At 50.5% G+C, this 57,671-nt stretch carries 53 protein-coding genes and 1 tRNA gene (2 of these 54 only partly in view); 20 read left to right on the top strand and 34 right to left on the bottom strand.

Annotated elements, in window-relative coordinates:
* Nucleotides 1-736 carry the 5' portion of a GH1 family beta-glucosidase gene (locus DEV76_RS13325; RefSeq protein ID WP_109698405.1) on the bottom strand. The gene continues 629 nt to the left of window position 1, outside the view, so only the first 736 of its 1,365 coding nucleotides appear in the window; its start codon is at nucleotides 734-736; the stop codon falls past the left edge of the window.
* A 91-nt stretch (nucleotides 737-827) separates the two neighbouring features.
* Here DEV76_RS13325 and DEV76_RS13320 point away from each other — a divergent pair, with 91 nt between their 5' ends.
* The gene (locus tag DEV76_RS13320) at nucleotides 828-1,877 is read left to right on the top strand and encodes a formylglycine-generating enzyme family protein (protein WP_109698404.1); all 1,050 of its coding nucleotides are present in this window, start codon (nucleotides 828-830) and stop codon (nucleotides 1,875-1,877) included.
* A gap of 75 nt (nucleotides 1,878-1,952) precedes the next feature.
* On the opposite strand, the gene DEV76_RS13315 is transcribed toward DEV76_RS13320, so the two are convergent.
* From DEV76_RS13315 to DEV76_RS13215, 21 genes are all read right to left on the bottom strand, one after another.
* Nucleotides 1,953-3,860, bottom strand: a complete 1,908-nt coding sequence (locus DEV76_RS13315) for a T9SS type A sorting domain-containing protein (RefSeq protein ID WP_109698403.1) — start codon at nucleotides 3,858-3,860, stop codon at nucleotides 1,953-1,955.
* A 24-nt stretch (nucleotides 3,861-3,884) separates the two neighbouring features.
* Nucleotides 3,885-4,241: a BlaI/MecI/CopY family transcriptional regulator gene (locus tag DEV76_RS13310; protein WP_109698402.1), complete on the bottom strand. Its 357-nt coding sequence runs from the start codon at nucleotides 4,239-4,241 to the stop codon at nucleotides 3,885-3,887.
* Nucleotides 4,242-4,261: 20 nt separating this feature from the next.
* Nucleotides 4,262-5,404 (bottom strand): carboxypeptidase-like regulatory domain-containing protein, encoded by a 1,143-nt coding sequence (locus DEV76_RS13305; RefSeq protein WP_109698401.1) that lies wholly within the window; start codon nucleotides 5,402-5,404, stop codon nucleotides 4,262-4,264.
* A gap of 403 nt (nucleotides 5,405-5,807) precedes the next feature.
* On the bottom strand, nucleotides 5,808-6,956 hold the full coding sequence (locus DEV76_RS13300) for a TlpA disulfide reductase family protein (protein ID WP_109698400.1): 1,149 nt from the start codon (nucleotides 6,954-6,956) through the stop codon (nucleotides 5,808-5,810).
* Nucleotides 6,957-7,030: 74 nt separating this feature from the next.
* Nucleotides 7,031-8,116 (bottom strand): TlpA disulfide reductase family protein, encoded by a 1,086-nt coding sequence (locus DEV76_RS13295; RefSeq protein WP_109698399.1) that lies wholly within the window; start codon nucleotides 8,114-8,116, stop codon nucleotides 7,031-7,033.
* Nucleotides 8,113-8,712 carry a bifunctional phosphoribosyl-AMP cyclohydrolase/phosphoribosyl-ATP diphosphatase HisIE gene (gene hisIE / locus DEV76_RS13290; RefSeq protein WP_109698398.1) on the bottom strand — a complete coding sequence of 200 codons (600 nt, stop codon included), beginning with the start codon at nucleotides 8,710-8,712 and terminating at the stop codon, nucleotides 8,113-8,115. The genes DEV76_RS13295 and hisIE overlap by 4 nt, the downstream gene beginning before the upstream one ends.
* Nucleotides 8,713-8,751: 39 nt before the next feature.
* Nucleotides 8,752-9,507, bottom strand: a complete 756-nt coding sequence (gene hisF / locus DEV76_RS13285; RefSeq protein ID WP_109698397.1) for an imidazole glycerol phosphate synthase subunit HisF — start codon at nucleotides 9,505-9,507, stop codon at nucleotides 8,752-8,754.
* Between the two features lie 2 nt (nucleotides 9,508-9,509).
* A complete protein-coding gene (gene hisA / locus DEV76_RS13280) occupies nucleotides 9,510-10,652 on the bottom strand; it encodes a 1-(5-phosphoribosyl)-5-[(5-phosphoribosylamino)methylideneamino]imidazole-4-carboxamide isomerase (RefSeq protein ID WP_232826941.1) in 1,143 nt (380 codons plus the stop codon).
* On the bottom strand, nucleotides 10,649-11,242 hold the full coding sequence (hisH, locus tag DEV76_RS13275; protein ID WP_109698396.1) for an imidazole glycerol phosphate synthase subunit HisH: 594 nt from the start codon (nucleotides 11,240-11,242) through the stop codon (nucleotides 10,649-10,651). The genes hisA and hisH overlap by 4 nt, the downstream gene beginning before the upstream one ends.
* A gap of 2 nt (nucleotides 11,243-11,244) precedes the next feature.
* Nucleotides 11,245-12,015 (bottom strand): tryptophan synthase subunit alpha, encoded by a 771-nt coding sequence (gene trpA / locus DEV76_RS13270; RefSeq protein ID WP_109698395.1) that lies wholly within the window; start codon nucleotides 12,013-12,015, stop codon nucleotides 11,245-11,247.
* 6 nt (nucleotides 12,016-12,021) lie between these two features.
* Nucleotides 12,022-13,227 (bottom strand): tryptophan synthase subunit beta, encoded by a 1,206-nt coding sequence (gene trpB, locus DEV76_RS13265; RefSeq protein WP_109698394.1) that lies wholly within the window; start codon nucleotides 13,225-13,227, stop codon nucleotides 12,022-12,024.
* 6 nt (nucleotides 13,228-13,233) lie between these two features.
* Complete coding sequence (locus DEV76_RS13260) at nucleotides 13,234-13,854, bottom strand: phosphoribosylanthranilate isomerase (protein ID WP_109698393.1); 621 nt, start codon at nucleotides 13,852-13,854, stop codon at nucleotides 13,234-13,236.
* A complete protein-coding gene (gene trpC / locus DEV76_RS13255) occupies nucleotides 13,851-14,642 on the bottom strand; it encodes an indole-3-glycerol phosphate synthase TrpC (protein WP_109698392.1) in 792 nt (263 codons plus the stop codon). Before trpC ends, DEV76_RS13260 begins: the two co-directional genes overlap by 4 nt.
* Nucleotides 14,639-15,628, bottom strand: coding sequence for an anthranilate phosphoribosyltransferase (gene trpD, locus DEV76_RS13250; protein ID WP_109698391.1), 990 nt, complete (start codon nucleotides 15,626-15,628; stop codon nucleotides 14,639-14,641). The genes trpC and trpD overlap by 4 nt, the downstream gene beginning before the upstream one ends.
* Nucleotides 15,629-15,665: 37 nt before the next feature.
* A complete protein-coding gene (locus DEV76_RS13245) occupies nucleotides 15,666-16,235 on the bottom strand; it encodes an anthranilate synthase component II (RefSeq protein ID WP_109698390.1) in 570 nt (189 codons plus the stop codon).
* 2 nt (nucleotides 16,236-16,237) lie between these two features.
* Nucleotides 16,238-17,650, bottom strand: a complete 1,413-nt coding sequence (locus DEV76_RS13240; protein WP_109698389.1) for an anthranilate synthase component I family protein — start codon at nucleotides 17,648-17,650, stop codon at nucleotides 16,238-16,240.
* A gap of 212 nt (nucleotides 17,651-17,862) precedes the next feature.
* The gene (gene hisB, locus DEV76_RS13235) at nucleotides 17,863-18,996 is read right to left on the bottom strand and encodes a bifunctional histidinol-phosphatase/imidazoleglycerol-phosphate dehydratase HisB (RefSeq protein WP_109698388.1); all 1,134 of its coding nucleotides are present in this window, start codon (nucleotides 18,994-18,996) and stop codon (nucleotides 17,863-17,865) included.
* On the bottom strand, nucleotides 18,997-20,046 hold the full coding sequence (hisC, locus tag DEV76_RS13230; RefSeq protein WP_109698387.1) for a histidinol-phosphate transaminase: 1,050 nt from the start codon (nucleotides 20,044-20,046) through the stop codon (nucleotides 18,997-18,999). It abuts the gene before it with no gap.
* A gap of 6 nt (nucleotides 20,047-20,052) precedes the next feature.
* Complete coding sequence (hisD, locus tag DEV76_RS13225) at nucleotides 20,053-21,354, bottom strand: histidinol dehydrogenase (RefSeq protein WP_109698386.1); 1,302 nt, start codon at nucleotides 21,352-21,354, stop codon at nucleotides 20,053-20,055.
* A 10-nt stretch (nucleotides 21,355-21,364) separates the two neighbouring features.
* Entirely contained in the window at nucleotides 21,365-22,219 is an 855-nt protein-coding gene (hisG, locus tag DEV76_RS13220; protein ID WP_198652056.1) for an ATP phosphoribosyltransferase, read from the bottom strand.
* Between the two features lie 262 nt (nucleotides 22,220-22,481).
* Nucleotides 22,482-23,627 (bottom strand): FAD-dependent monooxygenase, encoded by a 1,146-nt coding sequence (locus tag DEV76_RS13215; protein WP_109698384.1) that lies wholly within the window; start codon nucleotides 23,625-23,627, stop codon nucleotides 22,482-22,484.
* Nucleotides 23,628-24,288: 661 nt separating this feature from the next.
* Here DEV76_RS13215 and DEV76_RS13210 point away from each other — a divergent pair.
* Nucleotides 24,289-25,323 (top strand): sensor histidine kinase, encoded by a 1,035-nt coding sequence (locus DEV76_RS13210; protein ID WP_109698383.1) that lies wholly within the window; start codon nucleotides 24,289-24,291, stop codon nucleotides 25,321-25,323.
* Nucleotides 25,292-25,981 carry a LytR/AlgR family response regulator transcription factor gene (locus DEV76_RS13205; protein WP_109698382.1) on the top strand — a complete coding sequence of 230 codons (690 nt, stop codon included), beginning with the start codon at nucleotides 25,292-25,294 and terminating at the stop codon, nucleotides 25,979-25,981. Before DEV76_RS13210 ends, DEV76_RS13205 begins: the two co-directional genes overlap by 32 nt.
* Here the strand turns inward: DEV76_RS13205 and DEV76_RS13200 are convergent, their stop codons facing one another.
* Nucleotides 25,982-26,449, bottom strand: a complete 468-nt coding sequence (locus DEV76_RS13200; protein ID WP_109698381.1) for a lipocalin-like domain-containing protein — start codon at nucleotides 26,447-26,449, stop codon at nucleotides 25,982-25,984.
* Nucleotides 26,450-26,581: 132 nt separating this feature from the next.
* On the opposite strand from DEV76_RS13200, the gene DEV76_RS13195 reads away from it, so the two are divergent.
* A complete protein-coding gene (locus DEV76_RS13195; protein WP_109698380.1) occupies nucleotides 26,582-28,492 on the top strand; it encodes a tetratricopeptide repeat-containing sensor histidine kinase in 1,911 nt (636 codons plus the stop codon).
* A gap of 73 nt (nucleotides 28,493-28,565) precedes the next feature.
* Here DEV76_RS13195 and DEV76_RS13190 read toward each other — a convergent pair whose 3' ends face one another.
* Genes DEV76_RS13190 through DEV76_RS13180 form a run of 3 tightly spaced genes read right to left on the bottom strand, consistent with a single transcriptional unit; the run spans nucleotide 28,566 to nucleotide 32,011 of the window.
* The gene (locus DEV76_RS13190) at nucleotides 28,566-29,429 is read right to left on the bottom strand and encodes an alpha/beta hydrolase (protein WP_109698379.1); all 864 of its coding nucleotides are present in this window, start codon (nucleotides 29,427-29,429) and stop codon (nucleotides 28,566-28,568) included.
* A gap of 38 nt (nucleotides 29,430-29,467) precedes the next feature.
* The gene (locus tag DEV76_RS13185) at nucleotides 29,468-30,136 is read right to left on the bottom strand and encodes a GDSL-type esterase/lipase family protein (protein ID WP_109698639.1); all 669 of its coding nucleotides are present in this window, start codon (nucleotides 30,134-30,136) and stop codon (nucleotides 29,468-29,470) included.
* Nucleotides 30,137-30,151: 15 nt separating this feature from the next.
* Nucleotides 30,152-32,011, bottom strand: coding sequence for an FAD-dependent oxidoreductase (locus tag DEV76_RS13180; RefSeq protein ID WP_109698378.1), 1,860 nt, complete (start codon nucleotides 32,009-32,011; stop codon nucleotides 30,152-30,154).
* Nucleotides 32,012-32,186: 175 nt separating this feature from the next.
* Between DEV76_RS13180 and DEV76_RS13175 the strand changes: the two genes are divergently transcribed.
* From DEV76_RS13175 to DEV76_RS13150, 6 genes are all read left to right on the top strand, one after another.
* Nucleotides 32,187-33,416, top strand: coding sequence for an ROK family transcriptional regulator (locus DEV76_RS13175; protein ID WP_109698638.1), 1,230 nt, complete (start codon nucleotides 32,187-32,189; stop codon nucleotides 33,414-33,416).
* 80 nt (nucleotides 33,417-33,496) lie between these two features.
* Complete coding sequence (locus tag DEV76_RS13170) at nucleotides 33,497-34,390, top strand: PhzF family phenazine biosynthesis protein (protein WP_109698377.1); 894 nt, start codon at nucleotides 33,497-33,499, stop codon at nucleotides 34,388-34,390.
* A gap of 23 nt (nucleotides 34,391-34,413) precedes the next feature.
* Complete coding sequence (locus DEV76_RS13165; RefSeq protein ID WP_109698376.1) at nucleotides 34,414-35,085, top strand: response regulator transcription factor; 672 nt, start codon at nucleotides 34,414-34,416, stop codon at nucleotides 35,083-35,085.
* Between the two features lie 38 nt (nucleotides 35,086-35,123).
* Nucleotides 35,124-36,437: a GntP family permease gene (locus tag DEV76_RS13160; protein ID WP_109698375.1), complete on the top strand. Its 1,314-nt coding sequence runs from the start codon at nucleotides 35,124-35,126 to the stop codon at nucleotides 36,435-36,437.
* 27 nt (nucleotides 36,438-36,464) lie between these two features.
* Complete coding sequence (locus DEV76_RS13155) at nucleotides 36,465-37,157, top strand: HAD family hydrolase (RefSeq protein WP_109698374.1); 693 nt, start codon at nucleotides 36,465-36,467, stop codon at nucleotides 37,155-37,157.
* Nucleotides 37,154-37,777: a chloramphenicol acetyltransferase gene (locus tag DEV76_RS13150; RefSeq protein ID WP_109698373.1), complete on the top strand. Its 624-nt coding sequence runs from the start codon at nucleotides 37,154-37,156 to the stop codon at nucleotides 37,775-37,777. The genes DEV76_RS13155 and DEV76_RS13150 overlap by 4 nt, the downstream gene beginning before the upstream one ends.
* Nucleotides 37,778-37,837: 60 nt before the next feature.
* Here the strand turns inward: DEV76_RS13150 and DEV76_RS13145 are convergent, their stop codons facing one another.
* The 3 genes from DEV76_RS13145 to DEV76_RS13135 all read right to left on the bottom strand — a co-directional run bounded on the left by DEV76_RS13145 (nucleotide 37,838) and on the right by DEV76_RS13135 (nucleotide 41,957).
* Nucleotides 37,838-38,461, bottom strand: a complete 624-nt coding sequence (locus tag DEV76_RS13145; protein ID WP_109698372.1) for an alpha/beta hydrolase — start codon at nucleotides 38,459-38,461, stop codon at nucleotides 37,838-37,840.
* Between the two features lie 17 nt (nucleotides 38,462-38,478).
* Nucleotides 38,479-39,432, bottom strand: coding sequence for a ring-cleaving dioxygenase (locus DEV76_RS13140; RefSeq protein ID WP_109698371.1), 954 nt, complete (start codon nucleotides 39,430-39,432; stop codon nucleotides 38,479-38,481).
* Nucleotides 39,433-40,766: 1,334 nt separating this feature from the next.
* Nucleotides 40,767-41,957: a serine hydrolase domain-containing protein gene (locus DEV76_RS13135; RefSeq protein WP_157962877.1), complete on the bottom strand. Its 1,191-nt coding sequence runs from the start codon at nucleotides 41,955-41,957 to the stop codon at nucleotides 40,767-40,769.
* Nucleotides 41,958-42,120: 163 nt separating this feature from the next.
* On the opposite strand from DEV76_RS13135, the gene DEV76_RS13130 reads away from it, so the two are divergent.
* The 3 genes from DEV76_RS13130 (at nucleotide 42,121) to DEV76_RS13120 (ending at nucleotide 44,557) form a co-directional block, all read left to right on the top strand.
* On the top strand, nucleotides 42,121-42,978 hold the full coding sequence (locus DEV76_RS13130; RefSeq protein ID WP_157962876.1) for a helix-turn-helix domain-containing protein: 858 nt from the start codon (nucleotides 42,121-42,123) through the stop codon (nucleotides 42,976-42,978).
* A 64-nt stretch (nucleotides 42,979-43,042) separates the two neighbouring features.
* Nucleotides 43,043-43,621 carry a DUF417 family protein gene (locus DEV76_RS13125; RefSeq protein ID WP_109698368.1) on the top strand — a complete coding sequence of 193 codons (579 nt, stop codon included), beginning with the start codon at nucleotides 43,043-43,045 and terminating at the stop codon, nucleotides 43,619-43,621.
* A 132-nt stretch (nucleotides 43,622-43,753) separates the two neighbouring features.
* Nucleotides 43,754-44,557: an endonuclease/exonuclease/phosphatase family protein gene (locus DEV76_RS13120; RefSeq protein WP_109698367.1), complete on the top strand. Its 804-nt coding sequence runs from the start codon at nucleotides 43,754-43,756 to the stop codon at nucleotides 44,555-44,557.
* Nucleotides 44,558-44,684: 127 nt separating this feature from the next.
* Here the strand turns inward: DEV76_RS13120 and DEV76_RS13115 are convergent.
* A tRNA-Gln gene (locus tag DEV76_RS13115) sits at nucleotides 44,685-44,755 on the bottom strand.
* A 123-nt stretch (nucleotides 44,756-44,878) separates the two neighbouring features.
* Here DEV76_RS13115 and DEV76_RS13110 point away from each other — a divergent pair.
* The 3 genes from DEV76_RS13110 (at nucleotide 44,879) to DEV76_RS13100 (ending at nucleotide 48,743) form a co-directional block, all read left to right on the top strand.
* On the top strand, nucleotides 44,879-45,982 hold the full coding sequence (locus tag DEV76_RS13110; protein WP_157962875.1) for an AI-2E family transporter: 1,104 nt from the start codon (nucleotides 44,879-44,881) through the stop codon (nucleotides 45,980-45,982).
* A 55-nt stretch (nucleotides 45,983-46,037) separates the two neighbouring features.
* Nucleotides 46,038-47,423, top strand: a complete 1,386-nt coding sequence (locus tag DEV76_RS13105) for a phosphatase PAP2 family protein (RefSeq protein ID WP_109698365.1) — start codon at nucleotides 46,038-46,040, stop codon at nucleotides 47,421-47,423.
* Between the two features lie 321 nt (nucleotides 47,424-47,744).
* Nucleotides 47,745-48,743, top strand: a complete 999-nt coding sequence (locus DEV76_RS13100) for a carboxypeptidase-like regulatory domain-containing protein (RefSeq protein ID WP_157962874.1) — start codon at nucleotides 47,745-47,747, stop codon at nucleotides 48,741-48,743.
* Between the two features lie 75 nt (nucleotides 48,744-48,818).
* Here DEV76_RS13100 and DEV76_RS13095 read toward each other — a convergent pair whose 3' ends face one another.
* The gene (locus DEV76_RS13095) at nucleotides 48,819-50,087 is read right to left on the bottom strand and encodes a DEAD/DEAH box helicase (protein WP_109698363.1); all 1,269 of its coding nucleotides are present in this window, start codon (nucleotides 50,085-50,087) and stop codon (nucleotides 48,819-48,821) included.
* Nucleotides 50,088-50,333: 246 nt separating this feature from the next.
* Here DEV76_RS13095 and DEV76_RS13090 point away from each other — a divergent pair, with 246 nt between their 5' ends.
* From DEV76_RS13090 to DEV76_RS13075, 4 genes are all read left to right on the top strand, one after another.
* Entirely contained in the window at nucleotides 50,334-51,185 is an 852-nt protein-coding gene (locus DEV76_RS13090) for a hypothetical protein (protein ID WP_109698362.1), read from the top strand.
* A gap of 188 nt (nucleotides 51,186-51,373) precedes the next feature.
* Nucleotides 51,374-52,237, top strand: a complete 864-nt coding sequence (locus DEV76_RS13085) for an AraC family transcriptional regulator (RefSeq protein ID WP_109698361.1) — start codon at nucleotides 51,374-51,376, stop codon at nucleotides 52,235-52,237.
* 97 nt (nucleotides 52,238-52,334) lie between these two features.
* Nucleotides 52,335-52,775: a hypothetical protein gene (locus tag DEV76_RS13080; protein WP_109698360.1), complete on the top strand. Its 441-nt coding sequence runs from the start codon at nucleotides 52,335-52,337 to the stop codon at nucleotides 52,773-52,775.
* 78 nt (nucleotides 52,776-52,853) lie between these two features.
* On the top strand, nucleotides 52,854-53,183 hold the full coding sequence (locus DEV76_RS13075) for a hypothetical protein (protein WP_109698359.1): 330 nt from the start codon (nucleotides 52,854-52,856) through the stop codon (nucleotides 53,181-53,183).
* Nucleotides 53,184-53,239: 56 nt separating this feature from the next.
* Here DEV76_RS13075 and DEV76_RS13070 read toward each other — a convergent pair whose 3' ends face one another.
* The 3 genes in view from DEV76_RS13070 to DEV76_RS13060 are tightly spaced (at most 21 nt apart) and all read right to left on the bottom strand, a layout consistent with a single transcriptional unit that may run on beyond the window.
* Nucleotides 53,240-53,698: a hypothetical protein gene (locus DEV76_RS13070; protein WP_109698358.1), complete on the bottom strand. Its 459-nt coding sequence runs from the start codon at nucleotides 53,696-53,698 to the stop codon at nucleotides 53,240-53,242.
* 21 nt (nucleotides 53,699-53,719) lie between these two features.
* Nucleotides 53,720-55,063: a RagB/SusD family nutrient uptake outer membrane protein gene (locus tag DEV76_RS13065; protein ID WP_109698357.1), complete on the bottom strand. Its 1,344-nt coding sequence runs from the start codon at nucleotides 55,061-55,063 to the stop codon at nucleotides 53,720-53,722.
* 11 nt (nucleotides 55,064-55,074) lie between these two features.
* On the bottom strand, nucleotides 55,075-57,671 hold the 3' portion of the coding sequence (locus tag DEV76_RS13060) for a SusC/RagA family TonB-linked outer membrane protein (RefSeq protein ID WP_109698356.1). Its footprint extends 898 nt past the window's final position; the window shows 2,597 of its 3,495 coding nt (coding positions 899-3,495); the start codon falls outside the window, past its right edge — the gene reads right to left on this strand; the stop codon is at nucleotides 55,075-55,077.

Raw genomic sequence — 57,671 nt, 5'->3', positions numbered from 1 at the left:
CATCTATCCTTTGCGCGGCGGCACGGTCGTTATCATTATCCGCATAAGGAATGATCTGCGAACAGGAATAAGCGGTACCTATGCGTGCCTGGGGTGCCTCTGCACGGATGGCCCTCCCTCCTGCGGCCTGCGCCAGCGCCACATGATGCACGGCAGGCAGGAAATACGACAGTCCGAATTTACCCGGCGCATGCACACCCAGCATGTAACCCAGCGAAGTAAAGCCGAAAGGCTCATTGAGCACGATCCAGTTACGCACCTTTTTCCCATACTCTTTTGCGCAGATGGCGGCATAGGCTTCGAAGGCATGTACCGTACCCCGGTGGCACCATCCCCCTTTCTTCTCCAATGTCAGCGGCAGATCCCAATGGTAAAGCGTAACGTATGGCTCCATACCGGCTTCGATGACAGCATCTATTACCCGGTGGTAAAAAGCGATGCCTGCGGCATTAACGGCTCCGGTACCTTCCGGGAGGATGCGGGGCCAGGAGAGTGAGAAGCGGAATACATCAAAGCCCAGGCTTCTGGCCAGCAGTATATCGTCGAGGTAGCGGGTATAAAAATCCGTGGCGGTACGGGCATGACTGCGGTCTTTGATCTTTCCACGGCGGCCGGTGAATGCATCCCAGATGCTTGGACCTTTACCGTCGGCATCGTGGGCACCCTCGTTCTGGAAAGCCGAAATAACGATGCCCCACCGGAAGTTTGTCCCGAAATCTGCGCGCGTAATAGACATAATGATTCAATTTACGGATTATGCCTCAGCGGCAGGGCGCTAAAAGGAATTTAACAATTTAACAATGCAGTTGCCTAATTTTGCATCTATTATGTACCGGAATCCGTTACCAGCCATTACTGCCATCTGCGCACTGCTGGGCTCCTGCCAGGCACCCGCGGCCAAACAGGCGCAACAGCCGCCCGTTCAGCCTGTCATCGAAAAGCTCAACCCCATGATCCTCATCCCCGGCGGGTCGTTTAAAATGGGGGCCGACGATGATACCGGCATGCCCGACGAGTACCCGCAACACACCATTCAACTGGACTCCTTCTACCTCGATGCCCATGAGGTTACCAACGACGAGTTTGCCGCTTTTGTAGCCGCTACCGGATACATCACTACGGCAGAGCGCCCCATCTCCAAAGAAGAGCTGATGGCCTCCCTGCCCCCCGGTGCGGAAGAGCCGGACAGCTCTATGCTCATCCCCGGATCGCTGGTGTTCGTACCCACCGAAGGCCCCGTAGATCTCCGCGATGTGCGCCAATGGTGGAGCTTTGAACTGTATGCAGACTGGAAGCATCCCAAGGGACCGGAAAGCGATATCAAAGGGTTGGGCAATCACCCCGTTGTACATGTTTCCTGGGAAGATGCGCAGGCTTATGCTAAATGGGCCGGTAAGCGCCTCCCAACTGAAGCAGAATGGGAATACGCTGCACGCGGAGGCCGGAAAGCGGAGCTTTATCCCTGGGGGATGGAACACCCGCAAACAGGTAAGGCAAAAGCCAATATCTGGAACGGGCACTTCCCTTACGAGAATACTGAAACCGATGGCTTTTACGGTACCTCACCTGTTAAATCCTTCCCGGCAAACGGATATCAGCTGTATGATATGTCCGGCAACGTATGGGAATGGACGGCAGACTGGTACGATGCACAGAGCTACGCTGCCATGCCAGCTGAATCTCATAACCCTACCGGCCCCAACACTCCCAATGACCCGGACGATCCTTCCAATCCAAAGCGCGTGATCCGTGGAGGTTCTTTTATGTGCAGCGATGAATACTGCCGTGGCTACCGTGTTACCGCACGTATGAAAACCACCCCTTCATCGGGCCTTTCCAACCTCGGTTTCCGTTGCGCCAAAAGTATCCGTAAATAGAAAAAGACAGCCCGCAGGCTGCCTTTTGTCCGATATTCAAAAGCGGGCTTCCGTTTCCCGGAGGCCTGCTTTTTTTTATTGTTTCACGATACGGGATGTCATGGTAGAGCCATCATGTACCAGGGTAAGGATGTAGGTACCTGCAGGCTGATTTGACAGGTTGATCTGTTCCTTCTGGCTACCGCTTAATCCGTTTATGGATTTACGGTATACTTCCCGGCCTTTCATATCAGTTACCCTAATACTTCCATTTCCCGGTTTACTCAGGCTGTAAGCGAAAGTTACATTACCGTCGGTTGGATTTGGATAATGCTCAGTTTGCACAGTAGACTTTTTCACCGGCGTCTTATACCCTGTCACCATCACAGTACGCACAGTATCAGTAGCTGCACCCTTTACTGCATTGTAGTGCTCGTTGCTACTTTTGGCTTTATTATCAGGTTTGAGCGTAACGGAGTAGTAAGTTTCATATAATCGTTTAGCAGGATCTTTGGGCTGCTCCCTTACAACACTATATACAAGGTTCTTATACAAACCGGTATAATCAGTGTCAGTTTTACGAATTTCTTTAACACCGGCATAGCTCAAAGGTTTACCATCCGCACTTACTGCATTCACCCTGTGTACCATCACAGTATCTGTAACATATGTAGCATATCCCGTCATGGTTTTCACTTCTTTTATACGTTCTGCACGGCCATTCTTAGTGGTTACTAGTATCACCCCGTTCTGCCCTCCTTTACCATATAAAGCAGTGGCTGAACTACCTTTCAACACTGTGATAGATTCAATATCGTTGGGGTCCATATCAGTAAGGGGATTATCAGAACTGATGTCCGTTTTCGGTTTCCCGTCGATAACGATCAGCGGCTTCTGGTCTGCGTCACCTACAACGGTAATCAGATTGGAATTTCTCACCCTCACACCGCTCACGGCACCTTTAACCGGTGCCTTGTCGGCTCTGAGTTCTATAATGGATCCATTTGCAGGTTTCTTCTGTTCCACAACCGGCTTCTCCACCATCTTTTTCACTGGTGTGGTATCGGCAACAGTTAACGTAATTTCCTTTTTGGCTTCAGGGATAAGGGCCACTTTCACTTCATTCAGCGCATTATTCACAACTGCACCGGCTTTGGTGTAGTTCAGGGTCAGGAGCAGGGCGCATACGATACTGCCAAGCACACCGTAACGGTATAAATGGACACCGGAAGTCCGGGATTTGTTCATCATAAAAATGCGGTTTTTAATGTGGGATAAATTGAAGCTGTTGGTGATACCGGCCGCATGCTGCGCCGTATTCACCTGAATGAGACTGTATTGATAAGCCTTCCGGTTGATGCCGCTCCTGAGAATAGCCCTGTCTGCCAGGAACTCCAGGTTCTCACGGATCGCACCTTTCATGAGCCAGGCGCCGGGGTTGAACCAGTAAAAAACATTATTGACCTCCCCCATCATGATATCAGCCGTATGCCATTCTTTCACATGCACCTGTTCGTGCTTCACGATGGAATATAGTTCGGATTCCGAATGAAGATCGGGGTTGATATAAATTTTCCGGAAGAAGGAAAACGGCGTGAGGGGGCCTTTCATCTTCCGCACCTCGGTATCAAACATACGTACCGGCTCTGTCCTGAAATGCAGTACCGCCAGTGATACCAGCTGCGTCAGCAGGCGTATCGTCATTACGGCTACCCCGGCCCAGAAGGTCCATTCCAACAGCGTCCATACTGTAAAAGCTTCCACCTGCTGCAGGGAGGTCCAATCCGGGACATAGTTGGTTACCTGCAGGGCAAGCGTCTCGTTCCGGGAGAAAAAATCATTTACATCCACCAGCGGGAATAGCGATGAGAATGCAATACCGCCCAGCAGGAAAAAGCGGTTCAGCGTATAGAACGTCATCCGGCGCAGGCCCAGCCGGTAGGCCAGGTAAAACAGGCAAAGTGCGATATTAGCCTTGAGCAGATAAATAAAAAGTACTGACATGCTTGCGGGTTATAGGTGCTGCAATTATTTTCCTTCGATCATACGGATGATTTCCTTCAGGTCATCCGGACTAATCTTTTTATCCTTCGCGAAAAACGTTACAAGGTCTTTGTAAGAATTCTCGAAGTAATCTTTCACGAAGCTGTTCATGAATTTCTCCGTGTATTCTTCCTCCCCGATGGAAGGCACGTATTCAAACACGTTGCCAATCTTCTTCGATTCCACGAATCCCTTCTTTTCTAGGTTCTTGATGGTAGAGGCGAGTGTGGTGTAAGGAGGCACCGGGTCGGCATGCGATTCCAGGAAATCCTTCACGAATCCCTTCCCGGCTTTCCAGATAGCCTGCATGGCGGCTTCTTCCTGTTTGGTAAGTTTTTCCATTGGTAGTGAATTTGCGTTTTTTATAGCCTGTAGTCGAGCGGCAGCATTTCTGCCAGCTTTTCCCAGGCCCAGTATTGTTCAAAAATGACGTTCATAGGGGCTTCCAGGTTACCATTCCGGTCCAGCCGCACTTCAGGCTCCAGCAATTTCATCAGGGATACCTGTACCCCCGGCTTATCGTTCCCGCGCTGCTGTTTTTCCAGGTACAGCCTTTCCTCTTTTTCCTTTCCATACACCACGTAGAGGTGTTCGCTGAAATGGAGGACGAAATCTGTACTATCCTTCCTGAAAACACTGTCTGCCGGCAACTCCTGCCGCGACAGGTAACTCACTGAATTTGAGAACAGCCGCTTATTCGGAATAATGCCCATCGCTGAATCTGCCGGTGCGTTAATGACACTGTTCCGCTCTCTTTCCCTGCGCATCAGCTTCCGGATGGTGAAGCCTTCGTTCTTCAGGTTACCGGCTACCAAACTTCGGTAAAAATGAACCGTAGAGCCATGGTAAGCCTTTTCCCGGTTCTTTTCCCAACGCTTCTGCTGCGATCTGTTACGCGGCTTCATGGGTTCAAACAGGGGGTTGCCGTAGTACATTGAATATCCCGTACGCGGACTATATTGAAAATGGATGAGCAAAAACCGGATGTTATACCCCAGCGATGCATTGGCGATTTCCAGGAAATCATCTGCTTTCGCTTTCAGTTCACCGGATTGCGGGTTGAATTCAAAATCCACAATATCCGGGTTCAGCAGCTTACAGTTTTTCGCAAAGGCCCCCTGCCCTATGAAAATGTCTTTAAACTGCCGCAGGTAATACTCCCTGTCTTTATCGGGCCGCACCACCAGTTCTTTCAACGCCCCGGGTTTCTGTTGCAGCACAATGGCCATCGTTCTGTTTCCTTCCAGGTTCACCGGCTGCATGAGCGGCTCATAACCCAGGTACGAAGCAATCACTTCATACCTCCCCGGTGGCACATTAGGAATCACAAATGTTCCTTCCTCTGTTGTTCTCGCACCCATCGTGGTCTGGTTCAGGAACACGCTGGCGAATGGAAGCGGTTTGCCGGAAGCATCTTTCACTGTCCCCTGCAACGTCAATCCCGTTTGTGCATGAACGTAGCCGAAGAGTAGTAAAAGTATATTCAACCCGAAAATCCGCTTCATAATTACGATACTATCGTAAATCTACGAAACATTCGTAGAATAACAAATTATTTTTTTGCCCCGGTAAGGAAAGAGGCAGTCACACCTTTACAAGACCCTGATTCTAAGCAGGTACCCTTCAGTAAAAAGAGGTTTAAAACCAGAAGTAAAAGGATTATAAACTTATAAATCAGTTATAAGTGACTTACCTATATCATACCCCCTTATAGGGTATGTCAAAGGTGGCTTATAGGTGGCTCAAAGGTATCTCAAAGGTATCTCACATGACAATTAGATGACGTAATGTCACGCTTTTAGGAGGTCTTAAACCCGGGGGTGACTTACAGGTTTTGACAAGGCACAAAAAAAGAGCTCCGAAAGTATATTGATACTTCCGGAGCTCTTTCAAAAGTTATGTAAGATCCTATTGCGGGAGGAGTTCTTTCAGTTTGCGACCCAGTTCCTCAGCCCTGAGATTGCGGGCGATGATTTTGCCCTGTGGGTCGATGAGGACGTTCTGGGGGATGGCGCGGATGCCATACAGCTTACCCACTTCGTTTTTCCAGCCTTTTAGGTCGGATACGTGCGTCCAGGTAAGGTTATCCTGTCGGATGGCCTGCTTCCAGCGGTCCTGCTTCTCGTCGAACGATACACCGAGGATGGTAAAACCTTTCTCTTTATACTGCTCATACGCTTTCACCACATTAGGGTTCTCTGCCCTGCAGGGGCCGCACCAGCTGGCCCAGAAATCGACCAGTACATACTTACCCCTGAAAGATGCCAGGCTCACGGAGGCGCCCGTGGTATCGTTCTGGGTGAAGTCGATCGCGGGTTGGCCGATGGCTATTTTCTTTGCAAGATCGATGCGGTAAGAGAATTCCTTTGCGGAGGGGTAGCGGCGAACGGTTTTGGAGAGCGATTTAAAAAGAGGCTCCGCCACATCTGCATCCAGTTCATACCCGGCAACGGCGTTGAGTACGTACATGCCTATGGGGCTGGAAGGATTATCTTTCAGGTATTTATGCATAATGGCAATCCGGGAGGCATCGATTTGTTCGAGGCGTTCTTCGGCTTTGCGCACTTTTGCTTCATTTTTGGATTCACGGGCTTTACGGTATTCCTTCATGGCCGTTTCGGTGTCTTTATCCACGGCACGGAGCAGATCGTTCAGCTTATTGAAGGCATCCTGTTCAGGAGTACCATCGGCAGCGGCTTTCTGATTGGGAGCGGGTACATGAACACGGGTGGTTCCTTTACCGATGAAAAGGAGGGCTACTTCCTTCCTGCCGCCCGGAGCTTCCGGGGTAACAGGGATCACGGAAAAGAGCTGTGCCTGCTGTGGCTCAGGAATCCTGCCTTTAAAGGAGAATTTACCTTCGTTTGCCACCGCACTGTCGATAACAAACTCACCGCCAATTCGCATGCGGAGAAAAAATTTGGTAGGGGAAGCCTGCTGGCCCACGGTACCGGAAACAGTAAACGGGTAGGTTTTGATCTTTTCGTCCTGCTTATCCTGTGCAAACAACCCTGCAGCCGGGCCCAGGAGCATGGCTGCAAGTATCCAATTCTTCATGATGGTGACTGTTTAGATTCTGATGCAAAGGTCTCCAATCCGGGCCCGAAAAGCAAGCCCATTTTGATAAACGGTTACTGAAGTACCTCTGCCAGTTTCTTTTCCAGCGCGGCCCCACGGAGGTTGGCTGCAATGATATTCCCCTTAGGATCAAGGAGATAGTTTTGAGGAATTCCGCGCACATTGTACATGGCGGCGGCTGCGTTACCCCAGCCTTTGAGGTCAGACACCTGGGGCCAGGTGAGCTTATCCTGTTTGATGGCCCTCAGCCAGTCGTCTTTATCTTCATCGAGACTTACCCCGAAAATGGTAAAATTCTTATGCTTGTACTTGTTGTAGGCTGCTACCACATGCGGGTTCTCCTGCCTGCAGGGGCCACACCAGCTGGCCCAGAAATCGATCAGCACATATTTTCCGCGGAAAGAAGAGAGACTGATCATTTTGCCTTCCGGATTGGCCTGAGAGAAATCAGGCGCCTGAACGGGAGCGTTATTGGCTTCCTCACCTGCCAGGGTCATGGCTACGGTTTTGCCGAACGGGGTGCTTCTCACGCTATGATCCAGCCCGTTGAACAGGTTGGCAAATTCATGCCTGGTAAGCCGCTTCTGGAGGTCGCCATAGAGGAGAAACAGGCTGGCCATGGCTTTAGGATGCTCTTTAACGAAGTTCTTCGCTGCTGTTTTGAGCTTTGCATCAAATGCGGCGGCTTTTTGACGGAAGGCTTCCTGTTTAACGGTTTCATCCTGCCCTATTTGCTGCGCCTCGCCATTCAGCGCCTGTGCTTCCAGCTGCAGGGGCAGCATCATTTTATGATATTCCTGCGTCCAGCGGGTTTGCTGGCCGGCTTTCAGGGATTTAGCCACCGGGAAGTCTTTCGCCTCTATATCAATCACTATTTCCGGCTGGTCGCATACCAGCAGTGAAGGTACGCCGATCCCTTCGAGGAAAAGGGCATACATCGCTTCGGGAGCGGGTTTATCGGGGGTGGCGAAAGAGAATTTTCCTGCTGCTCCCAGCACGGTGGAATCGGTATACTTGCCATCTTCACTCAGGAAATACAATTTCTTTCCCTGAGCGCCTGTGAGCGTACCATTTACTTTTAACTGAGCCTGCGCTGAATAAGCGGCAGTCATTGCCAGCAGGATTAATACTCGTTTCATTTTTTATGTCTTTCTTTCAGGATCGTGGTTACATCTTCCAGTGTGAAGCCTTTTGCCTGCAGGAGGATCAGGTAATGGAAAAGCAGGTCGGCAGCTTCGCCGAGGAAAAGATCCCTGTTATCGTCTTTCGCTTCAATCACCAGTTCCACCGCTTCTTCCCCTACCTTCTGCGCTACCTTATTGATGCCTTTGGCAAAGAGGGAAGCAGTATAGGATTTCTCTGTCGGATTATCTTTCCGCTGGCGGATAACCTGTTCCAGCCGGTTCAGGAAATTGCCATCGTCTTCATTTACTTCATTCCAGCAGGTATCTGCACCGGTGTGGCAAACAGGGCCAACAGGATTGGCTTTCAAAAGCAGGGTATCCTGATCACAGTCTACCTCCGCATTCACCAGCTGCAGGAAGTTCCCGCTTTCTTCTCCTTTCGTCCATAACCGGTTTTTAGACCGGCTGAAGAAGGTTACTTTCTTTTCAGCAAGCGTTTTATCCAGCGCTTCCTGGTTCATATATCCGAGCATCAGCACCTTACGGGTGATGGCATCCTGCACAATGGCGGGTACCAGTCCGTCGGGGGATTTAGAAAAATTTACTTCCATGGCCTCTCCACGATTTAAATATACAATAATTAAATAATACTAGAACCTGATCTGCACACCCCGCTGGTAGAGGTAATTCTTCAGATCGGGGATTTCCATTTCTTTATAGTGGAAGATGCTGGCCGCGAGGGCTGCGTCTGCTCCTGCTTTTTCAAAAACGTCTGCAAAGTGCTCCATAGTACCTGCTCCGCCCGAAGCGATCACCGGTACATTGAGGTTGCGGGACAGGCGGCCGGTAATATCCAGTGCAAAGCCCTGCTTGGTACCATCGTTGTTCATGGAAGTAAGTAGGATCTCTCCTGCTCCACGCTCCACGGCTTCGCGTGCCCAGTCTTCCGTACGGGTATCGGTTTTCACCCGCCCGCCGTTGAGGTACACGAACCAGTCGCCATCCTCGAACCGGGTATCGATGGCCAGTACAATGCACTGGCTGCCGAATTCCTTAGACAGATCGTTGAGCAGCTGTGGATTGCGGTAGGCAGCAGTATTTACGGAAACCTTATCGGCACCGGCACTGAGCAATACGCTTACATCTTCCACAGCAGCGATGCCACCGCCAACGGTAAACGGAATATTGATGTGCTTAGCGATCTGAGTTACCAGTTCGTGCAGGGTTTTACGGCGCTCGTTGGTAGCGGTAATGTCGAGGAACACCAGTTCATCGGCACCCTGTGCGGCATAAAGTGCTCCCAGTTCAACGGGGTCTCCTGCGTCGCGGATATTCTCGAAGTTGATGCCCTTTACGGTGCGCCCGTCTTTGATATCTAGACAGGGTATGATTCTTTTTGTGAGCATAGCTACAACAGTTTCTTCAGTTCAGACATTTGAATGTGGCCTTCGTAAATGGCCTTACCGATGATGACCCCGGCGAGGCCTGCATCGCGGAGTGCTTCCACGTCGCCTATATGGCTTACACCACCGCTGGCAGTAAGGCGGATGCCGGGCAGCTCAGCGATGATCTTTTTATATAGTTCGAGGCTGGGGCCTTGCAGCAAACCATCCTTGGCGATATCGGTACAGAATATTTCTTTTACCCCTTTCTCCATATTGCCCCGGAGGAAGTCGAATACACTTACGCCGGTAGTTTCCAGCCACCCGCCTACGGCTATCTTTTCATCTTTCACATCGGCACCGAGGAAAATCTTTTCCGCTCCGTACTGCTCCACCCAGCTAAAGAAGAGATCGGGCTGCTTTACAGCTACACTGCCGATAGTAGCCAGCTTAGCGCCGGCTTCAAATACCACGCGGATATCGTCATCGCTTTTGATGCCACCACCAAAGTCTACCACCATCCCGGTTTTCCCGGCAACGGCTTCCAGTACTTTCCAGTTTACTACCTGCCCTTTCTTAGCCCCGTCCAGGTCTACCAGGTGCAGGCGCTTTACGCCGGCGTCTTCAAATTCTTTCGCTACTTCCAGCGGATTTTCATTGTAGATCTTCTTCTGTTCGTAATCTCCCTGCGTGAGCCGCACGCACTTCCCGTCGATAATATCGATGGCGGGAATGATGGTGAATGCAGGAGCAGCAGACTGAAGGTTTATTTCCATGGTGAGGAATGCAATATTGTCTTTGTAAAAAATGCCGCTGGTTACTTTGTATCCCAGCGCTTTATAAAAGCCCATGGCGCTTTCGCGGGCGTTGCACCATAGCGAGGTAACCCCGTTACGGCGGCATACTGCTTCGAGGTGGGCCATCATCATTTTTCCGTACCCTCTCCCCTGCTGATCATTCGCCGTGGCCAGTTTCCTGAACTGGGCCTTATGGCCATTGATAAAAAGGGAAACGACGGTCACCTGCCGGTTGCCGTCGTATAGGCCGAAATGAAGGCCGTCTGCATCATGCGGAAGGGTTACTCTTTCGAGGGGCCAGTCCGGGTACATGACATCGCGCCGCAGCTGCAGCGTATCCTTTGTGGTGATATCTCTTATCGTCAGGCTCACAGTTTCAGGAAGCTTTCGATGAGGCTCTGACCCGCGTCTGCCGACTTCTCCGGGTGAAACTGCACGGCGTAGAAATTATCTTTCTGCAATGCAGCACTGTAGTTGATCACATAGTTTGCGATGGCAGTGGTATCAGGGCCCAGTTCCGCATAATAGCTGTGCACGAAATACATGTAAGCGTTCTGTGAAACGTGTTCGAAGATAACACTGTGCAGGCCGGTGATATTGTTCCAGCCGATCTGGGGAATCTTCAGCAGGTTCCCTCCGGGCGACTGAAACTTCTTCACTTCGAGGTCAAACACTCCTATGCAGGGAGTATCATTCTCTTCGGAGTGGCGGCACAGGAGCTGCATACCGAGGCAGATGCCCAGAACGGGCTGCTGCAGGTTACGCAATACTTCATCCAGCTTGCGCTCACGCAGGTAGGCCATGGCTGTGCTGGCTTCCCCTACTCCGGGGAAGATCACCTTGTCGGCCGATTGCAGCACCTCCGGATCGTCGGTAACCACGGCTTCTGCTCCCAGCCTTTCAAGGGCAAAGAGGACGGATTGTGTGTTACCGGCATTATACTTCAGGATGGCAGTTTTCATTTCTATTGTTTGATGTTGCGGACAAACGCCTGAACGGTTTCCTGCAAGTTAGCACTGTTTTCGATGGCTTTTACAAACGCGCTGCCGATAATGGCGCCGTTGCTATACTGGCAGGCCGTCTGGAATGTTGCTTTATCCCGGATGCCGAAGCCCACCAGTACAGGGTTCTGCAGTTTCATATCCTGCAGTTTGCGGAAATAATCTTCCTGCAGCTTCATGTCTTTATCCTTTCCTGTGGTGGAGGAAGAAGATACTGCGTATACAAACCCTCTGCTCAGCGAGTCGATCTTGCGGATACGGGCTTCGCTGGTTTCAGGTGTTACGAGGAAAATGAGATGCTGGCCGTATTTTTCGAAAAGCGGTTTGTATTCGGTTTCGTATTCGTCCATGGGCAGGTCGGGCAGGATGAGTCCGTCCACGCCTGCTTCCTGACAGCTGCGGAGGAAGTTCTCCACGCCATATTGCAGTACCGGGTTGATGTAGCCCATGAGTACCACGGGAATGTGGATCTTTTCCCGGAAGCCTTTGAGCTGTTCGAAGAGGACGGAAATACGCATGCCGTTTTTAATGGCGCGGGTACTGCTGTCCTGTATCACGGGCCCGTCTGCCAGGGGGTCGGAGAAGGGCATACCGATCTCCGCCATATCCGCCCCGCCGTCCTGCAATGCCTGCAAAACAGTAAGGGTATCACCGTGGTTAGGGAACCCGGCGGTGAAATATATATTGAGCACTTCTTTGGGCTTATTGCCGAAAAGCTGGTCGATGCGGTTCATATGCCGTTATTTCAGGTGTTTGATATAGGTTTCCAGATCCTTGTCGCCGCGGCCGCTGAGGCATACTACGGTAACGTCGTCAGGTTTCAGCTGAAGGTCTTTCAGCTTGGCGAGGGCGTGGGCCGATTCCAGGGCAGGAATGATGCCTTCCAGCAGGCTCAGCTCATAGGCAGCTGCCAGGGCTTCGTCGTCGGTAGCATTCAGGAACTTCCCGCGGCCGGATTCATACAGATGTGCATGAAGGGGACCTACGCCGGGATAATCAAGACCGGCGGATATGGAATGTGGTTCCACGATCTGGCCATCTTCTGTTTGCATGAGCAGTGTTTTGCTGGCATGGATCACACCGGGCTTACCCAGTTGAGACGTAGCGGCGGAGAAGCCGCTGTGTACGCCTTTACCCGCTGCTTCCACAGCTACCAGCTGTACGCTTTCATCATCTGTAAAGTGGAAGAAAGCCCCTGCCGCATTAGATCCGCCGCCTACGCAGGCGATCACATAATCGGGCAGTGCCTTACCGGTTTTCTCCAGTAACTGCTTTTTGATTTCTTCGCTGATGACAGACTGGAAGCGGGCCACCATATCCGGGTAAGGATGCGGGCCTACAACGGAACCGATGATATAATGCGTATCAACAGGGTTATTGATCCAGTCGCGGATTGCTTCGTTGGTAGCATCCTTCAGCGTCTGGGAACCGCTGGTAGCGGGTACCACGGTTGCACCGAGCATTTTCATACGGGCTACGTTAGGTGCCTGGCGCTGAATATCGATGCTGCCCATGTAAACGATGCATTCCAGGCCCATGAGTGCGCATACGGTAGCCGTGGCCACGCCATGCTGCCCTGCACCGGTTTCTGCTATGATGCGTTTTTTGCCGAGGCGCTTAGCCAAAAGTATCTGGCCAATGGTGTTGTTTACTTTATGGGCGCCGGTATGGTTCAGATCTTCCCGCTTCAGGTAGATCTTCGTATTGTATTTTTCGGAGAGACGGCTGGCGAAATACAGAGGGGATGGCCTGCCAACATAGTCTTTCAGCAGTTGTTCGAATTCTTCCTGAAAAGCAGGTTCCGACATGATCTTCAGATAGTTTTCCCGCAGCTCTTCCACGTTGGGATAGAGCATTTCAGGAATATATGCGCCCCCGAAATTGCCATAGTAGCCTTTTTCGTTGACATGATACCTGGATTGCGATGTATTGATGGCAATATCCATGTGTTGTTATTTTTTGATTTGTTTGATGAATGCCTCCACGAGGCGCATATCCTTCACTCCGGGCGAAGTTTCAAATTTACTGTTCACATCCGCACCAAACAAGTGCGGCTCCCGCCATCGCAGTAATTCTTCCGCATCATCCGGCCCTATTCCTCCCGCCAGGAAGTAAGGGGCTTTACCGGTATATCCTTCAAACAGGCTCCAGTCGAACTTCTTACCCGTTCCGCCATGGCCTTTGCCGGCGGTATCGAAGAGCAGGTAATCATATTCCGCCTCTTGCGGAACGGGCAGCTCTGTGGCACCTTCCGGTATGGACACTGCTTTCATCACCCTGGCCAGCTTCTTCACTTCCGCAACCAGCTCCGGGGTGTATTCCCCATAGAGCTGCACCATATCCAGCCCGTAGTCGCCGATGGTCCGCTGCAGGGTAGCCAGATCGGCCTGTACGAACACCCCTACTTTCAGGAGTTTACCGTTCCCTGACTCCCGTACCGTTCTCCCGGAAATCTTATCTCCGGCAAAGCGGGGGGATTTAGGGTAGAAAATAAACCCTGCATAATCCGCACCCAGCGTTACCAGGGCTGCCAGATCCTCAGAGCGGGTAATGCCGCAAACCTTCACTTTCATAACGCCGCGAGTTGACGGGTGAATGCTTCAAATGCCTGCGCAGGATTCTCTGCCTTCATGAAATGCTCCCCTATCAGGAACCCGCTGAACCCTGCTTCGCGCAGCTGCACAATGGTTTTGGGATCGTCCATCCCGCTCTCTGCTACTTTGGGATAGCTGTCCGGGATCTGCTTCAGCAGTTCCATGGAACGGTAAATATCTACCTGAAAAGTTTTCAGATCGCGGTTATTGATGCCTACAAGGTGGGTGTGTGGGGTGATCTTTTCCAATTGATCAGCAGTATGCACTTCCAGCAAAACTTCCAGCCCCAGGTTGTGGGCGAACTGTGCAAGATGCTTCACTTCTTCCTTCGTCAGGCATTCAGCGATAAGTAATATCACATCCGCCCCTATGGCTTTTGCTTCCACTATCTGGTATTCCCCGATCACGAAATCCTTCCGGAGAATGGGAATGTTATTCGCTGCCCGGGCCTGCTGGAGATCGTCCATAGATCCGCCGAAGAACGCTGTATCCGTGAGCACGCTCAGTCCGGATGCTCCGTTTCTGGCATACGCCGTAGTTACATCCGTAACGGTGGCAGTGGCATTGATAACTCCCTTGGAAGGGGATTGCCGTTTAAATTCCGCAATAATCCCGTTCCTGCCGGGCTGGGTGAGGAAGCTCTTCAGGGAAAGGGCTTCCCTGCTGAACATGGATGCGTTCTCCAGATCCTGCACGCTCCGGCTCTTCTGCCGCTCCGCTACTTCGCCATGCTTGTGCGCTACGATTTTGTCGAGTATGTTTTTCATTGCAGGGCAATCAGTTTTTGGAATGATTTATATGCCGCTCCCGATTCCAGCGACGCTACAGCCGCCTGGAAACACTCGTCGTAAGTGGGGTATTTTTCGAGGCAGAACAATCCCATAGCGGCATTGGCCATTACTACCGAATGCTGCGCCCAGGTGCCTTCGCCTTTCAGGACTTTCACAAATATCTTAGCCGCTTCTTCAGTAGAGTTGCCGCCATAGATATCGCTGGCGCTTACTTTACGCTTGCCCAGTGCTTCCGGCGTCCAGTCCTGCTCACCACGGTTGGTGATTATACGGGTATCGCCGGTCAGGGAAATCTCATCGTAACCGTCCAGACTGTGGATGATGGCAAACTGCTTATCCGTTTGCTGGAAAAGGTAGTTGTATACCCTTGCCATTTCGAGGCTGTACACACCGATCAGCTGGTGCTGTGCGAAGGCGGGGTTTACCAGCGGGCCGAGCATATTGAAGAATGTACGCACTCCCAGCTGCCTTCTCACACCGGCTACATTCTTCAGTGCAGGGTGGAACAGGGGTGCATGGAGGAAACAGATGCCTGCTTCGTCTACCTCCTGTTTGAGCTTCGAAGCATCGCTTTTGAATTTGTAGCCCAAATTCTCCATAACGTTAGAAGCACCGCTGATGGAAGACACGCCGTAGTTGCCGTGCTTGGCCACCTTTCCGCCTGCGCCTGCCACAATAAAGCAGCTGAGGGTGGAGATGTTGAAAGTATTTTTACCATCGCCTCCGGTGCCTACGATATCGAGCACGTTCTGGTCGAGATTAACGGGTACGCACATGTCGAGCAATGCATCGCGGAAGCCCAGCAGTTCATCGATGGTGATGCTGCGCATGAGGAACACGGTCATGAAGGCCGCCAGTTCGCTTTCGTTGTATACACCTTTGGAGATGCTTGTCAGGATCTCACGGGCGCCTTCACGGGTGAAGGTTTTATGTTCAAATAAGTAGTTGAGTATCTTTTTCATCGGGATGATTTTTTATAACAGTGAGCCAATCAGGATATCAAAGCCCCAGCCAGTTACGCAGTATCTGTTCTCCCTGTGGTGTAAGCACACTCTCCGGGTGGAACTGTACGCCGCTGACATCGAATTTCTTATGCTGAAGGGCCATGATATAACCATGTTCATCGCGGGCGGTAACTTCCAGCTCTGCCGGCAATGTTTTTTCATCCACTACCCATGAGTGGTAACGGCCTACTTCCAGCTCGTCGGGCAGATTATTAAAGAGGCGCCCGCTGCGGGAGATCACGTTAACGGGAGTAGCCACACCGTGGTACACTTCCGAAAGGTTGGTGAGCTTTGCACCGAAGGCTTCACCGATGGCCTGCTGGCCAAGGCAAACGCCGAAGATGGATTTAGTGGGGGCATACTGGCGGATGAGTGGCAGGAGCAATCCCGCCTCTTCCGGGATACCCGGACCGGGCGACAAAATAATCCGGTCGAATGCGTCCACTTTATCCAGCGCTATTTCATCGTTGCGGACAACGGTTACTTTACCGCCGATAATTTTTTCTACGAGGTGAACCAGGTTGTATGTGAATGAGTCGTAGTTGTCGAAAACCAGGATGTTCATTATCAGATATTTTGCGCCTTGATGATGGCCAGTTTTAATGCATTGAGTTTATTGTTCACTTCCTGCAGCTCTGAGCTGGCAACGGATTTGGCCACTACACCGGCGCCTGCCTGGTAGTACAGCGTGTTGTTACGGCTGAGCATGGATCGGATCATGATGGCATGGTTGAAGTCTCCATTGAAACCAACAAAGCCCACACAGCCACCATAGAATCCGCGCGAAGTAGGTTCGTAGGTATCTATCAGCTCCATGGCTTTGTATTTGGGCGCACCGGAAAGGGTACCCGCAGGGAATGTGGCTGCCAGTATATCAAACGGACTGGAACCTTGCGGCAGCTTGCCCGTTACTTCGCTCACCAGGTGAATCACGTGGGAGTAGTATTTGATCTGGCGATAGGTTTCTACTTCCACATCTGCTGCATGCCGGCTGAGGTCGTTACGGGCCAGATCTACCAGCATTACATGTTCGGCATTCTCCTTAGGGTCAACGAGCAGCTCGGCAGCCAGTTTGGCGTCCTGCTCATCGTTACCCGTGCGGCGGAAAGTGCCGGCTATGGGATGGATCACCGCTTTGCGGTCTTTAATGATGAGTTGCGCCTCGGGAGAGGAACCCATCAGTTTATAATCGCCGTAATCGAAGTAAAAGAGGTAGGGGGATGGATTGATGGAACGGAGTGCGCGGTAAACATTGAACTCGTCTCCTGCAAAGCTGCGCTGGAAGGCGCGGGACAGTACAATCTGGAAAACGTCGCCGCGGAAGCAATGCTGGCGGCCTTTCTCCACCATCTCCATATACTGCTCGTCTGTCTGGTTAGAGGTTTCTTCGCCTTTGGCGGAGAAGGTGTAGGCGGGAACGTCTTTGTTGCGGATGATGGATTCCACGTAATCCATCTCTGAATCCTGCCCTTCTACCAGGTTTTCTATCAGTGTCATTTCATCTTTGAAATGGTTGATAGCGATAACATACTGGTAGAAGCGGTACCGCATAAGGGGGATGGTATTGCCTGCGGCGGGGCGTTTGCGGAAAGCGATCTTTTCGAAGAACTGTACGGAGTCGTAAGTGCTGTATCCGTAAAGTCCTTTCCCGAAGGGCAATCCGTTGGTTTCATCCGGGAACTCGAAGCTTTTCAGGAAGGCATCCATTTCGCGGAGTACCTCGTTGCGGCCGGAGAGCTTTTTCCGCTCCACAGGCTGCCCGGGGTACTTGAACTCGAATACGTCCGTGGAAGTGACTTCAATGCCGGCAATGGGCTTGATGCCGATAAAGGAATAGCTGTTGTCTCCGGCATTGGAATCGGTACTCTCCAGGAGGATGGAGCCGGGGAACTTGTCGCGGATGCGGAGGTAAATGCTTACCGGCGTGAATACGTCCGCCAGCATTTGCCTGTTTTGTGTTTTTACCTGAATTTTTTTCATTCGAGTTTATTTAATCGGATGCGGCCAAAAACGAAGAAGGCCCGCTGTGTACAGCGAGCCTTCTTTAAAGTATTTGTAATACAAACATGGCACTGCTACACAGCGGAGATATCCATTGCGTGCCACCAAAGTTTGTATGTGTTGTTCATTTGCATGATGAAGGCAAAGATGGATTGTTTTCCCGAAAAATGCAAATTTTATTTTGGTCATGATCAGAGTACCCCTTTGGTGCTGGGAAGCTGCATATTATCAGGGTTCCTTTTCACCGCCATTTTAATTGCTTTGGCAAATACCTTAAAGATCGCTTCGATCTTATGGTGCTCGTTATCACCTTCCGCTTTGATATTCAGGTTACAACGGGCCGCGTCAGAGAAGGATTTGAAGAAGTGGAAGAACATCTCCGTAGGCATCTCCCCTATCTTCTCCCGTTTAAACTCCGCATCCCACACAATCCAGTTGCGCCCCCCGAAATCAATGGCCGCCTGTGCAAGACAATCGTCCATCGGCAGGCAGAAGCCGTAGCGTTCCATACCTTTCTTATCGGCAAGGGCCATGGCAAATGCCTCTCCCAGTGCCAGACCGGTATCCTCAATGGTGTGGTGCTCATCGATGTGAAGGTCGCCTTTGGCGTGGATCTTCAGGTCGATGCTCCCGTGGCGGGCAATCTGGTCCAGCATATGGTCGAAAAAGCCAAGGCCCGTCTGAATATCGGCTTTACCCGTACCGTCGAGGTTCAGTTCTATGCGGATATCGGTTTCCTTAGTGGTACGGGTATGGCTTACCGTACGGAGCCCGATCTTCAGAAACTCATAGATCTTTGCCCAGTCGGTTGTTTCCAGTGCTACCACATCCTTCAGTTCCTCCTCCCCGGTGGTTTCTGAAGCACCCAGACTGGCATCCATTTTCAGCCAGATGGCTTTGGCACCCAGGTTCTGTGCCAGCTTCACGTCAGTAATACGGTCGCCGATCACAAAGGAATTAGCGAGATCGTAGCCTTCCGTGAAATACTCCTTCAGCATCCCGATTCCGGGTTTGCGGGTGGGGAGGTTATCAGCAGGAAAGCTTCTGTCGATATGCTCACGGGAGAATACGATGCCTTCACCGGCAAAGGTGTTGATGATATGATTATGTGCGGGGTGGAAGGTTTCTTCGGGGAAGCTGCCGGTGCCCAGCCCATCCTGGTTAGATACCAGTACCAGTTCATAATCCAGCTCAGCGGCTATCTTTCCCAGGTATTTGAACACCTTGGGATAAAAAACCACCTTCTCCAGGCTGTCTATCTGATAGGTTGGCGGCTGTTCCAGGATCATGGTGCCGTCGCGGTCTATAAAAAGTACACGTTTCATTTAACGGGTGATGTTTTGAAGGGCCTGCAATAAGGTAACGTTCTCGTCCGGGGTACCAATGGTAATGCGGAGGCATCCGGCGCAGAGTTCTACTTTGGAACGGTCGCGGACAATGATGCCTTTCTCCACCAGACTGCCGTAAATGCCTTTGGCATCTGTCGTTTTAACGAGCAGGAAGTTGGCATCACTGGGATATACTTTTTCTACAATGGCCAGTTTCTCCAGTTCGCCCGTCAGCCGGTTTCTTTCTTCTACAGTTTCTTTGATCCACGCATTCACCTGCTCCACATTATTCAGCGCTTCCAGCGCCAGCTCCTGTGAGGCCTGGTTAATGTTATACGGCGGCTTGATCTTGTTGAAGATATTGATGATGTCCTCACTGGCGAAAGCCATACCCATACGTAATGCTGCCAGGCCCCAGGCCTTGGAGAGTGTTTGCAGGATCACGAGGTTGGGATACTCCGTCAGTTCCTGAATGAGGGATTTGTGTTTGCTGAAGTTGATATATGCTTCATCCACCACCACAATACCATCGAAGTTATTCAGCACCATTTCTATTGATTCCTTATCAATAGCATTTGCCGTAGGGTTGTTGGGAGAGCAGATGAAGATCAACTTCGTGTTCTCATCAATAGCTGCTTCAATAGCTTCCAGATCCAGCTGAAAATCTTCCGTGAGGGAGGCTTTGCGGATAATGGCATCGTTGATATTGGCGGATACTTCGTACATGCCGTAGGTAGGCGGACAAAGAATCACATTATCGATCCCCGGCCGGCAGAATGCACGGTACAGGATATCGATGGCCTCGTCACTGCCATTACCGAGGAAGATGTTCTGCGGGGGTACCCCTTTAATATCCGCAAGGCGGTATTTCACCTTCCATTGCAGCGGATCGGGATAGCGGTGGTAGCTTACCGGGAGCGGGGAGCCGAAACTATTCTCGTTGGCATCGAGGTAAACGGACGCTTCTCCCTTATACTCGTCGCGGGCGGAGGAGTAAGGAGTGAGCCGTTTAATATTGTCTCTTAAAAGTGAATTCAGATCGAACATGTCGTATTACTTGAAAGATGAATCGTTTTGGATGTAGCGGATGCGGATGGAAACGGCCTGTTTGTGTGCATCGAGCCCTTCTGCTTCCGCCATGGCTTCAATAGCCGGGGCGATGGTTTGAAGGCCTTCGCGGGTGAGGCGCTGGAAAGTGATCTTTTTCACGAAGCTGTCTACACTCACACCGCTGTACGCCGTAGCATAGCCATTGGTGGGCAGGGTGTGATTGGTACCGGAGGCATAATCTCCCGCGCTTTCGGGGGAATAGTTCCCCAGGAACACGGAACCGGCGTTAACGACCCTGGTGGCAAGGGCTTCATCGTTCTCACAAGCCATGATAAGGTGCTCGGGAGCATAGTCGTTAAGCATATCCATCGCTTCGTCGCGGTCGCGTACCAGAACCAGTTTGCTATTGTCCAGTGCTTTGGCGGCGAACTCCCTGCGGGGGAGCTTCTCCAGCTGGGCAGCCACTTCCTTTTCCACGGAAGCAATTACGGCTTCGGAAGTAGTGACGAGCAGCACCTGGCTGTCTGCCCCATGCTCCGCCTGCGAAAGCAGATCCGCGGCCACAAAGGCCGGCACACAGGAATCGTCTGCAAATACCGCTACCTCTGAAGGCCCGGCAGGCATATCAATCGCAGTACCGGCGGCATTTACGAGTTGTTTGGCACAGGTCACATACTGGTTTCCGGGGCCGAATATCTTATACACTTTAGGAACCGTTTCCGTGCCATAGGCCATGGCTCCGATGGCCTGTACCCCGCCGATGGAGAACACCTGGCTGATACCGGTGAACCTTGCGGCCCAGAGTACTGCAGGGTGGATTACTCCGTCTTTACCGGGAGGCGTGCACAATACGATCTCACTGCACCCTGCCAGCCGGGCCGGGATGGCCAGCATCAGGATGGTGGAGAACAAAGGTGCAGTGCCTCCGGGGATGTACAGCCCTACCTTTTCGATACCTACCGGCTTGCGCCAGCATTGTACACCGGGCATGGTTTCTATCACGGTCACATCCTCTACCTGTGCACGGTGAAACGCTTCTATGTTGGCAGCAGCGGTGCGGATGGCAGATTTCAGGTCTTCTCCCAGCAGCTTGTCTGCCAGCTCAAAAGCTTCAGCAGGTACGGCGATGCTGGTGAGGGGTACTTTATCGAACTGGAGGGTGTAGCGGCGGAGGGCTTCATCACCATACTGCTTCACATCTTTCAGCACCGCAGATACGGTAGCTTCCAGCTGTGAGTTGTCCAGTACAGGCCGCTGCAAAAGGCTGCTCCAGGTATTTTTTTCGGGATATCGGATGATTTGCATGGCGGTGTTTTTAGATAACCATTTTTTCGATGGGAACTACCAGTATGCCTTCTGCACCGGCGGCTTTCAGGCTTTCGATGATATCCCAGAAATCATTTTCATTCAGTACGGAGTGAACAGAGCTCCATCCGGCTTCTGCGAGCGGCAGAACCGTAGGGCTTTTCATGCCCGGCAGCAGCCCGATGATCTCGGAAAGCTTGTCGTTAGGGGCATTGAGCAATACGTACTTATTGTTTTTGGCTTTCTTCACCGCCTGGATGCGGAACACCAGTTTGCGGAGGAGCACCTTCTGATCATCGGTGAGCTTGTTATTAGCTACGAGGATGGCTTCGGAGCGGAGCACGGTTTCTACTTCCTTAAGGCCGTTCATGAACAGGGTGGAACCGCTGCTTACGAGGTCACAGATAGCTTCTGCCAGTCCTATCCCGGGGGCGATCTCTACGGAGCCGCTGATCTCGTGGATCTCCGCTTCAATACCCATTTTACCCAGGAAATCGTTTACAATCACCGGATAGCTGGTAGCAATGCGTTTGCCATGCAGGTCGCGGATGGAATTGTACTCCATGGATTTTGGTACAGCCATAGCCAGCCGGCATTTGCCGAAGCCCAGCTTCTCTACCGTTTGCAAGGGACAATTCTTCTCCAGCACTACGTTCTCTCCCACAATTCCCAGGTCGGCCACTCCGTCTTCCACGTACTGCGGAATATCGTCGTCGCGCAGGAAGAATACTTCCAGCGGGAAATTAGTGGCCTCTGTCTTGAGTTTGTTTACGCCGTTGTTGATGTCTATCCCGCATTCTTTCAGCAGTTTGATAGAGTCTTCGTGCAGGCGCCCTGATTTCTGAATGGCAATTCGCAGTTTCATGATGATTCGATTCCTGTGTGAAACAAAAAAGGCTTACCGGTACACGGTAAGCCTTTTATGGTGAATATCTGTTGTTAGTACACTTACAGCATCCCCTGCTTACCGGTCTGGCAAGTATGGTGATGATGTGTATGTACGGTAATGTTCATGTGTGATTTGAAGTCGTGTGCAAAGGTAGGAACTAATTTCAGATTTCAAACCTTTCCGCCATTTTTTTGAAAAATTACCATTCACATACTTGTTTGATAGAAAATATCTAATATCAGGACAAATCTACGTTATATAACGTTTTCAGCTGCCGTTTAAAGACTGCCGCAGGCGTCATCCTGAACAGGGTATTCCTCAATGCCCGGAGGAGCGGATGCCGCCATTGTGCCACATTCCCCATCATCCGGGAGCGCCTTACCACCATACGGGTACGGGAGAGGCGCCGCTTCCCGAATACCCGGAAGGCCATCCCGGGGTCAGTATGCCGGGCAATTTCCGCAGCCAGGATCACGGCATCTTCAATAGCCTGGCAGGCTCCCTGCCCCATATTGGGCGTGGTGGCATGGGCAGCATCACCGATCAGGACAATATTCCCATGAACGTATTCGTGAGAGACAGGCAGGTCTGTAATATCGCCCCAGATGAGCGGGAGCCCCTCGCTGGCCTGCAATAATGCCTGCACCCGCTCAGGATAGCCTGAAAAGATGCGCCTCAGTTGCGCAACGGTCATGTTTTTCATCTCCGGGTCCCTGGCCGGGGCGTTTACACAGGCAAACCAGTACACCTTACCATCATTGAGGGGCACAATCCCGAAACGCCCCGCAGGTCCCAGTATTTCTTCCACTTCCTCTGCAGCAGCAGGCCCATCGGGCACCACACAACGCCAGCAGGTATACCCTGCGTACTGCGGGGTTACCCCGGGCAGTACATGCTGCCGCACAACAGAATGAATACCATCTGCAGCAATGAGGTAATCCGTGAGATGCTCGCTGCCGTCCCGGAACCGGAGGAGTAATGACCGGCCATGGAGTTCCACGGAAGCCAGGGCCTTCCCGGTATGGATACGGGACCTGTCAAGGTAGGCAAGCAATGCTTCGTGAAGATCGGCACGGTGAATAACGAAATTGTCCTGCCCGAAGCCCCGGCTGATGGCGGTGGTATCGGTATGGGCAAGGAGTGTGTCTTTTTCAGTACGGAATGAAAAGCCTTCGAGGAAACGCCCTTTGGCTATGATCTCTTTTTCGATGCCAAGCACTGCCAATGCCTGAATAGCATTGGCCGCCAGCCCTAACCCCGCCCCTACAGGCTTCAGTTCGGGAGCTGCTTCAAAAATCACCGGGTCTATCCCCTTCTGCCTTAAAGCTATGGCTGCTGTTAGCCCGGCTATGCCACCTCCGATGATGGTAAATTGCTGCTGCATGAAATGCGGGATTAAGTTAGGGCAGGTTAGACCTGCCTTGTTGTAAATATGATTCAAAAGTATGCCTGCCTGGTCATTCCAAAAAGGAAAAGGGGCCAAATGTTCCGATTTGGGTCGTTTTGGGTTATTTGTTCCGGTTTTAGAATAGTGGTGAGTGCATTAAAAGTGCATCCGGAGTGCTTGTTGAGTGCATCAAGAGTGCTTGTTAAGTGCTTGTTGAGTGCTTGTTGAGTGCATGTTGAGTGCATGAAGACTCGTTCCCCACCCGTCAAACACCCTTGTTCTTATCTGGATCTTACCTGGATATTAGCTTCATTCTAACTTGTAACAGCATGTAAGCTACTGCTGAATGCAATCTTCTTCCCCCAACTTTCTAACCTTATACAGGGATTCCCAAAACATGATAAACCTCAGCTTCTGAAGGCCTTTGAGAAAAAACAGGGCCGGCGCAACTGCTTCTTCAGCAGCCCTGCCGGCCCGTTTGAGATGTAGTTAACAAACTAATAGTCAGGTATACATGGCGGTGAGGTCGGTGCAAAGGTGCAGCGAAACCGGAAACCCCGCAAGTGCCGAGTGATCAACCAAATGCAGGAAATGACGAATGCGGGACATCAGAAAACGGGTGCGGAATACGGCCGGTTCGTCTTAAATTGCCGTCCGTATGGCATTCAGAAATTTTTTCCAGAACGGACTTGTAGTGAACCTGCTGTTCCTCATCGTGCTCCTGGCAGTGAACGTGCTGGTAAACCTTCAGTACGAGCCACTGAGCAATGTGCGGTTGTTTGTATACCAGAGTGTATCACTGGCATACATCTACGTGATGTGCGTTTTGCACAACAAATTCGTGTTAAAACTGCTTATCCATAAAAGCCAGTACTGGCAATACATCTGGGCTGTAGTGGGCTGGCTGGCCATAGTAACCACTGTTACCTACACCTTGCGGGTGTATGTGTTCAGGACCGATAATAACGTGCTGTGGCTGGGAGATCTTGTATTTGGTGCCGCCTGCCTCCTCATAGGTGTGGGTATGTGGTTCCTCTACCGCGGGGCTACCCTGCAAACAATGGAGCTGCGCAACTCCCTCCTGCTGAAGGAAAAAGAGCTGCAATACCTCCAGAGCCAGCTGGACCCTCACTTCTTCTTCAACACCCTTAACAACCTGTACGGTGTAAGCCTCCGCTATCCCAATAAAACGCCGGAACTCATCCTCAGCATATCAGAACTGATGCGCTATCAGCTACAAAGCTCGCGTAAGCAACTGGTGCCGCTGGAAGATGAGCTGCAGTTTATCCGCAACTATGTACACCTGGAGCGGGCAAGGGTAAGGCAGCGCTGCCAGGTAACGTTTAAGAAGAAAGGGCATGAAAAAGACCTGCTCATCACCCCGCTTATCCTTATCGCGTTCGTGGAAAACGCTTTTAAATACGCTCCCTCCAGCATGTCGGCCTCGTATATAAAAGTAGAGCTGGAAATCAAGGGGGAAACACTGCTGCTGAAGATCCGGAATACCGTTCCGTCCAACAAACAATCCGTATCTTCGACGGGCGTGGGATTGAACAACGTTCGCCAGCGGCTTGCCCTGGCATACGCCAAGCGCCACACGCTGATATCTTACGAAGAAAACAATATTTATTATACCGAATTGCAATTAACGCTCGACCGCCATGCAAACACTCCGTTGCCTGATCGTAGATGACGAACCCGGCGCCCACTACGTACTGGAAGCGCATATCGAAAAAGTACAAGCCCTGCAGGTGGTGGGCCATTGCTACAACGCCATGGAAACCGCCAACTTCCTCCATCGTGAGAAAGTGGATGTAGTGTTCCTCGACATCAATATGCCCGAACTGAGCGGCCTCGATCTGCTCAAGACTTTGGGCACCACCCGCCCCAAGATCATCCTAACCACCGCATACAGTGAATTTGCGCTGGAAAGCTATGAGTATGATGTGGTGGATTATATCCTCAAACCCATCTCCTTCCCCCGCTTCCTTAAAGCCGTAAACAAAATACTGCAACAGGAAGCTCCGGTGGAAAAGCCTGCCGTAGAGCCGCTGGTGCTAAAAACCGGTAGCACCCAAACCACGGTAGACCCCGCAGATATCTACTACGTACAAAGTATGGGCAACTACGTGAAGGTTTACCTGGAAAACAAATGCCTGATCGTAAACGCAACAACGGCGGAAATGGAGAAACTCCTTCCCGCCAGTTGCTTCGTGCGTATTCATAAGTCCTATATCATTGCCACAGATAAAGTGGAAGAATGGGGCCCCCGCCATGTGGTAATCCTCGACGAGAGCCTGCCTGTAGGCCAGACATTCAAGATCAATCTCAACAAGCTGAAAGAACGCTGATTATAATTTCACCCGGGTTTCTGTAATGGTAACGGTTTGACCGTTAATCTCCTCGTTGAATTTATAGGAGAGCGTGCCCGAACTGATGCTCAGTATCTGCGCTTCGAAAGTACCGTCTTCGTCTGTAATGCGGATAGATTTGTCGTTGTTAAACAGTACCCATGTGCCGGCGGTATGGTTTTCCTCTGTACATTTTACCGCTCCTTCATAGAACTGGAATGCACCTCCTTCGCTGAATACCAGGTAATCGTCTTTCGAACAGGCCGGCTGTAGGGCAAATACATCTGTATCAGCCTGTCCGTCGCCATTCAGATCTATGGCTGGAGACACTGTTTGTGCAGACACTTTCCATTTAGTGCCAATCAGCATTTTGGATACCTGCGCTGCCGGTTCATCTTTCTTCTTTTTGCAGGATACCGCGGCAGCCATTACTGCAATACCCATCAGGGTGAACAACATCTTTTTCATTTTCTTTTTTCTGCAAAACTAATCCGCCGGCACTACCATGATCCCGGCAGTAAAACGTATTTTTATATCTACGTAAAACACGTACACCCCAATTTTTGTGAATCACTAATATTGTATGCGATACCGGTACTTATGATATTCCGCAAACTTTTTTTCTTCCTGTCGCTCCTTTCCGTAGCAGCATATGGCCAGGATTCCGTTTACATAGAGCGGATGCTCGATACAGCAGAGATACTGGAAAACGGCCAGCAGCAGGCCGCAATAGCCGCCTACCGTAAAATAGCCACCGCCAGCCGTACTGCCGGGTATACCCGTGGCCTGGCCAAAACATTCCATTACCGGGGCTTCGTATATGCTGATATGGGGCAGTACGACAGCAGCCTGCAGTGTTTCGCGGAAGCTGTACCGCTTTACAGCAAGATCGGAGACGTCTGGTCCGTTTGTGCCTGCTATAACAGTACGGGCAACACGTACCAGTATATGACGATGTACGATAGTGCCATCGTCAATTACCAGCGCGCCCTCGACCTTTTCGACCTGCATGATATGCAGCCCCAAAAAAGGAACATCTATATCGGGAAAGGCAGGGTACACTCATCCATGATGGATTACCAGCTGGCGTTGAAAGACTATGAAGAGGCGGAGAAGCTATCGCTGGCAGCGGGGGACTCTACCACCCTGGCGCAGGCCCTGGTAAACCAGGGGGCGGTGTACCATGAACTGAAGAAACCTGCCGAGAATTTCATCCGGCAGCTGCGGGCATTGGAAATAGCCCGGTTGCGGAAAGATGATTACCTGATAGAAATTGCCACCGTAAATCTTTCAGACCACTATTCGCGCATTGCCATGCACGACTCCGCACAGTATTATGCCAATATTGCGCTCGATAAAGCCAGACTGCTCAATAACCAGTTCGAAATAGTGAAGATCCTCTGCATCGTTTCCAGTATTAAGCTGGCAATGGGCAACCCCGCCGAAGCAAAGCAACTGCTGGAGGATGCCCTGGTTATAGCAGAGAAAATTGGTTCTGCAGAAAGTCGTGTGGATGTGTACCATAAAATGCAGTTGCATTATGCCAAAACGGGCGACTATCCCAACGCCTATCGTTACCTCCTCCGATATCGCGAAGCATCCGACAGTATCCTGAGCGACAAACACATCCGCACCATCCATGAAATGGAAGTACGCCACCAGAGCGCCCGGAAGGATGCGGCGCTGGCAGAAGGCAAACTGCGCATAGAGCAAAAAAACAACCAGCTCATCGGCATTTCCGCTATTGGCGGTATTGTACTGATTGCATTGATAGCTGCCGTATGGATCAGCCGGCAACGGCAGCGGCTGCAGCAGGAAAGATTCAGGACACAGGAAGAAAAGAATGAAGTAAAACTGCTGGAAGCAGCCATGGCCGGAGAAGAAAGAGAACGATCCCGCATAGCGGGAGATCTCCATGATGGCATAGCCGGTATGCTGGCAGCTATCAAAATGCACCTCAGCATGGTGTACCAGGCAGTGCCCGGCCTCCCGGAATCCGAAGGACTCGGCAACGCATTGCACCTGCTGGACGAAGCCTCCCATGAGGTCAGGAAAACCGCCCATAACCTCATGCCTGAAATGATTGAGCAATACGGACTGGGCGAATCCATGCGCAGGTATTGCGGCAACCTGGGCAGGTATGGGAATATCCGCATCGATTGCCATGTGCTGGGCAATATTTCCCGCTGCCGCCACAACTTCGAACTGGCCGTATACCGCCTTGCCCAGGAACTGATCCATAACGCCATCCGGCATGCCGATGCCTCACAGATCATGGTGCAGCTCACACAGGTGGAAATGGTGCTGAATATTACGGTGGAAGACGATGGGAAGGGATTCGACACCACGCAGGCGGGTATGGGGCTTACCGCTTTACGCAACCGCGTTAAAACACTGGGCGGTATCATCGAATGGGACAGCAGTCCGGGTAAAGGTACCAGTGCCTATGTGGAATTCGACATCACTCCATTTGCCCGTGAGCATTCCCCCGGCGGCTCCGATAATAACTGAACCACCTGACATAAAGGATAAAAAAATCCGGATGCTTCCTGCATCCGGATTTTTCATTTATCGTAACAAGTAATTATTTCCCTTTAGGAACAATGATCTCCAGTGCCTTCATGGGTTTACCACTGTTAACGCTCTGGAGGAACTGATCTATTTTAGGGACTTCCCGGTTCATGTAGCCAGACACTTCATGCCCACGGCCTACATACGTGTAGAGCAGAGCGTGCTTCCCCATCCTCTTCCCCTTTTCGAATATCGTTTTATCACCGAACATAATCATCCAGCCCGGCTGATCAGCACTACAGAAGCGGTGTGCTGCAGTACCATAGGGCACCAGTTCATCGGTGGTACCATGCATAAACAGCGTGGGCACCCAGTTGGTAGTAGTAACAGGATTAATGTCTACAAGCCCCCCTGCAAAAACGAGCGCACCTTTAAAGCGTTGTTTCTCTGCAAAATAACTGTACCGCGCTTTATCGGATGCGGCAAAGGGATTATACAGCAGATGCAGGATAGCTTCGGCCCCGGCACTGCTGCCGGAGAGGTATAATTTGGAAGGGTTTACCTTCAGCGATGCACCTTTCTCAATCAGGTACCGCGAGGCATCGGCCACATCTTCCACAGCGGTGGAGATGGCTTTCAGCTTAACCGGTGTGGCGGTACCGCATCCGAAATCGCTGCCTTTCAGGAAAAGGCGGTACGATATGGAGAATACATTATAGCCTTTCGCCTGCAGACCTTTGGCAAAAGCCTGATCCCCTGCCGGAGAGCCTCCGGAAAAACCGCCACCGTGTACATGCATCACCGTTATACCGTTCCCCTGCCCTTCAGGTGCATAATGCAGCATATAAAGGGTGTCCTGGTCTTTCACCGCATAATCGATGCGGTCCTGGGCCCTTAGGGCCGTACTGCAAAGGAGCAGCATCAGAAATATCCTCATGCTTCAAAAATAAACAACCTCCCGGCTACTTCCGGGATCTACAGATGTTTTTTTTCTTTCAGCCAGCTTACCCAGGCAGCATATGCCGGCGGTGTAATATGGATACCATCACCAGTGAAGCCGGATTTAAGTTCCCCATGTTCATCTGCCGCCCATTCGTGCAGGTTGAGATATGGGTATCCAAACTCCTTCGCCAGCAGTTGAATACCCGCGTTCAGAGACTTCACTTTATCTGCTTTGTTTTTCAGATAGGCAGGCAGCTTCGATTCATGCATGGGCAATACGCTTTGCACCATTACTTTCGTTTTAGGCAGTGTGGTAGCCAGTTTTTCGAGGATACGGCGGTAATTGGCAAGGATCACTGATTCCGGGAGGCCCCGGCCAAGATCATTGATACCAATCAGGAGGAAGACCTTCGAAGGCTTCGTGGCCATAATGCCATCGAGGCGCGCCAGCACACCAAAAGTATTATCGCCCCCGATACCACGGTTTACGATCTTTTTACCGGGCAGCAGCTCTGCCCAGGCCCCGCGTTCTGTAATACTGTTACCGAGGAAAACGATGGCACCGCGCTGCTCCGGAAAAGTTGCAAAGAGTTCCATCCGGCCCTTATAGTAATCGTTGGCGTAAGAACTGTCTATTTGCTGGGCACTTGCGCCCAGTGAGGTCAGGAGACTAAGCCCTGCAATCAGTTTTAATGTATGCATAACCATGGTTGAGATTTATTGAATATTCCCCCCGAAATCAATTGTGCGCTGGAATGGCTGCAGGTAATGATCGGTCAGCACTGCCGCTGCGCCCCTGTTAAGAACGGTATTACCAGCCGGTTTTCCGGGGAGGCCCAGCTGCTGCCAGTTATCTGACAGTATCTCCAATGTAACGGAAGTACCCGCAGCTTTAAAGATCTCCAGTATAGCCGTAACGGTAAGTGGCTGGCCGGAAGCACTCCACCAGGTGTTCAGCACAGGGAAGTAAGGACGCAGACCTTCTACCAGCTCGTACCCCGAAATCTCTCTTTCCGGATAAAACCAGGTCTGGTTCGCCCATTGGAAAGGCACCCCACTGCCACGCAGTACCCCTGCCGCCCCGATGCGCTGAATAGCAGCAAACTGCCGGTTATCGGGCGAAACGTCGCAATAAGGCATGATGTAAGCACGGCTGTCCAGCAGAGCCTGCTGTACGGCACGTACATCCACTGCATGGGGCTCCTGCCCGCTACGGAGGCATACTGCCGCCAGTGCACCAGCCGCCTGGCCTATTCCCATTACCACAGGCTGCAGGCGTGTGGCGCCATTTACGATATTGGTAACGCCGATGCTTTTCTCCGCCACGATAATACCATTCACCCCTTGCGGGATCAATGCACCGAGGGGGATATTATACGAGGGTACCCGCATCTTCACGAAGTCGATCTTCGGGGCATCCGGATTCTTATCGTGGTGGTGATCGATGGTATAATCGCCTACCGCTACGCCCGTTCTGTATAAGGGAAGAGCCTGGCTGTAGGGGTTCGCTACGTGATTAGCCGTTAACTGCGACAGGCCTTTTACCCTGCGCGATTCGCGGTGGTAAGGGATCATAGGCAGCCTGTCTGCCGTGGGGAACTCATCATCTGCAATGCCCAGATGTTTTAATCCCAGTTCCGTTTGCAGGTAGTACACGAAGCGGAGGGTATGAAGCTTCGCGGCTTTCAGGGCTTCGGTACGCTGTGCAGGTGTTTTTTCAATGATATTGAGGTAGTAATCGTTGCCGTACTTCGGCCAGTTGATCATGTATTTATTGTTGGGCAGCTTGCCATATGTCATCATCATATTGCAATTGCTCTGCGGTGAATCGAACGATGCAGGATCAGAGATATCACAACATTTGCGGAAAGGCTCCGGGTCGTATCCTGCAGGCCTGGCGATGGTTTTATCCGCCCCTTTGCCATAATCTTTCAGGACTACCACGTAAGTGAGGTCCTGGATAATGTCGTTTGCCACTGGAGGGGCAAGTGCTTCTCCCGTTTCACTCCGGCTATCCATCCCGATATCATATTTAGCTCCGGCAGCCGCCATAACATCACCCAGTTCGGTAGCGTCGATGACAAGACGGGCAGAGATCTCTCGGGACTTCTTCCCTTCTTTCACCGTAACCATCCACCGGTCACCATTACGACGGACAGAAATAAATTGCGTGTTAAAGACAATCCGGAGATTCTTCTCCGCCGCGGCCATCTCCTTCAGTATAGCATTGCCCCGGTGCGGTTCAAAGAGGGTATTGCTCACCCATCCTGTAGCTACTTTATCCGCTCCACCGTAATAATCATACAGCTTTTGGCGGAATTCTCCCCAGAGACCGGAAGGCATGCGATGGTTTCCATCGATGGCTGCTACACCCGCGCTGGTAAGCATGCCACCGAGCCAGGACGTTTCCTCAACTATTAATGTCTTTGTACCCATCCGGGATGCCTGTATACCGGCCATGGTGCCGCTGGCGCCTCCTCCTACGATAAGGAGGTCTGTTTGTTCCTGTGCAAGGAGATAGGCAGGGAGGAGGAGCAGCCAGCCAATACGGGCCGCTTTCTTCAATAAGTTTATCATGACGTGAATGTATCCGCCTAAATAACAATAAATTTTATCCATCTGCAACCCCTTTTTAATTTATTTGAATAAGATAGCCCTATATCTCTTCTCTATTTTTATTTTTTTTTAAAAAGAATAGCTTTGTATCTTGATATCATCAACCGGGACAGAAGAATCCTCCCAAAACGCATATATGGGTCAACCTACTTTTTTTGAAGAGCTGAACAGTGAAAACCTCGGCGGGGTTGCGTATAAAAACCTGAGCCTGAAGAAGAAGATACTCGCCTATTTCACACAGTATAACAATGCCACGATAGCCGATCTGGCACGGGAGATTAATGCCTCCACCCCAAAGGTCACCCACCTGCTGAACGATCTGCTGCAGGAAGGACTGGTAAACGATTACGGCAAAATAGACAGTACCGGTGGCCGCAAGCCCAATATTTACGGCATGGCGCCAGATGCAGGCTTTTTCGTGGGGGTGGAAGTAAAGAAGTTCCATATCAACATCGGGCTGCTCGACTTTAAGGAGAACCTTGTAAAGAGCACCGAGAAGATACCGTATGAATTACTGAACACCGCCGCATCGCTCGATGAGCTTTGCAGGATCATTCAGCAGTTTATAGACGAACTGCCCATCAGCCGCGAAAAGATCCTGGGTATGGGCTTAAACCTCACGGGCCGTATCAACTACGCTACCGGCTATAGTTACAGCTTTTTCCATTTCAACGAAGAGCCCCTGAGCAGGGTGATCGAATCCCGAGTAGGTATCCGCACCTTCCTCGAAAACGATTCCCGCGCTATGGCCTATGGAGAATTCAGCAGCGGCACCGTTAACCAGGAAAAGAATGTACTCTTCATCAACCTCGACCATGGCATTGGCCTCGGCATCCTCATAAACGGACAGCTCTACTACGGCAAATCCGGCTTTGCAGGTGAATTCGGGCACATCCCTTTTTTCAATAATGAACTGATCTGCCATTGCGGTAAGAAAGGTTGTCTTGAAACGGAAGCTTCGGGGCAGGCACTTGTGCGGAACTTCCAGGAGAAGCTGCGTGGCGGGTTCTCAACAGTGGTGATGCGGAAACACAAACAGCCCGAGCAGGTAACACTGGAAGATATCATACAAGCCGCTAACAACGATGATATGCTTGCCATTGAACTGGTGGCGGAGATTGGGGAAAAGCTGGGTAAAGGCATAGCAGTACTCATCAATCTTTTCAATCCCGAGCTGGTGATCCTCGGCGGCAGCATGAGTACTACCGGCGATATCATCAGGCTGCCCATCAAATCGGCCATCAATAAATACTCTCTCAGTCTTGTCAATAACGACACCCAGCTGGTACTTTCCCGCCTTGGTGAAAAAGCAGGTGTAATCGGTGCTTGTTTGTTGGTGCGCAACAAGTTATTATCGCTCGCATAACGGTATTTTTTGCTGCGCAATGCATAAAACATTGTACATTTAAGGGCCAACTTTTTGATAGAATATTTAGTGAGAATGCTATGAAATCCGAACAGAACACCATGCCCTATTATGTTCTCGATGTTTTTACCAATGAACGTTTTAAAGGCAATCCCTTACCTGTAGTGGTAACCGGCAAACCGCTGGAAACCTCCCTTTATCAGCAAATTTCCCGTGAGTTCGCGTATGTCGAAACTTCTTTCATGCACTATTCGAAAGAAGACAAAGCCCTTCGTGTGCGTTCCTTTAACCGCCAGGGCCGCGAAATCAGCGGTGCTGGCCACAACCTGCTGGGCGCAGTATGTCTCGCAGTTTTGAAAGACATGAACGTGTTCCGCGTACAGGAAGGCGCGCCTTCTGTTATCATGAAAGACAAGCGCATTCAGCTGCATATCGAAAACAACAGCAACGATCTCCCTTTCATCGGTATGCTGCAGCAACCTGCCCGGAGTGGAAATACCGTACCCGCCGAAGATATTGCCGCAGCTTTACGGCTTGAGCCGGATGATGTAAAGCTGTTCGACTGGCAGCCTACTGTTGTTACTACGGAAGTAGCCCACCTCATGGTGCCCCTCCGCAATATAGATGCCCTTAACCGCGCCTGCCCTTCCGGCAGCGCACTCCAGAATATCGCCACAGGCTACGGCTTCCAGGGCTGTTACTGCTTCGCCCTAACGGATAAAGATACCCCGCAGATAGCCCAGGCACGCTTCTTCCACCCCGGCGGCATTGAAGATGCAGCTACGGGCTCAGCGGCAGGCCCCCTCGGCGGATACCTTTTTCAGAAAGGATATATTCATAAAGACAAGGAGTACGCCATCCTGCAGGGGGTAAAACTACAGCAGCCATCCATACTGCGGTTCCGCGTCACCAGCGCGGGGATCTGGGTCAGCGGTGCTTCTACCATTGTAATGGAAGGTATTTTACACGTCTAGCTTTCTGTGTATCTTGCGGGCACATGAGCATCCCTACCATGGACCTGTCAACCAAAATTGCACAACTCGAGCTGATCAGTGAAGACCTGCCGGCCGTTATCATCATACACAACATTCCCACACAAACGGTGGAATATATGTCTCCATGGGGGCAGCGCCTCCTCCGGACCAATCTGCCTGCATTACAGGAAATGGGTATCGAATACTTTCACCGGTTCTTCAACCCGGCGGAAATGGACGATTACGTTCCGCGCATCATGCAGCTGATACAGGAGAACCAGGAACGCGATTTCGTTTCGTTCTTCCACCAGGTGCGGGCTACACCTGAAGATCCCTGGCAATGGTACCTCGGTGCCACCCGCATCTTTTACCGCGATGAAGCCGGCACCCCTACACATTGCATCACATTTGCATTACCCGTTGAACAGGCGCATTACATCAACCCGAAAGTAAACCGCCTGCTCGATGAGAATACCTTTCTCCGTGCCAACAAACACATCTTTGCCGGCCTTACCCACCGCGAGCGGGAAGTACTCACGCTTATGGGCCTGGGCCGCAACTCGGCAGAAATGGCTGTACAGCTGAATATCTCCGAAAAAACGGTGGCTACACACCGGCGCAATATCAAAAACAAACTGAATGCACAGTCCAGCTACGACATCACGCGATTTGCACAGGCTTTCGATTTGATATAAGGGGGTACATGCAGCGGGGTTAATGCTTATATTGTGGTATGACTGCTTCCTTCATCCAGGTACTGCTGTCGCTGGCGGCAGGTATCGGCCTGATCGTACTGCTGACAGTAAAATTCCGCGTACATGCGTTCTTCGCGCTTTTCCTCGCCTGTTTTGTTGTAGGACTCGGTGTGCAACTGCCGTTCCCGAAAATCATTTCTGTAATGAAAGAGGGTTTCGGGCATATTATGCAGAGCCTTGGTTTCATCATTGTATTGGGCACCATGCTCGGCGTGATCCTCGAACATACCGGTGCCACCCGTGTAATGGCCGCCGCTATCCTGAAGCTGGTAGGAGAAAAGCGGGCAGCAACCGCTATGGGCATAACAGGATTCATCGTAGGCCTCCCCATTTTCTGCGACAGCGGATATATCGTACTCAGCGGGCTGAACCGTTCGGTTTCCGGCCGTAGTGGTGCGCCCCTGCTGGTAATGTCAGTTTCCCTTGCATCGGGATTATATGCCGTGCACTGCCTGATACCGCCCCACCCCGGTGCTACAGCTGCTGCGGGTACTATTGGCGCGGATATCGGAAGGCTCATTCTGATGGGCACCGCCGTAGCTATACCCGCCGCCATTGCTGGCTGCTGGTGGGCTTCGTGGATGGGAAAAAAAGTGGCAGGCCCTGCAGAACATACACCTGAAGAAGATGCCCCTCTGCCTGCAACACCCGCCTGGAAAGCGTTCCTCCCCATAGCCATTCCCATTTTACTCATTGCTCTCGGCGCATTTACCAAAATGCAGCATGGCTCGGGCCTGCTGCAGATACTGGGCGATCCGGTAGTGGCATTGTCTGTCGGCGTGCTGCTGGCATTGTATACCGGTACGGGGTGGAAAAAGGCGGAAGTAAGCCGCCTGATGCTGGAAGCTTCGGAAAAAGCCGGTGGCATCCTTGTTATCATCGGTGCTGGTGGTGCTTTCGGTGCCATACTGGCCACCACAGACCTGGGAACTCACCTCTCCGATGCACTGCCGCTCAGCCAGCTCGGACTCTTCTTCCCTTTCCTGCTGGCCGTATTACTGAAAACCGCACAGGGGTCATCTACCGTTGCCATCATCACTGCAGCCGCTATTGTAAATCAGTTATTGCCGCGGCTGGGGCTTGATAGTGAGCAGGGCCGCCTGCTTTGTATGCTGGCACTGGGTGCGGGCAGCATGGCCATCTCCCACGCAAATGATGCCTACTTCTGGGTGATCAGCAAGTTTTCCGGACTTGAAATGCAGCCCATGCTCAAAGTATATTCCGTAGCCACACTGCTCATGGGCATCACCGCCTTCCTCGCCGTACTGGCGCTTTCCGCGGTACTCTTGTAACAACGAAATCGTACCTTTGCCCTCCATATGACACATATTACTACCATCGCTTTTGATGCCGACGATACACTTTGGGTGAATGAACCATACTTCCAGGAAACAGAACAAAAGTGCTGCGCACTGCTGGAAGATTATCTGCCGCACCACACAGTTTCACAGGAGCTGTTCCGTACGGAAATGCAGAACCTTCCCCTTTATGGCTATGGCGTAAAAGCCTTCATGCTCTGCATGATCGAAACCATACTCCGCGTAACCGGCAACAATGCCAATCCGGAAGTACTCAATAAAGCCATCGAATACGGTAAAGAGCTCCTCGCCAAGCCCGTGGAACTGCTGGAAGGGGTGGAAGATGTGCTGCAGTCACTGAAAGGGAAATACCGCCTCGTAGTGGCCACTAAAGGCGATCTGCTCGATCAGGAACGCAAGCTGGTAAAATCCGGACTGTCGCATTACTTCCATCATATTGAAATCATGAGCGAGAAAGGAGAAAAGGATTATAATAAACTGCTCCGCCATCTCGACTGTAAGCCCGAAAACTTCCTCATGATAGGTAACTCCCTGAAGTCGGACGTGCTGCCCGTGCTCGCCATCGGCGGCCATGCCATCCACATCCCCTACCATACCACCTGGGCGCATGAAATAATCGATCACAAGGTGGAGCACGAAAACTTCCGGCAGGTGATCGCTATTCCTGAGATTTTACCGCTGCTGCTGTCATGAAAAAGCAACTCGATATATCCCAATGGCCGCGCAAGGACCACTTCGCTTTCTTCCGTCGTTTCGAGGAACCATTCTTCGGGGTAACCGTGGAAGTTGATTGTACTGCTGCATATGAAAAAGCGAAGGCGGAAGGGCATTCCTTCTTCCTGCATTACCTTCACTGCTCTCTGGCAGCTGCTAATGAAACGGAGCCATTCCGCTACCGTATCAATGGCGAAGAAGTATGGATATACGATGCAGTGCATGCCTCCCCTACCATCAACAGACCTGATGGCACTTTCGGTTTTGCATACATGGATTACCATGCCGGCATGGCTGATTTCCTACCTGCCGCTACCGCAGAAATAGCAAGGGTTCAGGCTGCTGTGGGGTTAGTACCTGCCGTTTCCGGTGAAAACGTCATCCATTATTCCTCGCTGCCCTGGCTGGCATTTACTGCCATTTCACATGCGCGCAGCTTTTCCTTCCCGGATTCCTGTCCTAAGATTTCTTTCGGCAGGATGTCGGAAAAGAACGGCCGGCGGGTGATGCCCACATCCGTACATGTGCATCATGCATTAATGGATGGCTACCATGTAGCCCAATACCTGGAACGGTTCCAGGAAAAACTGAATCAGTAAATCCTGCATAAAAAAGGCCTGTCTGCACAGACAGGCCTTTTTCTTTCTTCATAAGCATATTTACATTTTGCCGAATATTTTTTCGTTGGCGATATTGATTTCGTCGGTAGAGATAGTGTGCCCCATATTAGGATATATTTTGATGAAAATGTTAGCGTTAAGATCCTGGTACACAGTTTCGGTTTCATGTACGCGCTTCACCGGCACATGCATATCCGGATCGCTGCTGCCGATGAATACAGGTGTTTGCCCGAAATTGCCCGTGTAATTGGAACGGTGAACATGATCACCGATGAGGCCACCCGTAAATGCTACGATGCCGCCATAGCGCATGGCATGGCGTGCAGCAAACTCCAGGGTAAGGCAGGCCCCCTGTGAAAAGCCGGTGAAGCAGATATTATGATGTGAAATGCCCGCGTCTACAATATCCTGCACGGTAGCAGCCAGCACATCAAGGGCCGAAGACAGCCAGGGCTCATTATCTTCCTGCGGCATGAGGAACGAGTGCGGGTACCAGGAGTTGCCATTGGCCTGCGGGGCCAGCAAAGCAAAATCCCCTACGGCCAGCATAGGTGCCAGCGTAAGAATATCTTCTGCAGACCCTCCCCTTCCATGCACCATGATAAGTGCCCGGGAGGCTTGCTCTATAGGAGTACCGGCGGTGATGATGTTTTTGATGTGCATACCGGGAAAGTTACGGATTAACGGAATTGATCAATATTAACGGAAACTGCAGGCAGCGATGCCAGCAGTTCCGCCCGCATGGGCTCGTATTGCGGTGGCAACCGGAGCGCTTCTCCCAGATGATCCGGTGTTTCATCTATTGCGAAGCCCGGTCCGGAAGTAGCGATTTCAAATAATACGCCACCCGGCTCCCTGAAATAGATGGATGTAAAATAGCTGCGGTCGAGGATAGGAGTAGGATTAACACCCTTTTCCATCAGCCGCTTGCGTACGTCAGTCTGGCTATCGTGATCGGGAGTGGCGAAGGCGATATGATGCACAGTGCCACCTCCACTGAGGCCCTTGAGGGCATCCGGTGAGCAGAGCACGTCCACATAATTGCCCGGTGTATTTACTGCTGCAAAGCGGTAGCGGTTTTCGTGTTGAGAGATGAGGGTATGATCCATCTGGCCTGTCAACAGTTCCGCGGTTTTCTCATAGCCCTCTTCCCAGATTTCGGCGGAGAAGAATCCCCTGATGGAATGCTCCAGCGGGATGTGACCGTAGCTGAAAGGCGGGCGGGTATCGTTGTCGTTAAACACGAGTTCGAGACCGAGACCATCGGGGTCTTCGAAATAGATGAAGGTTTCCTGCCCGAAGCGGTCCTGCGGAGGTTTGGCATTTACACTAAAGCGTTGCAGCCGTTGCTGCCAGTAATCCAAAGCAGCAAGGGGCACGGAAAAAGTGGTGGTATTGAGCATCCCTTTGCCTCTGCGGCCTTTGATGATGCCCTCAAACGGGAAGAAGGTGATGATGCTGCCGGGAGCGCCGGATTCATCTCCGTAGTAGAAATGATACACATCAGGTGCATCGAAGTTGACGGTCTTTTTCACGAGGCGGAGGCCCAGGATACCACAGTAGAAATCGATGTTGCCCTGAGAGCCGTTGCACATGGCGGTGATATGATGGATGCCGGTAACGAGTTGTTGCATACGATGAATGATTGTGCTTCAAATGTAAGACAGCCGCATCCCCCGGAGATGTCTGTATGATGGGGAGTGATGGCTCCCGGTGCCGGAGGAACGGTTGTGTTTATGATAAACACGGCGATGGGAGATTTGTTGATGGTAACGGATGTATAAAAATGATGGAATGCGTGCCATTCCGGGTTTCGTTTTATGAAGTAATTCATTTGTGAAACTGCAATACTTCCCTCCCGCCCCTGCCAGCTAAGAATGCTGATGAATCTTTGATAAACAATCGGTTAGGCATTAAAACCGGGCATTTCTCTATGAAAGATTACAGCACTGTACAATAGTAATATGAATTAATACAATTGACTTTCAACGCTTTAACATAAGGTTTGTTAATTCTTATCTAATCTTTGTAAATACTATCAGCTGATTAACAGAAATAATGACTGGTATAGTAAGTTTGCCGTAGTAATGTGAAAGTTTTCATCTCATTCTGTGAATGCAATACAGCAATTTGATACAATACATCTCAGGATGAAGAAATAATCCAATCCGAAGAATTACGATTGATGCAAGTGGAAAATGTAAACCCAGTTAACATAGCACTGTCCCGCGCACAGCTGTGGACAAAACTGATTACAAACAAACATCATAAAAATCTTTATGAATAAAAAATACCCCCAGGTCAAAGACCTGAGGGTGATAGTTTAGGGTAACAACTGGAGAATCATCAATAACCGGACGATCTCCGTTGCTAACCGGACGATGTGGATGAGTAATCTCACCTTATCGCCCTTATCGTTTTTGTTCATAAATGAGGCCGCTACCTTCCCGTAGCGGCTTTTTCATTTTAGGGCCTAAATGTCATCAATAAAGGAATGGCATTTCGTTAGTCGTTTGTTAACTTTTGGGTATATATACCATAAGCAAATGGAATAAAAAATGCCCTAAACCTTCTACGGCAGGGCATTCCATCGTTAGCAAAATGTAGTTTCTGCTAAAATTCACGTGTAAAATTTCCGGGGAGTTTGTATAATATCATTCGGCAAACCGGTTACAGGATTAACCATTCCAATTTGCCTTACCTGCATGGATTCGAACCCCGGGTCGGTCAATCCGGCACACGCATACTTATTTGTACCTTATATACTGGTAACCTGGTGCAGGGCTACTTTAACCTTACTCCTATAGTACTGTAATGTATATTAATTGGTCCCTAAATCAATACAGCAGCAGGTTTCCCCCCATTTTATATACAGTTGATATACAGTAACCCTTCTTTAACCCCTCTTTATCCCTACTTTAAAGCATCCAAACCCCGGGGCCAGACTGTCCTGAAGGGTACTTCATTCCTACTTTACATAGGGGGTAGCCTGATGGTCCGTTAGACTCAGAACCATATCCTTAAAGTCGCCGAATCCATCCTCATCCACTTCGTAACTGTCGTAAGAGATCATTCTTACGGCAACTATCTTAGTGCCGGGATCAACAACAATGTAATTCCCCAGATAACCATTGGCCTGATAGGTTTTAATGCCACTATATTCCCGCCTTGCCAAACGTAATCCTTTGGCTGCCAGGGCTTCATTAATGACCGCCTGTGCATCAGCACCCAGTACACTGATGATCTTTGCCTGGTATTCCTTCGTATCGAACCGGCCTTTCAATTGCTCCGCTTTGGATATAAAGCCCGGATCCACGCCTGCATTTCTGAATGTTTCCAGTTGCTTATCGTCGATAATGAGTGTTGTATTGGAATAATCGATCCACCATAACATACCATACGCCGGCATCTGAACACAGGGTGTTAACATTTCACGGATCCGTTCAGGTGCTATTATTTGCCTGCCTTTATACTGCCCATTGTTCAATGTCAGCAGCCCCAACTTTACGAAATCAATGGCTTTGATCTGGCAGCCGGACATTACGTGCGGATTGCCGGCACTATCCAGCGACCACGTAAAATCCGTAATACCTAATGGCTTAAATAGTCTTTCACCTATGTATTGATCCATTCTTTTACCCGTTATTTTAGCGATCACACCTGCCATCAGATTCAGTGATTTGTTGTTGTAGCTCCATACATCTCCGGGCTTTGCACTGAGTTCTGCCGCAAGAGCCAGCTGTACAAAATCTTTACTGGGATAAATTTCCACGCCGGTATTAGGTACGTTCTGGATGCCTGAAGTCATATTGACGAGGTGCCGGAGGGTAATAAACTGCTTGCTGCCCTGCTTCCATTCCGGGTAGAAGGTGGAAACGGGGATATCCAGACTGTCTATCAGCCCGTCTGTCAGCATACAGGCAACTGCAAGGCCTGCTATGCTTTTGGTACAGCTCATCGCTTCAATCTTTTTGGATGCATTTCCGGCAGCAAAATATTTCTCGGTAACAAGTCGCCCATCCTGGTATACGATCAATGCTTCAGAATGAGTTTGCTCAGCTTTCCTGAGTAATGTATCCAGCCTGTTCTTTTGAATATGCTGAGCAAAAGAACCATAGGTAATCAGGAGGAGTATTATGGAGAACGGAGTTTTGAGCATATGGTAATTGTTAAGGTAATTCAACGGCTTATTGCGAAGTAAGGGGTTACCATTAATCAATGCAAGTGAGTGCAGCTGAGCTTGATGGAACGATGGCCGGGTTGTCAAAAAACAGTGCTAATCAGAAAGGATTTAGTAGTTGATGAGTCATTATCTTTACCGGATGGAAACGGTTCATGGTATCAGGCGCGTGGCAGATGGAGCGTGGCTCGCCAGCCTTCGGGAAATCGACGGAACATCGGGCTGGCAACGAGTGCCGCTTTATTGTGTAGTACACCTCCGTACCGGAACCGCAGTGCTGGAAACCGGGCAAACCAGTTTTACGCTGCAGGCACCTGTGCTCCTGTTCTTTACTCCTTACCAGGAATATTCTTTTCATGGCGACTTTTCCGGCAGTCATCTCAGCTTCCATGGTGATTTTTATTGCATCGAAAAGCACCGGCACGAAGTGGCCTGCAACGGCGTACTGTTCAACAACATCTATACCCCTCCATTCGTTCCGCTGGATGAAGAACAGGCTGCTCCGGCAAATAATTATATCCGGCTTCTCCACGAAGCCATGACCAGTAACGACGATCTTGCACGTGAAGATCTCATTATCGCTCATCTGAAGATCATCCTCATCATTGCCACCCGTGTTAAATGCAGGCAAATCGAGGAAACCCTCACACAGCTCCCACCGGATGCGGGTCCACGCCTGGAAGAGTTTCACCAGCTGCTGGAAGCGCATTTTACAGTATGGAAAAAACCGGCTGACTATGCTGCCGCCATGCATATTTCCGGGAAAGCCCTCTCGCGCCTCACTGGTAAGTACCTGTCCAAAACACCGTCGGCGCTCATTACAGAGCGGGTTGTGCAGGAAGCTAAACGGGCATTGCATTTCTCCTACCTGAGCGTAAAAGAAATCGCCACTGCACTGGGCTACGACGATCCACTGTATCTGAGCCGCCTTTTCCGGAAACAGACGGGCGTTTCACCAAGGGAATTCCGCCAGCAGGTAGGGGTTACGATCCTTGTCTGATTTGTCCATGTTTTGGCGACATCCTGCCATTTTTCCCCGGGCGGTACCGGAGTACCTTCGGAACATGAAATCTCTGTATACCCTGCTTACATATGCAGCCCGCCTGGACAAAGCCGGCATCCGGCTATTACGTATATCAGTTTCCGTTATTTTAATCTGGATCGGGGCATTAAAATTTGTGCCTTATGAAGCCGAAGGTGTAACGCCGTTTGTGGCGAACAGTCCTTTCATGCGCTTTTTCTACCACCATCCTGATGAATACCGCCAGCACCGTAACAAAGAAGGTGAAGTATCACAGCAAAACATTGCCTGGCATCATACGAACAATACATATGGATATTCTTATGGCCTTGGGTTGCTGCTGATGGGGATGGGAACGCTCCTGCTGCTGAACAGGGCAAACCCGGTATTGGGTGCCTCAGGTGCTGTACTGACGATCATCATGGGTGTGGGAACACTGTCTTTCCTGATTACCACCCCGGAAACATGGGTCCCTGACCTTGGCGGTGCCCATCACGGCTTCCCTTACCTTGCCGCACCCGGAAGACTGGTACTGAAGGATTTAATCATGCTGGCGGCAGGTGTGGTATTGCTGGCGGATTCTGCGAAAGGGGTGTTATTGCGGCGAAGTAGTGGTGTGTAGTTGGAAAAGGGGTGAAATATTTATTATAAAGTGTTTTGTTATACTAAACTTAATTTATTATTTGTAAATTAACTGTTGACTTCGGGTATCCAATTCCGGGTACAGGTTCGAGTATATCAAAACAAAACTTCTATGACCAGTCAACAATTTTCCACCATCGCCAGGATGCTTTTATTATACAGCGGTTTGCCCCTGTTAATTGCGTTTCCCACCTTACTGATTGGCCAGATTAAAGTCATGAGCTATAACACGCATTATTGCGTGGGTATGAATAAAGAGAATAGTTTGAAGGATATTGCCGCTCTGATAAAACAAACGGCGCCTGATATCGTTGGACTGCAGGAAATAGGCGACTCTGCCATGGCTGCAGAACTGGGAAAACTGTCGGATATGTATTTCGTATTTGGCCCGTCCCTTGGAAAAATGGATGGATATGGAGACGCGGTCCTCAGTAAGTATCCTTTCGTATATGACGGTAATCATTCTATACCCAGTGCCAGCTCAAGCCGGTACCAGGCGATGTCTGTCACCATAGATTTTTCGAAGAAATCATCAAAGCTGGGTAAAGTGAGGCTGATCAATACGCATTTTGACTGGCTGAAAACAATAGGGTCTAAACAGGCCCGTCTTGCCACAGTAGATGTGATTGAAGAGGCATTTTTTCAGGCTGCTCCTATTCCCACTATCCTTACCGGAGATTTAAATGCGCAGCCCGCCAGCGTTGAATTAGAGAAATTAAAAAAATATGGCTGGGTAGACAGTGGAGAGCCCGGAACACATAAAACAATCCCCTCTACACAGCCTGCTCATCAGATCGATTATATTTTATTCCGGGGTAAAGAAGATTTTGCGGTGAAATCATTTTCGGTGCTGTACGGAGTGCTTAGTTCAGATCATTTACCGGTCGTAGCAGAATTAACATTGCTGAAAAAATAACTGGTTTGCCGTATTCATTTTGGGAATAAAAACACAGTTGTTTCCGGACTGCATTAAGTAGGTAAAATGGAACAGTGTGTAAATAAAAAGAGGGAAAACTATCAATCGATAATTTTCCCTCTTTTCGTTGCCCAACATGGATTCGAACCACGACACTCAGATCCAGAAACTGATGTACTACCCTTATACTATTGGGCAAAAAACTCTGTAAAGAGGCTGCAATATTACGTAACATTCCAGTGAAAACCAAATCTTTCGCGGCAAAATTCTATCAGCTGAACCCTCTGCCCCCTGAAATTGTTGATGGGAGAAAGTTACCTTATGCCGCTCCAGCACCACCCTTCCTCCCGAAATACCGTGGAAACCATCCTCGTACTACTGCTGCTACTGGCCTTGTTTATAGCAGTTTACGATGTGCTCCGTGTGTTTTTTGGGGTGTTTACCTTCGCCATCATCTTTGCAGTTTCTCTGGCACACCCCTTCGAACAGCTGAGCCGCGGACTGGGCCAGCGCAGGAAACTGGCTGCCATCATTTATAGCCTGGTGCTGCTGGGTATTGTGGCCCTCCCATTCATTTTCCTCATCGGCGCCCTTGGGCGGAATGCCGCTCACCTGCTGGCCTTTGCTACCGATGTCAGGGAACATGGACTTCCGCCTCTCCCGGAGCAGCTTGCTTCCCTTCCCTTATTGGGAGATTCTCTCACTGAATTCTGGGAACACCTGCGCAACAACCCAAGGGAAACCATTGTGGGGCACGACCGGCAGCTCAATACCGTACTGCACCACCTGCTGAGCGGTGGTGCCGGCATCCTAGGGGCTACCCTGCAGTGCATCCTGGGTATCCTGGTATCGGCTATTCTACTGGTTACCGGCCCCAAATCGCTCCTGCCCCTTAAAAACGTACTGCGGCACCTCTTTGGCCGCAGGGATGCGCATACCCTCATCCAGGCATGCCTGAGCGCCATCCGCGGGGTATCCATCGGTGTAATGGGCACGGCGTTTATCGCCAGTATGCTGTCGTACATAGGTCTGGCCATTGCCGGCATACATTTCAGGGTACTGCTAACGGCGGTTATTTTCTTCCTCGTGCTCATCCAGATCGGGCCGCTTTTTGTATGGCTCCCGCTGGTCATCTGGGCCGTAGTACAGGGGCATACGGGGCTGGCAGTATTCCTCGCTGTGTACGGTGCATTGGTGCTTGTGGTGGATGCGGTGCTTAAACCGGTGCTCATTGCCAAAAGCGGTGGCAAATTACCGTTCCTCGTCCTGTTTATCGGTGTGGTAGGCGGCCTCGCCGCATGGGGGTTTACCGGGATGTTTAAAGGGGCCATTATCCTGGCGGTTTTCCATACCATTTATACCTCCTGGCTGGAAAGGAAACGGCAATTGCAAATGCCGGGAAAACTACCGGTACCGTTAAGCTAAACTTTCTGTTCTTATATTTGTTGATAAGCCAGTTTATTAAAGCTCCATCCTGCCCATGATGCCATCATCCTATATTCCGCTATTCCGCCAGTTCGCAGTACTCCTCGCATTCCTGGCCATCTATTCCCCCGCCCGTTCCCAGCAGCTGAACGACAGTACCCTGAAAGCCCGTGGCTTCTGGGACTCCAGGGCAGTGAATATCACCGTTGTACCTGCTGTACTCTTTGCCGGAAGCGCCGCATTATGGGGCGAACGTAAAAATGTAAGGGAACTGCGTAACCGCTATATACCCACTTTCCGTTACCATTTTGATGACTATATGCAATACGTGCCCGCATTGGCCGTTTTCGGGCTGAATGCGGCCGGCGTGAAAGGAAAGAACCACATTGGCAGGGCCTTCGTATCCTACGCCTTCTCTGCCGTTGTAATGGGCGCTGTGGTGAACGGGATCAAATACACCGCGAAAGTGGAACGGCCCGATGGATCGGAGCGCAACTCCTTCCCTTCCGGCCACACCGCCAACTCTTTCATGAACGCCACCTTCCTGCATAAAGAATACGGGCAGTACCGCCACCCCATGTACAGCGTGGCAGGCTACACCCTTGCCACAGGCACCGCTATCGGGCGGCAGCTTAATAACCGGCACTGGGTTTCAGATGTACTGGCAGGCGCCGGTATCGGTATACTGGCCACCGAAGTGGGGTACCTCATAGCCGACCGAATTTACCGCGACAAAGGCGCAAGACCTGTTTTGCATAAAGACCCCATACCGGTAGACGGAAAGCCCAGCTTCATCGAGATCCGCATGGGTTACGCCATCGCTACCACCAAGGATCTCACCGGTAATGTAAATGGTGTTTCTGCCAAACGTGGATTTAATATGGGAGCGGAAGGCGCCTGGTTCTTTCACCGGAACATCGGCGCAGGGGCTGAATTTGCTTTTACCAGCTTCCCTATCAATGACGACGGGCTTATCATCACCGACCCCGATGTAACCGTTATCAGCGATGGCCATTACACCCAGCCTATGGGCATCCGTTACCTGCATGCAGGGCCTTTTTTCAGTATTCCACTCCCCAAAAACTGGTTCATCACCGGTAAAGCACTCGCGGGTACCTCCCTCGGCTCCGACGGAAATGTGATGCTCCGCCTGAATCCCGACTGGCAGGAACTGCTGGAGAGAAACGACTTCCCCTACCTGCGCTATAAACCCGAAGGCACCTTCAGCTGGTCTGCCGGCATCGGTATCCAGAAAAGGATCTCCCGCAACATAGGCGTCAAAGCATATGGCGCTTACTTCGACTCTGATCATGATTTCGATATCGATATCGTGGATGATGTAACCGACGAAGGAAAATTCCTTTACAAGAATATCGGGCAGGAAAAAGTCCGCTTCAATCATTTCACTTTCGGACTTGGACTTACCGCCTTCCTCTGGTAAAACCCGCAACAGGCAACCTTTCTCAAAATTTACAAATGTGCTGGTATATCCTGGATATTCCTTTACCACGTTTAATACGCGGGATTAATCAGAGAGTAAGCCTTACGCTTCCTTATTGACAACTTTTCTGAGTAAAAATACCCGGCATTTCAACCTGATAAATTGCCGGTAGGGCAGTATAATCAGCGATTACCTTCAGTTGAACTTCCATACACTTCAAACACAACAATAATCTGCTCGGAGGGACCAATATGCATTTTGCTTACGTAAGTGAATACAGATATAGTTACGTAATTAATTTCGCGCAAAATCATCATCAATATGAAAAGGATCTCTTCACTGTGCATTGTTGCGCTGGTATGCTGTATGGCATGTTCTAAAAGCGACAGCAAGCCAAACCCCAACGACCCCGATAACCCCGGAGGCCAGGAAGGCGTACCAACTATCGTAACAGTTCCTAAACTGCAGGGCGACACTACCATTACCATGGGGCCCAATACCAATTACGCCATCGCACTAAAAGGCTTGCCTACCATCCGCCCCGTATTCCCCAAACTGCAACCTAAACCTAAAAAGGTACGCGGGTATGTGACCGATGCTTCCGGCAACCCCATAGAAGGTGCATTTCTTGGATTGCGCGTGCGTGTTTCAGGGCTAACTACCGTGGCTACCGGTACAACTAACGAGAAGGGTTATTATGAAATAGCTTTTGAAGGTGCAGCGGAATTCTTCCAGGCATATGTAACTGTAAATTATGTAGAAAAGCCCGTGCCTATCAGTCTATTTGCTGCAGATACCACATTACCTGTTTACACGATGGACAAAGGCGGGGTGAAACACTGGATCGCCCTCAGCCATGGTACCGCTAACCTTGCCGATGTACAACACCGGCCCTGGCTAAGTAACAACTACTTCGGTGGGTCTATTTACCTGAACTGGGATGTGTATGAAGACATGTGGAGCCCGGAAGGTGCACTGCCAATGAATGGCGAGATCATCGTTAAATTAACACCGGCGGGTGGCATGATGTATGGGGAAACGCGTACGTTTACCATACGGCAGAAAATAGGTGACAAGCATCTGGACTGCAATATCAACAACCTCCCCATCGGTATCTATAAAATAGAGGCAAAACTGGCCGACGGACGTCCCCTTGAAATGGAAGTACATGGCCCCAACCGTTCTGACACTTATGGTCTCCAGTACGATGAGGGTACCAAAGCATGGTATGTGGCATTCATGCCAGGTTACAACGCCACGAGCAAGCCCATGCCCAACCGTGGAGAGTGGGACCAGGCAAATGTGCATGTAGAACTGTAAACTGGTATAAAAAGAGCGACCGGTACTCCGTAATTACAGAGTACCGGTCGCTTTATTTTTGCGCTGTGGGGCGCTTTAGATTTTCTGTCTGTCCTGCTGCGGGCGGCCATGCCATTTCCGCTTTTGCTGGTTCTTTCTGCCGGAGTTTTGCTGGGAAGAAGACTGGCGCAACTGCACTGCGGGTGCCTGATGAACCGGTACTTCCGAAGCAGGGAACGGATGGTCAGTAACTACAGGGATCTGCTGTTTGATAAGCTTCACAATATCTTTCACATATGGTCTTTCTTCATCTTCACAGAAAGAAAGTGCGATACCGCTTGCTCCACCACGGCCTGTACGGCCAATGCGGTGAACATAAGTTTCCGGCACATTGGGAATCTCGTAGTTGATTACGTGCGACAGGTTATCTACATCAATACCACGTGCAGCAATGTCGGTAGCCACCAGTACGCGGATGCGGCCTGCTTTGAAATCGGTAAGTGCACGCTGGCGTGAATTCTGCGACTTGTCTCCATGGATGGCGCTGGCGGTGATGCCGGCTTTATTCAGATCCTTGGCTACACGGTCGGCCCCGTGTTTGGTACGGGTAAATACAAGCGCGCTTATGATGGAAGCATCCTGCAATACGTGAACGAGGAGCTTGCGTTTGTTATTCTTGTCTGTATAAAACAGCTGCTGTTCTACTTTTTCTGCTGTGGAAGAAACGGGTGTTACCGCAACTTTCACAGGATTGGAAAGGATCGAATTGGCCAGACCCGCGATTTCGTCGGGCATGGTAGCAGAGAAGAACAGCGTTTGCCGCTTAGCCGGGAGCTTGGTGATCACACGTTTTACATCGTGGATGAAGCCCATATCCAGCATACGGTCGGCTTCGTCGAGCACAAACTGGCGGATATAATGCAGGTTAATGTGCCCCTGTTGCCAGAGATCCAGCAGGCGGCCAGGCGTGGCGATCAGGATATCGATACCGCGTTTCAGTCCATCGATCTGTGCCTGGGCAGATACACCGCCGAAGATCACCAGATGTTTGATGCCTGTATGTACTCCATAGTCACGGATATTTTCCGCGATCTGGATAGCCAGCTCACGTGTTGGCGTGAGAATAAGCGTTTTGATATGACGGTCGGGCGCCTGGGCAGCCTCTTTTTCTTTTGTTAAAAGCTGAAGGATGGGAATCGCAAAAGCTGCGGTTTTCCCCGTACCTGTCTGAGCGCACGCCAGCAGGTCCCGCTTTTCCAGCACCACAGGGATTGCCTGTTCCTGGATGGGTGTAGGTGTACTATAGCCTTGTGTCTCCAGTGCGCGAAGTATGGGTGAAATGAGGCCTAATTTCTCGAATGACAAATGATATGATTTTATGTAACGTTGATAACAACCTGGAAGTCAAATTAAAGAGAAGGACATGCTCGAATTGTAGCTCCAGGAGAATAAAAAAACTTTACAAAGATACGTAAATTCCTGTAATGCTGTCATTTCGCATTAGGATTGTTACTTATACAATTTAGCCGGGTATACGGCCGGTCTGTCCGAATCCCCTTCTCCTTCCCTATGGAATGGGCTAGATTAGAGGGTATAAAGCCAAACTTTTATATGAAAACCGCTTCATTTCTTCTCTTCATGACCGCCATAATGGCAACCCACGGTTGCACAAAAAAAACTGACCCGCTCCCCGATCCACCCGAAACTCCGCGCCCCGGTAATAGTATGGCACGGCTGGTAAAAGGGCATTTGCTGAAAGCTGTGGAAATAGCCGGGTTCCCCGTGCGCATAGAGTACGCCTGGCATACAGACAGTTCCCTGCGGCATTTCCATGCCATCAATACCCTCACAAAAGATACCGTGGATGTGGATTACCATTACACAGCCGGGAAGCTGACACGTATTACCACTGAAAACTCCCTTTCCGAAGGCGTATATGTGATCACCAACGACAGGATCAGCCGCATCACCAGCAGGCACCTTATCAACCCCACCGGCAGGCAATATGACTTCACCTACCGGTCCGACAGCCTGCTTTCCGGCATCCTCCGGTCCGGTTTATCCGAGGCAGGGCCGCGTAAGGTATGCGATATCGTATATTCCTACGATGGTCATAAGCTCCCAGCGTTCATCTCCAGCACACAGCCCAATGGTGTAATGCGCGCCATCCGTATACATGAATGGAGCGCTCCGTTTTCTTTCAGTCCCTGGGTATTCTCCGAACCTGAGCTGGATCTGGAAAATTACGAACTGTACAATCCTGCCCTGCTCTTTCAGCTGGACCGGTTGCCCGTTAAGTTCTCCGAATGGATACAACAGCCCGGTGGTTCTGCTGTTATGCAAAGGCGGTGGGAGATCACTTATGCCATTCAGAACGACCGCCTGATGCACCGCACAGCGAATGTCATTTACCCTGCCGATCCGCAGCTTAACAGCACCATCGAACATACTTTTTATTACTGAGGCATAAGCAAAAGAAGCAAACGCCCGCCGGTAACGGCGGGCGTTTTTTTATGGTGTTAAGCAATGGCAGTCTGATTTCACTGCAATGCTGCTGCATTCCATGCTGTTAACTTAGTTATTCCACGTACAATCCGTTCCGTTATTGTCAGCTACACTTACAGAGGAAAACCACCATTAAAGCACAGACAATGAACGGCTACCCGTACCTCCATTTCCGGCTGCAACCCAATGTACCTGAAGGGCACCATACCCCGGAAGGCCCTGCAGCAGCTTATACCGACGCTACCCTTGCCGGCCATCTCGCAGCGCGAAGCATTGCGTTACCGGGAGCTTCCCTGTATTGGGTGCACCTGCTGTTACATCAGCCTGCCCCGCTGCATATACAACTTCCCGGCCCCATACTGGTGTTCTGTATCGGGATCAGGGGAACGGTGCTGACAGCGCCATTCCGTATCAAAGCCCACTATGCTGTATGGCAACAATTACAATCCTGCAGTACTACCGAAATTCCAGCCGGTGAATATGAATATTGTTGTATTGCTTTCCCGGAGAAGAGGGATATCAATATGACGGAAGTGGCATTATCGGCAGCAGCGCGAACCATACTTGGTAATATCCGCCGCGCAGGATGGACCGCCGGTGGTATACCTGCCATCACAACAATGGTGCAGCAATTGCTGGGTGAAACTGACCAGGAAGCCACAAAGCCTGCAGGCATCCGCGCCACTTTGCAGCATATCCGTGAAAACTATGCCGACCCTATCAGTGTGAAGCGGCTGGCGAGGATGGCGGGGCTGAATGTAAATGCCTATACGATCAGGTTCAGAGAAGTAACCGGCCAGACACCGTCTGCTTTTATTCAGCAGATACGTGTGGAAGCGGGGCGGGATATGCTATGGCAGGAGCAGCTGACGATGGATGAAATTAGCGCCCGCAGCGGGTTTACCAGCAGGCATTACTTCTCAAGGGTATTCCGCAGGCATTACGGAATGTCTCCCGCGGCATTCCGTCGGTATAAAAAAAATAATGAAAAACTGCACCTAAATAATTGAAATACTACACCACATTTCCTATAAGTTTGGTGAACTTTACAATGTCCGCCACCGGAAAAACTGATACAACGATTACCAACCATTAAAAGACATTGTAATGCCCGCTTTCCTCCGCCCCCGCGCAGTTGCAGATATTGTTTCCGCAGTGCTGCTGATCTTTTTCCTGCATAGTGCCATTGGCAATATTGTGCAGATTCAGACAACGGTAAATGTATTGGCATTCTATACACCAGTTGAAGCCCCGCGGCTGGGGCTGGCATGGGGAATTGCAGGATGGCAGCTGCTGGCTGCGGTACTATTGTTCTTCCCGGTTACAAGGGCAGCAGGGTTTGGGCTTTCGCTGGCATATTTTGGAGTATTATCAGTAGTGGCCTGGCTCCATCCGGGAACACCGGCTATGTTTGGCGGACTCCTGAATCATATCAGCCGCTTCTATGTCCTTTATCTGGCAGCAGGCGGACTTGTACTTACAGTTGCGGGAATTGTGCTGCGTTACTTCCCGCGCCCTCTTAAAAAACATGACATCATTGCGCAATAACGCCGGTTTCCGGCGGCAGGTGGTATGCCGAAAACCCTGTTCAATAGAGTAGGCATTATTCTAAAAAAATCAACTATTATGAAACGGAATCTTTTCGCCCTGGCAGCGGTAGTATTTGCCATCACCCTTTCCTCTTTCACGACTTCTACCCGTGCTACTTACTTCCTGTCTTACAAAGGCACTGGTAATTATTACCTGGCTGCGAGCTACGATGTACTGAGCTCAGCTTCCCGTGTATCCGGTACCGGTAAATTCAACTGGGTTTCCCTTGAAGATGCCAATGGCATTATCAGCGACACGCAGGTAGAAGATGCGATCGATGCTGAAGATCTCCAGCCCGGCGGTTCTACTCACCCGCTCGATAACGAACTGGCCGACAGCCCTGCTCTCGACATTAAAACTCCCTGATTTTCCACATCAGCAAGTAACCGCCATTGATTAATTTCAATGGCGGTTTTTATTTTTTACTTCATCCTTACATATTCTTTCGGGACTACGACATATACCACATCCCATTTCACGGTATCATTCCAATGGCGGTTTTCTTCGTAAGGTATTTTCAGAATTACCTGGTCAGAACGTTTTGTAGAATCCAGCGTGTTGGTATAACTGGCAATCAGGTAACATTTCAATTCATTCATTTTCCTGATGAATCTGGCGGAGTCTCCTTTTGCCAGATACACGGAATGATGCCACGACATCTGCGGTGGTTTACTTTCCCAGGGGTTATAGGTAGCCAGCCGGTTAAAATCCTCCGGTGTCAGCTGGTCTTTCACTTTATCCTTAACATGTGGCCACCATCTGGGGGTAAGTACTGCAGCGGTTCTGCTCCAGTTTGTTACTTCTGCCAGCGGCGGGTGTTGCTGACACCTGGCGTATATAGCGGTAAGCAGGATCCAGGCTGTAATGACTAGCTTCTTCATATAAGTGTATTTGATTGTTGACTATCTGGTCGTTTGTGCTATGGAGGTACGGCTGATAACTTCCTGCGGCAGCAGCAGTGCATACCGCTTATCGTTCGGGGAAAGTATAAATGTTGAACCACCACCCATGCGGGTGAGGGTTACTGCGGTGGATGGGTTTGTATTGAGCCGTTTAAGGTCGGCCCAGCGTACTCCGCGCAATACCAGTTCCTTCCTCCTTTCGTTGAGTACGGTTTGAAGGGCTTCCGCTGTATTGCCTGCAGTTACCGGAACAAACGCTTCCGGGCGCCAGCGCTTGGAAAGCAGGGTATTCAGGTCATCCATAGCCTCCTGCACCTTCCCTTCCCGGGCTAGGCACTCCGCGCGGATGAGATATACCTCATCCGTACAAATGCCCGTAAATGGCCTGAAACTACCTGAATAGCTGTTTCTGAATGATTCGGTACCATCAGATAACATCCGGAAATACAGGCTGCCCCGTAAATCGCCGGGGGCATACATCGCCCGTAAAACCGTGTCAACACGCGGCACATCATCATAGGTAACCATAAGGTTATCAGCCACTGTCTGGAAATACAAAATCTCAGGATTGGTTGCGAATTGTCCCAGAGGGAACGCATCCCCTTCATTCAGACTATTGAAATCCAGCAATTGAGGACGTAGCGCAAGGCAAGCAGAAGCCATTTCCACTGCACGGGAATATTGTTCCGTTTGCAGATACAACCTGGCAAGCAGTGCATAACCTGCCGCCTTTATGGGCCGGTTTTTATACGGTGCGCTCAAAGGGAGTAATGGCAGTGCCGCTTCCAAATCACTGGTTATCTGCCGGTAAGTTTCTATAAGTGAAGACCTCCGGCTGATGGTACCCTGCTCTTCATCGAGCCGCAATACGATCCCCTGCGCTTCATCAACACTGCCTGCTTTGTAATGCATTGCATATAACTCCGCAGCCTGCAAAAAAGCATATCCCCGCAGGAAAAGCCCCATACCTTTTATCTCCGCCCGTTGTTGCTCATTACTAACCTTCACTTTGTCTGCATTAGAGATGATGATATTCGCATAGAGGACGTTTTCATACAGCCGGATATAACCCGGGTAAAATTGCATCTGGGAATTCCAGCTGTAATTTTCTCTGTCTTTCTCCTGAACGGATAGCCAGGCATCTTCCGGAACATAATATTCATCTGCTGCTGCGAGGCCCTGACAATTGGTGATATGCAGATTCTCATAGTTGAGCAACATCAGCAGATCGTTTGCCGTTTCAATCGTAGATGTAGTGCTGTCAGATTTTACATCCAGGTATTTCTTACATCCGGCAACTGTGAATGTTAAAAGAATGGCGCAGTATAATATTCTGTTTTTCATGCATTCACTTTTTAAAAGTCAACTTTTATGCCCCCTCCGATCCGTGCCGGCATCGGGTAAGCATTATTACCATATTGCACATCCGGGTCGGCATTCACTTTATCTGAACGCCAAACAAGGCCCAGGTTTTCTCCGGATGCATAAAAAGTAGCCCGCTTAATTGTTTGCCGCGTAAGCCTTGCCAGTGACAAACTGTACTCCATCCGGATCTGTTGCAGCCGGATATTGTCTCCCTTAAATACATTAACATCTGTCATAGCATAGAATGCATCACGGGTATTGTTAGCAGGATATGGCATGGAAGGGACAGTCGTCTTTTTTTCATCACCAGGTTGCTGCCAGCGCCGTGCAAAGTCAGGGTGCGTAGTATTTGAGGAATACAGCTGGCTATAATTGATGGTGTTACGAAGTATGGAATACCGGAAGCGGTATTGCAGCGCTACGATCAGTGAGATACCTTTCCATGAGAAAATATTGGTAAGGCTGCCAAAAATCCGTGGCAGTGATGATCCGTGATTGACCAGCTGTGCTGAATCTGCATGCTGGTTCAGGATCGCAGTATAATCCCGTGAGGGTTTCCCGTTCAGTAAGCCGATGGGATCTCCATTCTCCGCATCCAGCCCCTGAAATGGCAGGGAATACAGTGCAAACGGATCCCGTCCCTTTACCGGGAAGCGCCCGGAGTTTTGACCCGCAACCCTGTTGGCTATTAGTTCCGGATTATAATGCTCATCCAGCTCCAGCACTTTATTACGAACCGTACCCATCCTCCATTCTGTTGCCCATCGGAAAGGGCCGTCTATATTTATGGAATTAACAAGCACCTCCAGCCCCGAAGCCTTGAGGGATGCAGCGTTCATTTTCGCAGAAGCCAGACCGGTAGAAGGCTCCATAGAAATCTGGTAAATAAGATCGACAGACCGTTTTGTAAATACATCTAACGAAACGTTCAGTCTTCCCTTCCAAAAGCCCCCGTCTATTCCAACATTGAATTGCTTTTGCCGTTCCCAGCTCAGATCTTTATTGGAGGGCGACAGAATACGGTAATCCCCTGCTCCGAAACGCGGATCTACCTGCTCAGAAAATCGGGTAATGATATTAGGTGATAATGTATTGTTGACATTCCCCTGGTAACCGTAATTTGTCCGCAGGCGCAATACTTCTACTGCCGGAGCATTCCAGAATGCTTCTTCTGCTATATTCCATGCCAGGCCCGCCGACCAGAAAGGTTTCCATTTATCGTTCGTAGCTACGCCGAACAGGTTGGCAGCATCACGCCTGCCACTGATTGTAAACACATACCTGTTTTCGTAACTCCAGGAGGCGTTGGCATAATAGGAAACGAAGCGGTTGAGTGTGCCTCTGAAAGGCATCAGTATGGTGGGAATTCTCCGTTCCCCGCGTCCGCCATACTGCTCATAAGGCGTTATATAATCAACCGGTACGGTTGCCTGCGTGCTCTCATTGTATCCATATACCTGCACAGATTCTTCATCCAGGCTCCGCTCTCTGACTTCTGCTCCGGCCAATGCATTAATGTGATGCCGCCCGTCAAAAACCTGCCTGTAGTTAAGCTGTGCCCTCGCCATATGCGACTTCCATTGTGCGTAGGTATCATCGCGCCGGCCTGCTACAGGAATGGGATGGCGGTATGCCGGGATATCTGTATCGAGATTGGTGAACAGATTGATAAGATTTCGCAGTGCATAGCTTTCCAGATTATTAATACTCCACCGATGCATGCGCCCTGTTAGATACTGGTACTGAATATCGGCCGTCAAATGCTTTGTGATATCCGCACGGAAACCTGTATTCACAATAATTTCCTTTTCTGTGGAGCCAATATCCTGATTCCGCATTTCCTGTAAAAAGCGGTATTTCCAGTCGAGGAGCTTTCCTCCACCAGCGGTATCGGTATAACCTTCGCGGTGTTCAACTGCATAGGTAACCGGGTTACCGTTTTCATCCGCAAGCCGCGTATAGGGTGTAAAATTCAGGTTGCCGAATTGCCCCAGGCTATTCCCTTTCGTGCCAATCTCCGAATATCTGATACCCAGCTGCCACGACAGAAAACTGGTGAGCCTGAACTGGTTGTCGGTATTTAATGCTACCCGCCTCAAAGCTTCTCCACGCACAAAACTGGGTGCCATATCGAAGCTTCCGGAAACTGCATACCGGATACGGTCGCTGCCGCCATTCAGGTTAATTGCATACTGACTGGTAACAGCATTCCGGTATACGTATTTGTCAATATCCCGGCGAAGATCCTGCTGTTGAAGGGCATCCATCCTTGCAGCAGAATCCGCTGCAGATATTTGCCCCAGCCGCCGCTGCTGGAATATTTCCACTGCTGCTGAAACTGCACGGTTGCGGCGTATTGCCGTATTATAAAATCCACGGCCGTGGAGCATCTTTTCCACTCCAATGAAATCGCTTGCAGACATGGCAGGATACCTGAACAAGTCCGGCTTCAGTAATACGTTTGTATTTACATTCAGTGAGATCTGCAACGGCTGGTTAAACCGTCCTTTTTTGGTGGTAATAACGATGACACCATTGGCAGCCTTAGCTCCCCAGATGGAAGCAGCCGCCGCATCCCGCAGAATGG

The organism is Chitinophaga deserti, assembly GCF_003149455.1.
Taxonomy (GTDB): Bacteria; Bacteroidota; Bacteroidia; order Chitinophagales; family Chitinophagaceae; genus Chitinophaga; species Chitinophaga deserti.
This window is presented reverse-complemented; position numbering and strand designations above follow the sequence as displayed.

Coding starts and splice junctions, on each gene's coding strand:
- DEV76_RS13245 (WP_109698390.1), bottom strand. CDS start 16,235: ATGAACATCCTGGTTTTCGACAACTACGACTCATTCACATACAACCTG.
- DEV76_RS13310 (WP_109698402.1), bottom strand. CDS start 4,241: ATGGAAAAACTTACCAAACAGGAAGAAGCCGCCATGCAGGCTATCTGG.
- DEV76_RS13215 (WP_109698384.1), bottom strand. CDS start 23,627: ATGCAGCAGCAATTTACCATCATCGGAGGTGGCATAGCCGGGCTAACA.
- trpA (WP_109698395.1), bottom strand. CDS start 12,015: ATGAACCGCATCGACCAGCTTTTCGGCAATAAGCCCAAAGAAGTGCTC.
- DEV76_RS13135 (WP_157962877.1), bottom strand. CDS start 41,957: ATGCTCAAAACTCCGTTCTCCATAATACTCCTCCTGATTACCTATGGT.
- DEV76_RS13085 (WP_109698361.1), top strand. CDS start 51,374: ATGAACGGCTACCCGTACCTCCATTTCCGGCTGCAACCCAATGTACCT.
- trpC (WP_109698392.1), bottom strand. CDS start 14,642: ATGAAAAACATACTCGACAAAATCGTAGCGCACAAGCATGGCGAAGTA.
- DEV76_RS13240 (WP_109698389.1), bottom strand. CDS start 17,650: ATGAAAAAAATTCAGGTAAAAACACAAAACAGGCAAATGCTGGCGGAC.
- trpB (WP_109698394.1), bottom strand. CDS start 13,227: ATGGATATTGCCATCAATACATCGCAATCCAGGTATCATGTCAACGAA.
- DEV76_RS13155 (WP_109698374.1), top strand. CDS start 36,465: ATGACACATATTACTACCATCGCTTTTGATGCCGACGATACACTTTGG.
- DEV76_RS13125 (WP_109698368.1), top strand. CDS start 43,043: ATGAAATCTCTGTATACCCTGCTTACATATGCAGCCCGCCTGGACAAA.
- DEV76_RS13080 (WP_109698360.1), top strand. CDS start 52,335: ATGCCCGCTTTCCTCCGCCCCCGCGCAGTTGCAGATATTGTTTCCGCA.
- DEV76_RS13305 (WP_109698401.1), bottom strand. CDS start 5,404: ATGAAGCGGATTTTCGGGTTGAATATACTTTTACTACTCTTCGGCTAC.
- DEV76_RS13195 (WP_109698380.1), top strand. CDS start 26,582: ATGATATTCCGCAAACTTTTTTTCTTCCTGTCGCTCCTTTCCGTAGCA.
- DEV76_RS13120 (WP_109698367.1), top strand. CDS start 43,754: ATGACCAGTCAACAATTTTCCACCATCGCCAGGATGCTTTTATTATAC.
- DEV76_RS13065 (WP_109698357.1), bottom strand. CDS start 55,063: ATGAAAAACAGAATATTATACTGCGCCATTCTTTTAACATTCACAGTT.
- DEV76_RS13160 (WP_109698375.1), top strand. CDS start 35,124: ATGACTGCTTCCTTCATCCAGGTACTGCTGTCGCTGGCGGCAGGTATC.
- DEV76_RS13105 (WP_109698365.1), top strand. CDS start 46,038: ATGATGCCATCATCCTATATTCCGCTATTCCGCCAGTTCGCAGTACTC.
- DEV76_RS13130 (WP_157962876.1), top strand. CDS start 42,121: ATGGAAACGGTTCATGGTATCAGGCGCGTGGCAGATGGAGCGTGGCTC.
- DEV76_RS13200 (WP_109698381.1), bottom strand. CDS start 26,449: ATGAAAAAGATGTTGTTCACCCTGATGGGTATTGCAGTAATGGCTGCC.
- hisH (WP_109698396.1), bottom strand. CDS start 11,242: ATGAAAACTGCCATCCTGAAGTATAATGCCGGTAACACACAATCCGTC.
- DEV76_RS13165 (WP_109698376.1), top strand. CDS start 34,414: ATGAGCATCCCTACCATGGACCTGTCAACCAAAATTGCACAACTCGAG.
- DEV76_RS13185 (WP_109698639.1), bottom strand. CDS start 30,136: ATGCATACATTAAAACTGATTGCAGGGCTTAGTCTCCTGACCTCACTG.
- DEV76_RS13260 (WP_109698393.1), bottom strand. CDS start 13,854: ATGAAAGTGAAGGTTTGCGGCATTACCCGCTCTGAGGATCTGGCAGCC.
- DEV76_RS13145 (WP_109698372.1), bottom strand. CDS start 38,461: ATGCACATCAAAAACATCATCACCGCCGGTACTCCTATAGAGCAAGCC.
- hisG (WP_198652056.1), bottom strand. CDS start 22,219: ATGAAACTGCGAATTGCCATTCAGAAATCAGGGCGCCTGCACGAAGAC.
- DEV76_RS13300 (WP_109698400.1), bottom strand. CDS start 6,956: ATGAAGAATTGGATACTTGCAGCCATGCTCCTGGGCCCGGCTGCAGGG.
- DEV76_RS13190 (WP_109698379.1), bottom strand. CDS start 29,429: ATGAGGATATTTCTGATGCTGCTCCTTTGCAGTACGGCCCTAAGGGCC.
- hisD (WP_109698386.1), bottom strand. CDS start 21,354: ATGCAAATCATCCGATATCCCGAAAAAAATACCTGGAGCAGCCTTTTG.
- DEV76_RS13210 (WP_109698383.1), top strand. CDS start 24,289: ATGGCATTCAGAAATTTTTTCCAGAACGGACTTGTAGTGAACCTGCTG.
- DEV76_RS13070 (WP_109698358.1), bottom strand. CDS start 53,698: ATGAAGAAGCTAGTCATTACAGCCTGGATCCTGCTTACCGCTATATAC.
- DEV76_RS13110 (WP_157962875.1), top strand. CDS start 44,879: ATGCCGCTCCAGCACCACCCTTCCTCCCGAAATACCGTGGAAACCATC.
- DEV76_RS13140 (WP_109698371.1), bottom strand. CDS start 39,432: ATGCAACAACTCGTTACCGGCATCCATCATATCACCGCCATGTGCAAC.
- DEV76_RS13295 (WP_109698399.1), bottom strand. CDS start 8,116: ATGAAACGAGTATTAATCCTGCTGGCAATGACTGCCGCTTATTCAGCG.
- DEV76_RS13205 (WP_109698382.1), top strand. CDS start 25,292: ATGCAAACACTCCGTTGCCTGATCGTAGATGACGAACCCGGCGCCCAC.
- DEV76_RS13180 (WP_109698378.1), bottom strand. CDS start 32,011: ATGATAAACTTATTGAAGAAAGCGGCCCGTATTGGCTGGCTGCTCCTC.
- DEV76_RS13320 (WP_109698404.1), top strand. CDS start 828: ATGTACCGGAATCCGTTACCAGCCATTACTGCCATCTGCGCACTGCTG.
- hisB (WP_109698388.1), bottom strand. CDS start 18,996: ATGAAACGTGTACTTTTTATAGACCGCGACGGCACCATGATCCTGGAA.
- DEV76_RS13315 (WP_109698403.1), bottom strand. CDS start 3,860: ATGTCAGTACTTTTTATTTATCTGCTCAAGGCTAATATCGCACTTTGC.
- hisIE (WP_109698398.1), bottom strand. CDS start 8,712: ATGGAAGTAAATTTTTCTAAATCCCCCGACGGACTGGTACCCGCCATT.
- DEV76_RS13170 (WP_109698377.1), top strand. CDS start 33,497: ATGAAATCCGAACAGAACACCATGCCCTATTATGTTCTCGATGTTTTT.
- DEV76_RS13090 (WP_109698362.1), top strand. CDS start 50,334: ATGAAAACCGCTTCATTTCTTCTCTTCATGACCGCCATAATGGCAACC.
- DEV76_RS13150 (WP_109698373.1), top strand. CDS start 37,154: ATGAAAAAGCAACTCGATATATCCCAATGGCCGCGCAAGGACCACTTC.
- DEV76_RS13075 (WP_109698359.1), top strand. CDS start 52,854: ATGAAACGGAATCTTTTCGCCCTGGCAGCGGTAGTATTTGCCATCACC.
- trpD (WP_109698391.1), bottom strand. CDS start 15,628: ATGAAAAAGATACTCAACTACTTATTTGAACATAAAACCTTCACCCGT.
- hisF (WP_109698397.1), bottom strand. CDS start 9,507: ATGCTCACAAAAAGAATCATACCCTGTCTAGATATCAAAGACGGGCGC.
- DEV76_RS13175 (WP_109698638.1), top strand. CDS start 32,187: ATGGGTCAACCTACTTTTTTTGAAGAGCTGAACAGTGAAAACCTCGGC.
- hisC (WP_109698387.1), bottom strand. CDS start 20,046: ATGTTCGATCTGAATTCACTTTTAAGAGACAATATTAAACGGCTCACT.
- DEV76_RS13100 (WP_157962874.1), top strand. CDS start 47,745: ATGAAAAGGATCTCTTCACTGTGCATTGTTGCGCTGGTATGCTGTATG.